The organism is Flavobacterium chungangensis (assembly GCF_042654045.1).
GTDB classification, from domain to species: Bacteria; Bacteroidota; Bacteroidia; order Flavobacteriales; family Flavobacteriaceae; genus Flavobacterium; species Flavobacterium chungangensis.
In genome coordinates this window covers 57,672-115,342 of sequence record NZ_JBHSFY010000009.1, presented here as the reverse complement: position 1 = coordinate 115,342, position 57,671 = coordinate 57,672, and the positions used below count along the sequence as shown (strand labels likewise).

At 33.2% G+C, this 57,671-nt stretch carries 45 protein-coding genes and 1 tRNA gene (2 of these 46 cut by a window edge); 23 read left to right on the top strand and 23 right to left on the bottom strand.

The genetic code is table 11. The annotated features are described in order from the left end of the window. Positions 1-178, top strand: partial view of a hypothetical protein gene (locus ACFO3N_RS15460; protein WP_379799232.1) — the end only. The gene continues 263 nt to the left of window position 1, outside the view; only the last 178 of its 441 coding nucleotides appear in the window; its start codon lies off the left edge, out of view; the stop codon is at positions 176-178. Positions 179-224: 46 nt separating this feature from the next. Here the strand turns inward: ACFO3N_RS15460 and hemL are convergent, their stop codons facing one another. The 4 genes from hemL to ACFO3N_RS15440 all read right to left on the bottom strand — a co-directional run bounded on the left by hemL (position 225) and on the right by ACFO3N_RS15440 (position 3,775). Next, a complete protein-coding gene (gene hemL / locus ACFO3N_RS15455) occupies positions 225-1,511 on the bottom strand; it encodes a glutamate-1-semialdehyde 2,1-aminomutase (protein WP_250833893.1) in 1,287 nt (428 codons plus the stop codon). Positions 1,512-1,642: 131 nt separating this feature from the next. Further along, on the bottom strand, positions 1,643-2,542 hold the full coding sequence (locus tag ACFO3N_RS15450; RefSeq protein WP_379799099.1) for a glucosaminidase domain-containing protein: 900 nt from the start codon (positions 2,540-2,542) through the stop codon (positions 1,643-1,645). Next, positions 2,535-3,443, bottom strand: a complete 909-nt coding sequence (locus ACFO3N_RS15445; protein WP_379799097.1) for a 1-aminocyclopropane-1-carboxylate deaminase/D-cysteine desulfhydrase — start codon at positions 3,441-3,443, stop codon at positions 2,535-2,537. The genes ACFO3N_RS15450 and ACFO3N_RS15445 overlap by 8 nt, the downstream gene beginning before the upstream one ends. Further along, positions 3,440-3,775 (bottom strand): hypothetical protein, encoded by a 336-nt coding sequence (locus ACFO3N_RS15440; RefSeq protein ID WP_379799095.1) that lies wholly within the window; start codon positions 3,773-3,775, stop codon positions 3,440-3,442. The genes ACFO3N_RS15445 and ACFO3N_RS15440 overlap by 4 nt, the downstream gene beginning before the upstream one ends. A gap of 115 nt (positions 3,776-3,890) precedes the next feature. Between ACFO3N_RS15440 and ACFO3N_RS15435 the strand changes: the two genes are divergently transcribed. The 8 genes from ACFO3N_RS15435 (at position 3,891) to ACFO3N_RS15400 (ending at position 12,638) form a co-directional block, all read left to right on the top strand. Next, positions 3,891-4,070: a DUF5522 domain-containing protein gene (locus tag ACFO3N_RS15435; protein WP_095928730.1), complete on the top strand. Its 180-nt coding sequence runs from the start codon at positions 3,891-3,893 to the stop codon at positions 4,068-4,070. A gap of 11 nt (positions 4,071-4,081) precedes the next feature. Continuing rightward, positions 4,082-5,056, top strand: coding sequence for a 2-hydroxyacid dehydrogenase (locus tag ACFO3N_RS15430; protein WP_379799093.1), 975 nt, complete (start codon positions 4,082-4,084; stop codon positions 5,054-5,056). Positions 5,057-5,534: 478 nt separating this feature from the next. Next, positions 5,535-7,511 (top strand): urocanate hydratase, encoded by a 1,977-nt coding sequence (locus ACFO3N_RS15425; protein WP_379799091.1) that lies wholly within the window; start codon positions 5,535-5,537, stop codon positions 7,509-7,511. Between the two features lie 114 nt (positions 7,512-7,625). After that, positions 7,626-8,165 carry a DUF4136 domain-containing protein gene (locus ACFO3N_RS15420; RefSeq protein ID WP_379799089.1) on the top strand — a complete coding sequence of 180 codons (540 nt, stop codon included), beginning with the start codon at positions 7,626-7,628 and terminating at the stop codon, positions 8,163-8,165. Between the two features lie 329 nt (positions 8,166-8,494). After that, complete coding sequence (gene ilvA, locus ACFO3N_RS15415; protein WP_379799230.1) at positions 8,495-9,739, top strand: threonine ammonia-lyase IlvA; 1,245 nt, start codon at positions 8,495-8,497, stop codon at positions 9,737-9,739. Between the two features lie 76 nt (positions 9,740-9,815). Continuing rightward, positions 9,816-10,226, top strand: coding sequence for a group III truncated hemoglobin (locus ACFO3N_RS15410; RefSeq protein WP_129746285.1), 411 nt, complete (start codon positions 9,816-9,818; stop codon positions 10,224-10,226). 76 nt (positions 10,227-10,302) lie between these two features. Next, positions 10,303-10,743: a hypothetical protein gene (locus ACFO3N_RS15405; RefSeq protein ID WP_095928724.1), complete on the top strand. Its 441-nt coding sequence runs from the start codon at positions 10,303-10,305 to the stop codon at positions 10,741-10,743. Between the two features lie 137 nt (positions 10,744-10,880). Continuing rightward, on the top strand, positions 10,881-12,638 hold the full coding sequence (locus ACFO3N_RS15400) for an aromatic amino acid hydroxylase (protein WP_379799086.1): 1,758 nt from the start codon (positions 10,881-10,883) through the stop codon (positions 12,636-12,638). Positions 12,639-12,931: 293 nt separating this feature from the next. Here ACFO3N_RS15400 and ACFO3N_RS15395 read toward each other — a convergent pair whose 3' ends face one another. The 6 genes from ACFO3N_RS15395 to ACFO3N_RS15370 form a co-directional block, all read right to left on the bottom strand. Beyond that, positions 12,932-13,567, bottom strand: a complete 636-nt coding sequence (locus ACFO3N_RS15395; protein WP_379799084.1) for a DUF4230 domain-containing protein — start codon at positions 13,565-13,567, stop codon at positions 12,932-12,934. A gap of 212 nt (positions 13,568-13,779) precedes the next feature. Then, positions 13,780-16,098, bottom strand: coding sequence for a translocation and assembly module lipoprotein TamL (gene tamL, locus ACFO3N_RS15390; RefSeq protein ID WP_379799081.1), 2,319 nt, complete (start codon positions 16,096-16,098; stop codon positions 13,780-13,782). Then, positions 16,082-21,193: a translocation/assembly module TamB domain-containing protein gene (locus ACFO3N_RS15385; RefSeq protein WP_379799079.1), complete on the bottom strand. Its 5,112-nt coding sequence runs from the start codon at positions 21,191-21,193 to the stop codon at positions 16,082-16,084. Before ACFO3N_RS15385 ends, tamL begins: the two co-directional genes overlap by 17 nt. Positions 21,194-21,516: 323 nt before the next feature. Continuing rightward, positions 21,517-22,473, bottom strand: a complete 957-nt coding sequence (locus ACFO3N_RS15380) for a GSCFA domain-containing protein (protein ID WP_379799077.1) — start codon at positions 22,471-22,473, stop codon at positions 21,517-21,519. 86 nt (positions 22,474-22,559) lie between these two features. Beyond that, complete coding sequence (locus tag ACFO3N_RS15375; protein WP_379799075.1) at positions 22,560-23,309, bottom strand: hypothetical protein; 750 nt, start codon at positions 23,307-23,309, stop codon at positions 22,560-22,562. 163 nt (positions 23,310-23,472) lie between these two features. After that, positions 23,473-24,267 (bottom strand): hypothetical protein, encoded by a 795-nt coding sequence (locus ACFO3N_RS15370; RefSeq protein WP_379799073.1) that lies wholly within the window; start codon positions 24,265-24,267, stop codon positions 23,473-23,475. Between the two features lie 327 nt (positions 24,268-24,594). Here ACFO3N_RS15370 and ACFO3N_RS15365 point away from each other — a divergent pair, with 327 nt between their 5' ends. Then, positions 24,595-25,590, top strand: a complete 996-nt coding sequence (locus tag ACFO3N_RS15365) for a M12 family metallopeptidase (RefSeq protein ID WP_379799071.1) — start codon at positions 24,595-24,597, stop codon at positions 25,588-25,590. A gap of 201 nt (positions 25,591-25,791) precedes the next feature. On the opposite strand, the gene ACFO3N_RS15360 is transcribed toward ACFO3N_RS15365, so the two are convergent. Then, positions 25,792-26,604 carry a hypothetical protein gene (locus tag ACFO3N_RS15360; protein WP_379799069.1) on the bottom strand — a complete coding sequence of 271 codons (813 nt, stop codon included), beginning with the start codon at positions 26,602-26,604 and terminating at the stop codon, positions 25,792-25,794. 526 nt (positions 26,605-27,130) lie between these two features. Between ACFO3N_RS15360 and ACFO3N_RS15355 the strand changes: the two genes are divergently transcribed. Then, complete coding sequence (locus tag ACFO3N_RS15355) at positions 27,131-28,876, top strand: ABC transporter ATP-binding protein (protein ID WP_379799067.1); 1,746 nt, start codon at positions 27,131-27,133, stop codon at positions 28,874-28,876. Positions 28,877-28,973: 97 nt separating this feature from the next. On the opposite strand, the gene ACFO3N_RS15350 is transcribed toward ACFO3N_RS15355, so the two are convergent. Then, entirely contained in the window at positions 28,974-29,351 is a 378-nt protein-coding gene (locus tag ACFO3N_RS15350) for a GxxExxY protein (protein ID WP_379799065.1), read from the bottom strand. 289 nt (positions 29,352-29,640) lie between these two features. Further along, positions 29,641-32,280, bottom strand: coding sequence for an alanine--tRNA ligase (gene alaS / locus ACFO3N_RS15345; protein ID WP_379799063.1), 2,640 nt, complete (start codon positions 32,278-32,280; stop codon positions 29,641-29,643). 277 nt (positions 32,281-32,557) lie between these two features. Between alaS and ACFO3N_RS15340 the strand changes: the two genes are divergently transcribed. The 8 genes from ACFO3N_RS15340 (at position 32,558) to ACFO3N_RS15305 (ending at position 40,036) form a co-directional block, all read left to right on the top strand. Then, positions 32,558-33,535: a peptidoglycan DD-metalloendopeptidase family protein gene (locus tag ACFO3N_RS15340; protein WP_379799061.1), complete on the top strand. Its 978-nt coding sequence runs from the start codon at positions 32,558-32,560 to the stop codon at positions 33,533-33,535. A 48-nt stretch (positions 33,536-33,583) separates the two neighbouring features. Further along, entirely contained in the window at positions 33,584-33,916 is a 333-nt protein-coding gene (locus ACFO3N_RS15335) for a MerR family transcriptional regulator (protein ID WP_026730479.1), read from the top strand. Positions 33,917-33,950: 34 nt separating this feature from the next. Then, complete coding sequence (locus ACFO3N_RS15330) at positions 33,951-34,535, top strand: LemA family protein (protein ID WP_379799058.1); 585 nt, start codon at positions 33,951-33,953, stop codon at positions 34,533-34,535. Between the two features lie 31 nt (positions 34,536-34,566). Continuing rightward, a complete protein-coding gene (locus ACFO3N_RS15325) occupies positions 34,567-35,004 on the top strand; it encodes a TPM domain-containing protein (protein WP_379799056.1) in 438 nt (145 codons plus the stop codon). Between the two features lie 3 nt (positions 35,005-35,007). After that, complete coding sequence (locus ACFO3N_RS15320; RefSeq protein WP_379799053.1) at positions 35,008-35,841, top strand: TPM domain-containing protein; 834 nt, start codon at positions 35,008-35,010, stop codon at positions 35,839-35,841. A 93-nt stretch (positions 35,842-35,934) separates the two neighbouring features. Next, positions 35,935-36,348: an RrF2 family transcriptional regulator gene (locus tag ACFO3N_RS15315; protein WP_012023964.1), complete on the top strand. Its 414-nt coding sequence runs from the start codon at positions 35,935-35,937 to the stop codon at positions 36,346-36,348. Positions 36,349-36,599: 251 nt separating this feature from the next. Beyond that, positions 36,600-39,146 carry a TonB-dependent receptor gene (locus ACFO3N_RS15310; protein WP_379799051.1) on the top strand — a complete coding sequence of 849 codons (2,547 nt, stop codon included), beginning with the start codon at positions 36,600-36,602 and terminating at the stop codon, positions 39,144-39,146. Between the two features lie 146 nt (positions 39,147-39,292). Further along, positions 39,293-40,036, top strand: a complete 744-nt coding sequence (locus ACFO3N_RS15305; protein ID WP_379799049.1) for a DUF2490 domain-containing protein — start codon at positions 39,293-39,295, stop codon at positions 40,034-40,036. Positions 40,037-40,140: 104 nt separating this feature from the next. Here the strand turns inward: ACFO3N_RS15305 and ACFO3N_RS15300 are convergent, their stop codons facing one another. From ACFO3N_RS15300 to era, 3 genes are all read right to left on the bottom strand, one after another. After that, the gene (locus ACFO3N_RS15300; RefSeq protein WP_379799047.1) at positions 40,141-42,891 is read right to left on the bottom strand and encodes an outer membrane beta-barrel protein; all 2,751 of its coding nucleotides are present in this window, start codon (positions 42,889-42,891) and stop codon (positions 40,141-40,143) included. Between the two features lie 157 nt (positions 42,892-43,048). Next, complete coding sequence (gene der / locus ACFO3N_RS15295) at positions 43,049-44,362, bottom strand: ribosome biogenesis GTPase Der (RefSeq protein WP_250833916.1); 1,314 nt, start codon at positions 44,360-44,362, stop codon at positions 43,049-43,051. Between the two features lie 228 nt (positions 44,363-44,590). Then, on the bottom strand, positions 44,591-45,472 hold the full coding sequence (gene era, locus ACFO3N_RS15290) for a GTPase Era (protein ID WP_250833917.1): 882 nt from the start codon (positions 45,470-45,472) through the stop codon (positions 44,591-44,593). A gap of 117 nt (positions 45,473-45,589) precedes the next feature. Here era and ACFO3N_RS15285 point away from each other — a divergent pair. After that, positions 45,590-45,662 (top strand) — tRNA-Met (locus ACFO3N_RS15285). A 71-nt stretch (positions 45,663-45,733) separates the two neighbouring features. Next, positions 45,734-46,024, top strand: a complete 291-nt coding sequence (locus ACFO3N_RS15280; protein ID WP_379799044.1) for a hypothetical protein — start codon at positions 45,734-45,736, stop codon at positions 46,022-46,024. Between the two features lie 27 nt (positions 46,025-46,051). On the opposite strand, the gene ACFO3N_RS15275 is transcribed toward ACFO3N_RS15280, so the two are convergent. Genes ACFO3N_RS15275 through tssD form a run of 6 tightly spaced genes read right to left on the bottom strand, consistent with a single transcriptional unit; the run spans position 46,052 to position 51,679 of the window. Further along, the gene (locus ACFO3N_RS15275) at positions 46,052-46,390 is read right to left on the bottom strand and encodes a DUF4280 domain-containing protein (protein ID WP_095928705.1); all 339 of its coding nucleotides are present in this window, start codon (positions 46,388-46,390) and stop codon (positions 46,052-46,054) included. After that, positions 46,375-46,788 carry a hypothetical protein gene (locus ACFO3N_RS15270; RefSeq protein ID WP_379799042.1) on the bottom strand — a complete coding sequence of 138 codons (414 nt, stop codon included), beginning with the start codon at positions 46,786-46,788 and terminating at the stop codon, positions 46,375-46,377. Before ACFO3N_RS15270 ends, ACFO3N_RS15275 begins: the two co-directional genes overlap by 16 nt. Positions 46,789-46,812: 24 nt before the next feature. After that, positions 46,813-47,226: a hypothetical protein gene (locus ACFO3N_RS15265; RefSeq protein WP_095928812.1), complete on the bottom strand. Its 414-nt coding sequence runs from the start codon at positions 47,224-47,226 to the stop codon at positions 46,813-46,815. 50 nt (positions 47,227-47,276) lie between these two features. Then, the gene (locus ACFO3N_RS15260) at positions 47,277-48,104 is read right to left on the bottom strand and encodes a hypothetical protein (RefSeq protein ID WP_379799040.1); all 828 of its coding nucleotides are present in this window, start codon (positions 48,102-48,104) and stop codon (positions 47,277-47,279) included. Positions 48,105-48,106: 2 nt separating this feature from the next. Next, positions 48,107-51,268, bottom strand: coding sequence for a phage baseplate assembly protein V (locus tag ACFO3N_RS15255; protein ID WP_379799038.1), 3,162 nt, complete (start codon positions 51,266-51,268; stop codon positions 48,107-48,109). Positions 51,269-51,280: 12 nt separating this feature from the next. After that, on the bottom strand, positions 51,281-51,679 hold the full coding sequence (tssD, locus tag ACFO3N_RS15250) for a type VI secretion system tube protein TssD (protein WP_379799036.1): 399 nt from the start codon (positions 51,677-51,679) through the stop codon (positions 51,281-51,283). Positions 51,680-52,073: 394 nt separating this feature from the next. Here tssD and ACFO3N_RS15245 point away from each other — a divergent pair, with 394 nt between their 5' ends. Then, a complete protein-coding gene (locus ACFO3N_RS15245; RefSeq protein WP_379799034.1) occupies positions 52,074-52,484 on the top strand; it encodes an XRE family transcriptional regulator in 411 nt (136 codons plus the stop codon). Positions 52,485-52,639: 155 nt separating this feature from the next. Here the strand turns inward: ACFO3N_RS15245 and ACFO3N_RS15240 are convergent, their stop codons facing one another. Next, positions 52,640-54,028: a serine hydrolase gene (locus tag ACFO3N_RS15240; protein ID WP_379799032.1), complete on the bottom strand. Its 1,389-nt coding sequence runs from the start codon at positions 54,026-54,028 to the stop codon at positions 52,640-52,642. Positions 54,029-54,512: 484 nt separating this feature from the next. Here ACFO3N_RS15240 and ACFO3N_RS15235 point away from each other — a divergent pair, with 484 nt between their 5' ends. Continuing rightward, a protein-coding gene (locus tag ACFO3N_RS15235) for a RecQ family ATP-dependent DNA helicase (RefSeq protein WP_379799029.1) crosses the window boundary here: on the top strand, positions 54,513-57,671 show its 5' portion. Its footprint extends 1,698 nt past the window's final position; only the first 3,159 of its 4,857 coding nucleotides appear in the window; the start codon lies at positions 54,513-54,515; its stop codon lies off the right edge, out of view.

Genomic DNA, 57,671 nt, shown 5'->3' with positions numbered 1-57,671 from the left:
AACTGCTGAAGAAAAAGCGGCTTTCAAAAAACAAATGGAAGACGAAGTTGCAGCAAATGATGCTAAAATGAAATCGATCTTAAAAGCTGATCAATACACAAAATGGAAAACCCTTCAAGAAGAGAAAAAAGACAAAATGAGGGATAAAATGAAAGAGCACAAAAAAGATAAAATCTAATTTGATGCATAAAAAAAAGAGGCTTTTAAAGCCTCTTTTTTGTTATTTAAAATGTTTTTGATACTTTATCAATTGCATTGATTGTAAAATCTAAATCTTCGTAAGTCAATGCATCTGTAATAAACCACGTTTCGTATGCAGATGGCGCGATGTAAACTCCTTCTTGCAATAATCCGTGGAAGAATTTCTTGAATGTTTCGTTGTCTCCTTTTGCAGCAGTTTGGAAATCGGTAACTGGATTGGCATCAAAGTGAACCGAGATCATAGAACCAACTCTATTGATTGTAAACGCAACATTATTTGCTTTTAAAACTCTATCAATTCCCGCTTCTAAATAAGCTGTTTTTTCTTCTAAACGAGTAAAAACTTCTCTGTCAGAATCAAGTGCTTTTAGCATTGCCAATCCCGCTGCCATTGCTAACGGATTTCCAGATAATGTTCCCGCTTGGTAAACTGGTCCAAGAGGCGCTAAATAATTCATAATTTCTTCTCGTGCCGCAAAAGCCCCAACTGGCAATCCGCCACCAATTACTTTTCCGAAAGTTACAATATCAGCATCAATTCCATATAATTCCTGAACACCACCGCGAGCCAAACGGAAACCTGTCATTACTTCATCAAAAATCAATAAGATTCCGTTTGCAGTACACAGATCTCTTAAACCTTGCAAGAATCCTTCTTGAGGAGGAATACATCCCATATTTCCTGCAACTGCTTCAATGATAATCGCAGCGATTTCTCCTTTATTAGCTTCGATTAAAGTTTTTACATTCTCTAAATCATTGTATTTGGCTAACAAAGTATCTTTTGCTGTTCCTTCTGTTACACCAGGACTATTTGGCGAACCAAAAGTTACGGCTCCACTTCCTGCTTGAATCAAAAATGAATCCGAATGTCCGTGGTAACAACCTGCAAATTTTACAATTTTATCTCTTTTTGTAAATCCTCGAGCCAAACGAATTGCACTCATACAAGCTTCTGTACCAGAATTTACAAAACGTATTTTATCAATATTTGGAACCATAGAAACTGCCAAAGCAGCGATTTCAGTTTCCAATTCTGTCGGCATTCCAAATGAAGTTCCCAGTTTTGCTTTTTCGATTACAGCATCAACAACTGGCTGATAAGCATGACCTAAAACCATTGGCCCCCAAGAGTTGATGTAATCTATTAATTTGTTTCCGTCTTCATCATATAAATAAGCACCTTTGGCACTTTTTACAAAAATCGGAGTTCCGCCAACTGCTTTAAAGGCTCTAACTGGTGAATTTACTCCTCCCGGAATTACTTTTTCTGCTTCAGCAAAAAGCTGACTACTTCTTTTATATAACATTCTTATTTTAGATTTTAGATTTTAGAATTCAGATTTTAGATTAAAACTGAAAACCTATTTTAATTTCTAGATTAATTTCAACAGAACTGAAAACTGCCACTGAGACTGAACACTAAAACTTGACCACTTAATTACTTAACCTTAAGCCTCTGCCCAATCGAAATGGCATTATCAGTCAGATTATTTTTTCTTTTTAAATCCTCAACCAATAAATTGAATTTCTTTGAAATCGAATACAATGTATCTCCTTTTTGAACTTCGTATGAATTTGGATCGTATTGATTCATATTGATCTTTGGATCAGAAGCGACATCATAAGATGATTTTTTTGGTGGAGCCGAAGTATTAATTGGCACATAGTTTCTTCCTGTCACCTGACAATCATATTGATGTAGATTATAACGTTCAATATAACTAATTAACTTGTCTGGATATTTCGGATCTGTTGCATAACCAGCTGCTCTTAATCCTTTTGCCCAAGATTTATAATCGTCTTTTTCGTAGGTAAATAACGTTGCATATCGTTTTTTTCCAACCAAAAACAAAGCATGATCTCTATAAGATTCTGATGCCTGAGGATATTTTCTGAAACATTCCTGAGCCGAATCATCGTCGTGGCGAACACTTTCTCCTAACCAATCATTATGACATTTTATACCAAAATGATTATTAGCATCTACAGCCAAATCTCCTCTTCCTGCGCCCGATTCTAAAATTCCTTGCGCCAGAATAATACTCGCTGGAATTCCGTACGTTTTCATGTTTCCCATTGCAATATCTTTGTACAGCAACACATAATTAGTAATCAAATCGCTGGTAACAACTGTTTTGGAAGTAGATTCAATAACCTCAGTTGTATTATTTGTAGAAGGGTAATTTTTACCGATTGGCTTAACAGGAGTACTTCTTTTTGTCGCTGCCGTTCGAGATTGAACTGCTGCCGCTTTTTTAGTCGTCGCGATAGCAGGCTTACTAGAAGAGCAGCTTGCTAAAGCTAATATTACGAGAAGTAATACAATTTTTTTAATCATTGGTTTTTAGTATTGGTAATTTCTTCTGCTTCAACTTTATATTCATTCCGTCAATTCCCTGCAATCCGCCTGTGTGAATGAGTAGAATTTTTGAATGTGCAGGAAAATAATTTTTGCTGATTAAATCTATAACGCCAAAAACCATCTTTCCTGTATAAATTGGATCTAAGGGCACTTTATTTTCTTCAAAAAAAGCATTAATAAATTCGATTAATTCTAAATTTATCTTTCCATAACCTCCAAAATGATAGTCAGAAATTAAATTCCAGTTATCTTTTTTTGCAAAAATACGAATTTCATCGGTTAAAAAGTCACCTTTTAACGCTGGAAAGCCCAAAATTTTCTGATTTTGCAGCGAACTATTAATTAATCCCGAAATCGTGCCGCCTGTTCCAACTGCACAGCAAACGTAGTTGAAAGTCAAATCTTGTTCTGTTAAAATCTCCTCGCAACCTTTTACTGCCAATTCGTTTGTACCTCCTTCTGGAACCAAATAAAAATCTCCAAATTTATCTTTCAACTTTTGTATAAAAGATTTTTCACCTTTCAAACGATACTCTTCTCTTGAAACAAATTCAAATTGCATTCCGTTTTCTTGGGCAAATTTCAAAGTTGGATTCTCTTCTATTTTATCTAAAAGTTCATCGCCTCGAATTATTCCGATGGTTTTGAAACCTTGTTCTTTTCCCGCATAAGCAACTGCTGCAATATGATTGGAAAATGCTCCGCCAAAAGTCAGTAAAGTGGTTTTATTTTCGGCTTTCGCCTGAAGTAAATTGTATTTAAGTTTTCTAAATTTATTCCCCGAAACAAAAGGATGAATGAGATCTTCACGCTTTATAGTCAACGAAATATCATTCGGAAATTGAATATTGATGGATTGATTGAAAACTGGATTCATTTTAATTTAATGTAATGTAGAAACTGGAAAAAAGATCTGTTTTTCAGATAATTTAAATCGGTTTCTTTTGTGTAAGCTTCTCTTTCAAAACTAATATTTCTATACGCTACATCTTTGTTTTTGTATTGAATTAAACGAATTAAAAATTCCAGAACATACCAAATAAAGAATGGCAGAACTAGCATTTCTAGCTGTTGTCTCAAATGTATTTTTTCATGATTTACAAAAGTCCCGTTTGCTTTATCAAAATCATATTTAACTAAAACGAAAGGAAATAAAGCCATTCCTCGATACCCTTTCGGAATTAAATATTTAGCAACAATCAGAAACATTGGCTGTAAAATTTATAAATTTGTACCTATAAAATTGTTCGATTTCAATAAAATCATAATCAAATATTTATATTTTTGATTTTAGTTTATCCGAAAAAGAACCCGAAGCAGATTTATGAAAGAGCAAAGTAATGAAAATAAATTAATCGAAGGCGAAGATTTTTACTATACGCCCGAAGGTTACAAATGCTTTACTGAAAAACATCATTTAAAACGTGGTTATTGTTGCAAAAGCGGTTGTCGCCACTGTCCGTACGGATATGATAAAAAAACAGGAAGAATAAATAAAAATTAGAATACCACAAGATGAAGGTTTTTATCAATAAAAATATACCAGAAGCTGGCATTAAATTGCTTCAAGACAAAGGCATTACCTTTACAATAAATCCAACAGAAAATGTGTTGTCAAGAGAAGAGTTTATAAAAATCTGCCAAGAACATGATGCACTGCTGAATGTTGGAGCAAACAATTTTGATGAAGATTTTTTTCAACAATGTCCTAATTTAAAAGGAATCGCTTTATTTTCTGTCGGATTTGATTCTGTCAATATTCCATCGGCAAACAGCAGAAAAATTCCTGTTGGAAATACGCCCGACGTTTTAAGCAGAGCTACATCGGATGTGGCTTTTTTATTGATGCAAAGTGTTGCGAGAAAGTCATTTTTCAATCATAAAAGAATTTTAAACAATGATTGGGGTAGTTTTGACCCTTTGGCAAATTTAGGACAGGAACTTTACGGTAAAACACTGGGGATTTTCGGTTTGGGAAGAATTGGTTTTGAAATGGCTAAAAAATGTAAGGCCGCATTCGGAATGAACATAATTTACCACAATCGTTCTCATAATGAAATTTCCGAAAAAGAATTGGATGCGAAATATGTAGATTTTGAAACGTTACTTGCAGAAAGTGATGTTTTAAGTGTTCATTCGAATTATACAGAAGAAAATAACGAAATTTTCAATAAAAATGCTTTTGCTAAAATGAAATCTAATTCGATTTTCATCAACACTGCAAGAGGAAAATTTCAAAATGAAAATGATTTATTTGAGGCGCTAACGAATAGTATAATCTGGGGCGCAGGATTGGATGTTACCAATCCTGAACCAATGAAATCAGACAATCCGTTATTATCACTTCCTAATTGTTGCATTTTACCACATATTGGCTCTGCAACTTATGAAGCTAGAAATACAATGGCGATTTGCGCGGCTCAAAATATTATTGCGCTTTTTGAAAATAAAAAAATGCCGTTTTGTGTTAATGAGGAAATTTATATTTAAAATTCCAATTTTTTAAATTCCAAATTCCAATTTAAAATCAACAATCTAAAATCTAAAATCTAAAATTATAAATGGATATTCGTTCAAGAAAGTTTAAGATTACGATTTACAAATCGTATCATAGGTCGGATATCCGTTATCCCTAGTTCATTTTAATTAGAAAATGTGACAATTTGCCAATGAGTCAATTTGAAAATGAGGTAATTAAAATAAATTTTAAATCTAATTTCGTCGGCTAATATTTCGCTCCTCTGGAGCTTTTATATTGGGGTTATTGTTTTTCTATAAATATTTCGCCTTTCCAAGGCTTTTTTTATCAGCTCCAGAGGAGCTAAATATTTATAGAAGCAATTAACCGTCAATCACATTTAAGCCCCAGCGGGGCGGCATAATTAAAAAAACAAAAATTAATCTGTTGTTAATCTAAGCTCAATATCTTAGTAACTTAGAATCTCAGCATCTTAGAATCTTAAAAAAAATGACTTTCAAAGAACAAATACAACAAGGAATACCTTCTATACTACCACCAAAGCAGGCTTATGATCCAGCAATCAATCATGCTCCGAAAAGAAAAGAAATTCTTTCGGCAGAAGAAAAAAAGCTGGCGCTGAAAAATGCTTTGCGTTATTTTGATCCAAAACATCACGCCGAATTAATTCCTGAATTTTCAGAAGAATTAGAAACTTATGGCCGTATTTATATGTACCGTCTTCGTCCAGATTACAAAATGTACGCAAGACCAATTGACGAATATCCAGGAAAATCATTGCAAGCGAAAGCAATTATGCACATGATTCAGAACAATTTGGATTATGCTGTGGCGCAGCACCCTCATGAATTGATTACGTATGGCGGAAACGGTGCCGTTTTCCAAAACTGGGCACAATATTTATTGACAATGCAGTATTTGTCTGAAATGACAGACGAGCAGACTTTAACCATGTATTCAGGGCATCCAATGGGATTATTTCCTTCTCATAAAGAAGCGCCAAGAGTTGTGGTTACTAACGGAATGGTGATTCCGAATTACTCGAAACCTGACGATTGGGAAAAAATGAATGCATTGGGAGTTTCGCAATACGGACAAATGACAGCTGGAAGTTATATGTACATTGGCCCTCAAGGAATTGTACACGGAACGACAATTACGGTTTTAAATGGTTTTAGAAAAATAAAACAAAATCCTGAAGGAAGTTTATTTGTAACTTCTGGTCTTGGCGGGATGTCGGGTGCACAGCCAAAAGCAGGAAATATTGCAGGTTGCATTACGGTTTGTGCTGAGGTAAATCCGAAAATTACTAAAATCCGTCACGAACAAGGATGGATTAATGAAGTGGTAACTTCTACAGACGAATTGGTTGCCAGAGTAACTTTAGCGAAAGCGAATAAAGAAACCGTTTCCATTGCTTATTTAGGAAATGTCGTGGACGTTTGGGAGCGTTTTGATCAGGAAAACATCAAGATTGATTTAGGTTCAGACCAGACTTCACTTCATAATCCGTGGGCTGGAGGTTATTATCCGGTTGGAATTTCGTTTGAAGAAGCAAATGATTTGATGGCCAATAATCCAGAATTATTTAAAGAAAAAGTTCAGGAAACCTTACGCCGTCACGCAGATGCTATTAACAAACACACCGCAAAAGGAACTTACTTTTTTGATTACGGAAATGCCTTTTTATTAGAAGCTTCTCGCGCAGGAGCCGATGTAATGGCCGAAAATTATATCGATTTTAAATATCCTAGTTACGTTCAGGATATTATGGGACCAATGTGTTTTGATTATGGATTTGGTCCTTTCCGTTGGGTTTGTACTTCAGGGAAACCAGAAGATTTATTAAAAACAGATGCAATTGCTTGCGAAGTTTTGGAAAAAATGGCTGAAACCGCTCCAAATGAAATTCAGCAGCAAATGCAGGATAATATTAAATGGATTAAAGGCGCACAGGAAAATAAATTGGTTGTAGGTTCTCAAGCTCGTATTCTTTACGCAGATGCCGAAGGCCGAATCAAGATTGCAGAAGCTTTTAATCAGGCAATCGCAAAAGGTGAAATTGGCGCTGTCGTTTTAGGACGCGATCATCACGATGTTTCAGGAACCGATTCTCCTTATAGAGAGACTTCCAACATTTATGACGGATCTCGTTTTACGGCCGATATGGCAATTCATAATGTGATTGGTGACAGCTTTAGAGGAGCAACTTGGGTTTCTATACACAATGGCGGCGGCGTTGGCTGGGGCGAGGTTATAAACGGCGGATTTGGTATGGTTCTTGATGGTTCTACAGAAGCTTCAAAACGTTTAGCATCAATGCTTTTCTGGGATGTTAACAACGGAATTTCAAGAAGAAGCTGGGCTCGAAATGAAGGTGCTGTTTTTGCCATAAAAAGAGCCATGGAAGTTGAGCCTTTATTAAAAGTGACTTTACCCAATTTAGTCGACGAAAGTTTGCTTTAAAATAACGTAATGTCATCCTGAGCGTCCTGAGAATTTGGAGGTTTACAACAACGAAAGGGCTTCGACTCCGCTCAGCCTGACAGACTTAAAAAAGAACATTTAATTTTTGAATATATGAAAACACTAAAGTTAATTCCGTTTTTGTTACTGCTGATACTAACTTCTTGCAGTACTGTGACTGTTTATTCTGATTATGACAAAACTGTCGATTTTGCGCCTTATAAAACATACGCTTACTTTAAGCCCGGAATTGACAAGGTTGAAATATCAGACTTAGATAAAAGAAGAATTTTACGCGCTATTGATGATCAAATGCAGGCAAAAGGCTTTACCAAAAGCGACAATCCAGATTTACTGATCAATATTTTTACAAAATCAAGAGAGCAAGTAGATGTAAACCAATTTAGTGCTGGCTGGGGTTACGGCTGGGGCTGGGGTTGGAATCCTTATATGATGTATGGTGGTAACCAGACTACCGTGTCTACTTCTACTGAAGGGACTTTATACATTGATTTGATCGATGCTAAAAAGAAAGAAATGATCTGGCAAGGCGAAGGTGTTGGAACTTTGACAAGAAACATCGATAAAAAAGATGAAAAAATTGCTGAATTTGTAGGCAAAATTTTAGCTCAATATCCGCCAGTTAGAAAGTAGTATTCAGTTTTCAGTATTTAGTATTCAGTATTTTCAAAACCGCTGTTTATTACCTCGAAAAAAATAAGTACATTTGCTATTCAATCAGCCAAAAAAATGAAAAACTTTAACAACATTATTATCGCTATTATTAGCATTATTGCAATTGTGCAATAGTGGCGAGGTGTTATATAAGTTTGTAAAATATAATTTATAGAAACCTCCCAATTGGGAGGTTTTTTATTTTTAAGAAAGTTTAAAACAAATATTTTTTTTTGCCACAGATTTCACAGATTAAAAATCATATTAATCCTTTTAATCTGTGGCAAAAAAGTTAAAAACAAAACATGATGAGTTTATTTAACGAAGTACTTAATGCCCAAAAGCAGCTGGAAAATGTAGTTGCCGCTACTCCTCTAACCCAAAATTTGAATCTTTCAGACGAATTTGAATCTACTATTTTATTAAAAAGAGAAGATTTACAAATTGTTCGTTCGTATAAAATTCGGGGCGCTTACAATAAGATTTCTTCGTTAAATGAAAAAGAAAAAGCAAACGGAATTGTATGCGCCAGTGCCGGAAATCATGCTCAAGGTGTTGCTTATTCTTGCAATCTTTTAAAGATTCAAGGCAAAATTTATATGCCTAAAACAACTCCAAAACAAAAAGTAAAACAAGTTCAGCTATTCGGAAAATCGTTTGTTGAAATTGTTTTAACTGGAGATACTTTTGATGACGCTTATGCTTCTGCAACTGCTGATGCTATCAAAAATCATAAAACATTTATCCACCCTTTTGATGATGAAAAAGTAATTGCTGGACAGGGAACTGTAGGGTTAGAAATCTTAGAAAGCTGTAAAGAACCTATCGATTATGTTTTTGTTCCAATTGGTGGCGGCGGACTGGCTTCTGGTTTATCTGAGGTTTTCAAGCATTTAAGTCCGCATACCAAAATAATTGGAGTTGAACCAAAAGGCGCTCCTTCGATGAAAACTTCGATTGAAGAAAACAAAAATACGCCACTAAAAACAATTGACAAATTTGTAGACGGAGCTGCTGTAAAACAAGTTGGAGATAAAACTTTTGAAATCTGCCGTTATAATCTGGAAGATATAATTCTAGTTCCCGAAGGAAAAGTCTGCACTACAATCTTAAGATTGTATAATGAAGAAGCAATGGTTGTTGAACCAGCAGGAGCATTAACAATTGCAGCTTTAGATTTTTATGCAGCTAAAATTAAAGGAAAAAATGTAGTTTGTATTGTTAGCGGAAGCAATAATGACATTGAAAGAACTGCCGAAATAAAAGAGCGCTCTCTACTTTATGAAGGTTTGATGCATTATTTTATGATTCAGTTTCCACAGCGTCCAGGAGCTTTAAAAGAATTTGTCAATAATATTTTAGGCCCAGATGATGACATCACGTATTTCCAGTTTGCTAAGAAAAATAGTCGCGAAGTTGGTTCTGTTGTCGTTGGTTTAGAATTGAAAAACAAAAACGACATTATGCCTATTAAATTAAAAATGACCGAAAATGGTTTTGAGTTTCAATACCTGAATGATAATCAAGATTTATTTACGCAGTTAATTGGATAATCTTGTCTAAAATGATAAATGTCAGAAAACAAAAAAGAAGTTATCGTATTTTTGCATTTACTTTAAAACTAAAAAAATGACAGCTTTAAAAGATATTTCGACAATAGAAGACATTCAGCAAATGGTTAACAGCTTTTATGCGAATGTTCGAAAAGATGATTTAATTGGTCCGATATTTAATGATAAACTGCAAGATCGCTGGGAACCTCATCTGCAAAAAATGTACAATTTTTGGCAAACTATTTTATTTGATGTTCGCGCTTATTCTGGAACCCCATTTCCTCCTCATAAACAGTTACCAGTTGACAAAACGCACTTTGACCGTTGGATCGCCATTTTTAATTCGACAATCGATTCGCAATTTGCAGGACCAATAACCGAAGAAGCCAAAATGCGCGCTACGAATATGGCTTTTATGTTTAGCCATAAAATTGAGTATTTTAGAAATGCAGAAAATGAAATGAGAAATGCAATAAAAAAATCTTAAAAAATTTCCTTCAATTAAAAAGCAGAACTTTATATTTGATAAAATGAATTAAACCCAAATCTATATTCTTTTATTTATGAAAAAAGTTATTTTCTTTATTGCAATTTGTTTCTCATTTTTAAACCAATTATCAGCACAAACACCAGCTTCTAATTTATACAAAGGAACTGTCGACGGAAAAACCCCGATTACACTTTACATTCAGACATCAGAAAATCAATGTAATGCCGATTTAAGCTATGCGGCAATGTATCGCTACAATAAATCAAAAAATTGGATTCAAATTTATCCTACTCAAAACAAAAAGAAAGAAAATGAGTTTGTTATGGTTGAACACAATTTCAGTGGTGTTTTAATCTTACAGAAAAGCGGAAATACTTTCACCGGTTTATGGATTAGCCCTGATGCTAAAAAACAATTGAAAGTAGAGGTAAAAGAAACTCCAATGACCAAAAAAGAGATTGAAAACTATCAACAAACGATGGAAAGAGTAAGTTTTGATAATAACGACTGCTAAAATCGCATTTATTACAGTTCTTTAAAAATCTACAAAAATGCAATAAAAGTCAATTTCGAATAAAAATTTTATGATTGATGATAAAAAATCGAGTCTTAAATTCGTAATTTTACATTTTAATCGACAACGTTTTCGAAATGAATCCAAATATTGAAACCAATCCGTTATTAGAGAGATTGCCGAAACATTTACAGCAATTTATTAAACCTCAAGATTATAGTGATTACACTCCTATCAATCAAGCGGTTTGGCGATATGTTATGCGCAAAAATGTAGATTATCTTTCTAAAGTTGCGCATCATTCTTATCTAGAAGGTTTGCGTAAAACAGGAATCGAAATTGATTCTATTCCGAGCATGTACGGCATGAACCGAATTCTAAGTGAAATTGGATGGGCTGCGGTTGCAGTTGATGGCTTTATTCCGCCAAATGCTTTTATGGAATTTCAAGCTTATAATGTTTTGGTTATTGCTTCAGACATTAGACAATTAGAACATATTGAATATACTCCTGCTCCAGACATCATTCACGAAGGTGCAGGTCACGCTCCTATTATTGCCAATCCAGAATATGCCGAATATTTAAGACGTTTTGGCGAAATTGGCTGTAAAGCGATTTCTTCTCATAAAGATTATCAAATGTATGAAGCGATTCGTCTGCTTTCTATTTTAAAAGAAGCAGAAGATACGCCACAAGAAAAAATCGATGAGGCCGAAAAAGCGGTTGCCGATTTGCAAAACAACATGGGCGAATTATCTGAAATGGCTCAAATTCGAAACCTGCACTGGTGGACCGTTGAATACGGTTTGATTGGAACGGTTGAAAATCCAAAAATTTATGGTGCGGGATTACTTTCTTCTATTGGAGAAAGCGCTTGGTGCATGACTGATAATGTGAAGAAAATTCCGTATGATATTTCTGCAGCCAATCAGAATTTTGATATTACTCAATTGCAACCTCAGCTATATGTAACGCCAAATTTCTCTTATTTGAGTTTGATTTTGGAAGAATTTGCAAATAAAATGGCTTTACGAACTGGAGGTTTGTCGGGTATCCAGAAACTGATTCAATCGAATGCTTTAGGAACAATAGAATTAAGTACAGGTTTACAAATTTCTGGAGTTTTTACCAATGTAATTGAAGAAGAAGGAAAACCAGTTTACATTCAGACTACTGGAAAAACAGCTCTTTCTTACCGCGAAAAAGAATTAGTTGGTCACGGAACTTTAACGCATCCGCATGGATTTGGAAGTCCGATCGGGAAACTAAAAGGTTTTAATCTGGCGATTGAAGATATGAGTCCGAAAGATTTACAGGCTTACAGTATTGTAGAAAACGAAACTGTAAAACTGGAATTTGAAGGCAATATTATTGTGGAGGGCGAAATCATTACAGGTTCTAGGAACTTACATGGAGAAATCATTCTAATTAGTTTTAAAAATTGTACCGTTACTCATGGAGAAACTATTTTGTTTCAGCCTGAATGGGGCAATTATGATATGGCAATTGGTAAAAAAGTGATTTCTGCATTCTCTGGCCCAGCCGATGTGAATAGTTTTGATTTAATTAATATTGTTCCTTCAACAAAAACAATTAAAGCGAAACATACTGAGGAACGTGATGAATTGGAAGTTTTATATGCTACAGTTAGAAACATAAGAAATAATAATGACTCTAAATCGGAATTGAAATCGGTTTTTGAAAAAGTCAAAAGTAATCATTCAAATGACTGGCTGTTAAATATCGAAATTGCCGAGCTTTTGAAAGATTCAGATGAGAAACAGCTTTTGCAAGAAGTTTTGGTATATCTGGATCAATTGAAAGAAAGACGTCCCGAAATTGCGCATTTAATTTCTGGTGGATTGGATTTGATTTTTGATCGTTCTATTGCTTGATTTGCCACAAAGGCACGAAGGCGCGAAGGTTTTATTCTTAATTTTTTAATCTCGCAAAGACGCAGAGTCGCAAAGTTTTTTACTTTTTAAAAGCTTACTAAGTTTCTTTTATTAGATTAAAAGATAGAATTATATATTAAATTGCCTCCTGCTTTAGATGGAGGAAAATAAAGCCTTTTTCAATTTCTTGATGAATACCTCCAGCTAAAGCAGGAGGCAATTCAAAAAATCATTTAATCCTTTAATCTGTGGCAAAAATTCTTTGCGGCTCTGCGTATTTGCGAGATTCTTTTTTACAACTTTGAATTCAAATCCTGAGTCAACTCCGTTTCCGATTCAATAGTTTTTCCATTGTATTGCAGTTTCCATCCCATTGAATTCGTCATGATTAAAATCTTAGACAATTCGCTTATTAATCGGTTTTGGGCGTTGGTTTTTAGGGTAGATTTTTCGATTTTCTTAGCCAGATTGGCTTTTACAGATTTGTTGATTTTATTGTAATCATCACCCGTAAAAGGATTCAGTTTACTTTGTTCAACATCATAAAACTGAATATCTGGGTTTATGGTAATTTCTTCTTTTGGAATGTTTAAAATCGTAATGGTTTTGTTTTTCTCATCAATATCATATTTCATCTGATGCAGATCGTAAGCGACTGTAACATTTGCATTAACCACAATAAGTGCTTTTTTCTCAAAAGAAATCATGTCCATCAAATATTTCTGCTGATTTTTATAGGTAATGACTTCTGAAAAATGCCCTTCTGTAACAACCAATTTCCCAACGTTAAGAATCTGCTGCTGAATTAAATTAGTATTGTACTGAATATCTGAATCGTCTTCTTTTTTGAACTGGCAATATTTAAACCCCAGAACAATTATTAAAACAATAACTCCAACACCTATAATTCTTTTAATCAAGTTTTGCATTCTTCTAAAATATTTTAGACCAATTTACTCCTTTTTTTAATTTTTTTGCCACGAAATTGTTTCTTTTTCTGCCACGAATTCACGAATTTTCGCTAATGTCATTATCTATAAATTTTTCCATTTCACAAATTTAATTTGTGAAATTCAATTATAAGTATCCGCATAGATTAGCGAAAATTCGTGAATTCGTGGCGAAAAAAATGGCAAAAAACTTAGAAAGGATATCCAATAGCGATATTCAAAATCAGGTTATCTTTTCTCCACGAACTGCTTCCAAAATTAATATTGTCAATTACCCATCTTTGTCCGTCTGGTAAAGCTGGATTTCTAAGCGGAATGGCTAAATCTGTTCTTAAAACTAAAAACGATAAATCGAAACGCAAACCTGCTCCTGCCCCAATGGCAATTTCTTTCATAAAATCTTTTGAGATTTCTGCGCCCGGTTTGTTCGGGTCAGCATGCAACAACCAAATGTTTCCGGCATCTAAAAATACTGCTCCTCTTACAATACTGAAAAGCTTTGCTCGATATTCGGTGTTGAATTCCAGTTTTAAATCGGCTGATTGATCTGGCGTATAATTATCATTTGTGTTTGGCGGAATCACATAACTTCCTGGCCCTAAAGTTCTCGCTCTAAAAGCTCTAATACTATTCGTTCCTCCTACTACAAACTGTTTAGATGCTGGAAGCGTTCTCGAATTTCCGTAGGCAAATCCAGCTCCAACAATCAATCTGCTGGCTAATTCGCTTTCCTTTCCGAGTTTTAAATAATGCCTGAAATCGGATCTGATTTTTACATATTGGCTAAACGGAACATCAAAGATTTTTATCGTATCATTTTTCTTAATATTGGCTCCAGTAATCGCTCCTGTTAGATTTCCAGCCAAATCTAATTCACCATTAAAATAGATGGTATTCTTTTTACGTTTTTGCATTGTATTGGTATACGTATAATTGTACGTTGGGCCAAAAATCAATTGTTTTTCAATTACTTTTCCTAGTGCTGGATCAGTTTTAATGTCTTCCAAATATTCTGGTGTGACATGATTCGGACTTACATATGTAACATCAATAACATTCAGTTGATGTTCTTTGCGAATGTTCTCTTTCCACATATATCCAAAAGAAGTGTTGAAAGAGTTTAAAGCATAAAGTTGTGTTCTTTTTTGGTATTCGTAACGTAGCGTTGCCTTAGTTCTAGGCACATATTCGCTATTTCCTTCAATATTAAAAGGCGTTATAAATCTAGGCCAGGTCAAACTGACTTCACCTCCGAGTTTATAAATATTCTTTCCTTTGTTTGTCCCACCAAGCTGAAAATCGGCTCCTCCAAAAATCGAAGCGGTAAACAATTCTGCACCGCGCAAAAAGTTTCTGTTGTTCCAGTTTAAATTTAATTCTGTACCGGTATAACTCGCAGAATTGGTTTTCCCGATAACTTCTACACGAATAAATTTTTTAGGCAAAAGCGTTAGAAAGTAGTAGGAATCTAACGCATTCGGAATAGAATCCGACGGTTTAAATTCGTTCTTTACAAAACTAAATGTTCCCAGATTAACAAATCTGTTTAAAGTCAAATTATGATCTTTTCGATTGTAAACATCTCCTTTTTTGAAATAAATCGTTCGATCGTAAATTCTTGGTTTGAAAGTTTCTGTCGTATCAATTATCGTGAGATCTTTATATTGTGTCATGTTTCTTTTTCGATAAACCGCACTATCATTCGTTAGAGAATAATTGGGATACACAAAAATCTTATCAATTTTATAAGTGGTTAAAGCTTTTACTGGCGTATCGTCTTTTATAACCAATCTAATTCTTACTTCGTGATCTCCTTTGCTGCTGTCTACTTTGGCCAAAATATAATCTGGATTAAAGTAGAAATAGCCTTTCTCTTTCAGTCTTGCATCGATTCTTTCTCTTTCTGCTTTAATAACATCCAAATCATAAGGCGCACCCACTTTAAGCAAACTTCTTCTGCTGCTTTTTGCAATAATCTTTGACATTTTTAAAGAATCGTCTGGAAATATCACGCTCTTTATAATGTATTGCTGTCTTGGCGTAACGATATACTCTGCCGTAACTCTTTTGTTTCGAACAGTCGAATCGGCGCTTACACGGGTTTTAAAATAGCCTCTGTTTTCAGTAAAATTTCGAAGGACAGAAGCATTATAATCTAAATCTACCTGACTGAAAAGTACTGGCGGTTCTCCGACTTTATTTCTCAACCAATATCTTGTTCCTTTATCTTTTTTAGGTTCGCCAGCAAGATTATATATTAATAATTTTGGACGCAAGCCAAAGATTTGCTTGTTTGGTTTTGGACGCAACAAACCCTCGAGTTCCTTTTCTAGTGCTTTTCGATTTTTCTTTTTCATAATCGAATCTTTTATGGTCACGGAACCTCCTGTATAAAGCAAATCTCCCTCTGGAAGGTATTTTGTATTACTGCATCCTACAACAAAAAATAAGAAAAGCAGTGCAATACACTTTATATAAAATGGGTTTATATGATTATGTTTTCTGCTCATTTCCTTCAATTATTTTTTCGTCTTCGTTCTCCTGCAATTTTTCCTTTTCCTTCTGTTCTTTCTTTTTCTGTTTTTCTTTTTCCTTACGGACTTTATCTTCTTTTATCAATTCCTTCTCTTTTTCTGTACGATGGAAAAGTTCTCTAAATATATTGTAACTCATCGTGATAACAAAAGCAACACCAGTTTCAATTACCTGACCTTCTACAGCAACCTGATATTGGTTTTTACGATACGCACGAATCATATAACGACCATCTTTTGTCAATTGATAATCTAATGCAACATCGCCCGCAATGTTGGTTGTTTCTTCGTTGGCACGTTCCTGTCCTTCTACTCCAAAACTGCTTCCAACAGTAACTTTCAAACGATCATCTAGTAATTTTTTAGAAACTTCGACATTCAAATCGGTTCTGTTTTGCATGGTTCCTGTTGTGTAATCTTCTGTCGATTCTAAGTCAAAATTCACTTCAAAACCTGTAATAAGATCTCCTGCCAGATTATTTAATTGCTGCGAAAGAATTTTACTTACACTTTGTCTAGCAAAAGATTCTGCATTTGTGCCGCCGCTTTCGCTAGAAAACGGATTTTCGCCCACAAATCGGTTTAACAATAAAAGTGCAAAAACCTGTTTATTCAATTCCGCTGGATCTTGCTCTAATTGTTTCAGTTTTGTTTGTGTCATATCTACAACATCCGTAGAAACATTATAATTTCCTTCAGGGAGTACGATTCCAAACGAGATTTCTGGTTTCAACAATTCTCCATTCATTTTCAATAAAGTCTGAAAAGGAAGTTTTTGTTTATAGGTATTTTGAACCGATGGAGGTAGATTTGTCAACTGACTTCCTAATAAATCAATTGGTGCTGTGTTTACTTTATAAATGGCTGTAATATTTAAAGTTGCCATTGTTGGCTCACCATTCCAAGTGATAAAACTTCCTTGCTGAATATCGAACTTTCTTTTTATTCCGTTGAAATTCATCTGATAAGAACCGTCTGAGAATTCATATTTTCCAGTCAAAGTTGTTTTTCCAGATTGATCAATTCCTCCCACTAATTCTGCTTCACCTTTCAAATTCAGATAATCTCCATTCGATTTATCAATCAAAAGCGTCAATTCTGCTTCTTTATCAATCGAAATAGCAACATTCACATCCATTCCTTTCAATTCCGATTGATTCAGTTTATTCTTCATATCAACCGTTTGTTTGAGATAGGCATTATCTTCATCAACAAATTCTACAATTCCTTCTCGATCTGCAATAGACGGATCAGACTGAGGCATTACCACTGTAAATTTGGTTTCTTTGTTAATTTTAAGCGTTCCATCTACAATTGGACTATCCAAATTTCCTTTGATGTTTAGTTTTGTATCTAAAAACAAATCGCCATAAAACAAATCGTTGTCTTTTGCTTTTGAATGAATTGCTCTAAAATCGTCTGCTTCAACTAGCAAATTGAAATTGTATTTTACAAAATCTGGAGACTGAATGGTTCCGTTTAGGTACAATTCGTTGTCATTTTCGTCGAAAAGAGAGAATTTATCAAATGAGATCGTTTCATTGCTAAAAGTGATTTTCTCATTTTTAGTTTTAAAGTATGAATTGAGCTGTGTCACTCTAAAACCAGCATCATTAAAAATCAATTCGCCATTAATTTTTGGAGCAGAAGTGTTTCCTGTAAGCTTAAAATTTCCTGATAAAAATCCTTGACCTTCAGTAATATTCCCCATGCTAAAACCTTGAACACTTTTGATATTTAACTTATTAATAGCCACATCAAAATCAAAATTTCCAGTATCCATTAAATAATCTCCTGTCAGCTTCAAATCATTTCCTTCGTCGCTTAAAGCTACATTTGCAGCAAGTGTATTTGCCGTTTTATTGTCAACTTTTATTTCCAGATCGCCGACTTTTGAACCTTTAAAAGTAAAATCATCAATTTTTAAGTCAGAAGTAAAAGTTGGGTTTGTCATCACATTTTCAACCAATGCATTTCCGTTTATCAACCCTTGCATCAGCAATTCGTCTTTTTTGACCATATTCATAATGGTTTCAATTTTGAAATTCACAAAATCGACTTGCAACGGCGCATTGTCCTGTGTTCCTTGCGATTGAATTTTTAATTCATTTCCGTTATTATTCAAATTGAATTTATCGACATAAAGTCTTTTTTCTCCAAACTCAATCCTGTTTTCAGGATCTACATTCCATTTATCATAATTTAAAATAAAGTTTTCAGCGTCCAATTTTACAATGTTTTTTGAATCTTCAGCCTTAAATTCACCTGCAATAAAATATTGCTGTTTCTCATTGGCATCCTTTACTTCAAGAGTATAAGTCAAAATATTATTGTGCACATTTCCTGATAAACTTGTAAATGGAATCTTAAGCGAGCCGCTTTCAATTGTTGCTACAGAAATCGAGTATTCTAAAGCATTTTCTTTGGCTTCGATATTTATTTTTCCGTCCGAAATGGTATTTCCTCCGTAAACAATTCTTGGAATGGTTCCTTTTACATTCAAAGAATCTGTCTGATTATTGTAATTTCCTGTTATACTAAAAGGTTCTAAGCCCGTTAATTTTGGCAATAATTTTAAAAGCACAGGATCATTATCTACTTTCAAAGTAAAGGCTAATCTTTGTTCTTCTGATTCTGCGTTAACCTTTGGATTTTTAAGATCAATGTATTTTGATAATGATTTTTGAATCGAATTTGCCAGTGTCGTCAGTTTATATTTTCCTGTTACTTCGGCTTTTAAAAATTGAGACGAAATTTTAATCGAATTGCTGTCTTTGTCTGCAAAAGCCAAAACACGAATTGAATCTAAAACAATTGGCTCGGCATCTTGTAAAATCTGAATGTTGGAAAGAAATACTTTGCCGTTCAGAAAATCTGGATTACTGTTGGTAATATCAGCATCAACATTTCCGCGAAGTTTCATCGGACCCGCATGAAGATTTAACTTTTCTAAATCAGCAATATCCAGATTTAGTTTCAGTTTTACGGTTGGATATTTCTCTTTTGTATCGCCTGAAGCTGTTAAATTGAAATTCAAATTAGGATCTTCCATTCCTGATTTTACAGCAAAAGAACCGTTTTCGATATTTCCTTTCAGCGTTAAATCTTTATAGGTATATCTGTTAAAAACTGCTTTCTGAACAATTCCATCTACAAAAGCATTTGCCGTCTTCGGATCTAAACCGTTTCCTTTTACTTTCGCTTTAAGCGTAATTTTTCCGATGGAATCGTTTTTTATTAATCGTCCCAAATCGAATTCCTGCAAAGAAACGTTTGCATCATATTTTTCTCTTTTCTTAATGCGCTGATCGAATAACGCATCAACTTTTGCATTTCCGAAACTGCTGTTTAAAGCCAGATTCGTTTTAAAATTTTGAACTGAACCTTTAAATTTTCCCTGCAAACTTAACTGCGACGGAAGTTGGATATTTTTCGGAATTGTTCCCGCAGGTACAAACAGGTTAATGTCTTTTGAAGTACTCGAAATCTTCTTGATATTCAAATCATAATACGCTTTTTGAGCATCCGGAAGCCCAGCGATTTTCCCAGAAAGCGAAACTTTTGTCGTTCCTATTCCGCTCATTTCAAATTTCGAAATAGTCAAATCTTTTACTTTTCCGCTCACGCGACTGTCTACGTACAAAATCGCATTTGGATTGCTTTTAAACGGATTTGTTTTCTGCAAATCTGGAACAAACAAGAGAATGTCTTTAAACCCAATTTTTGATTGTTTTAAATTAGCATCAATTGCTAGATTTCCTAAATCTTTCTGGAGCGATTCAAGTGATTTATATTGCGCCTTAACTTTATCTTGAACAAGAGTTTGTGGCGTTTTTAAATATAAATTCTCTAAAGAAGCATTTTTTGGACCGTAAAAGAAATCGGTTTTGAAAGCCTGAATCTGCAAACCGCTTTTTTCGTTAACAGTCAATGTTTTAATATTTCCAGAAATGGTATCATTTCCATAATATAATTTCTCGGCTTTAAAATTAAATCTACTCAAATCAAGATGCGCATAATCCAATCCTTTTATTTTAGGTTTGGATTGCATATCATCAAATTTGAAAGCAATATTTTCTAAATCTGTTTTGTTCAATTTTACTTTCCAACCTGCTTGTTTTATCGCTGTAGTATCTAAATCGGGTGCATCAATTTGCTTGTCTTGTGCTCCCAAGCGCAGATTTCCGCTTAGATTTTTTACTTCGAAAGTATCAAAATCCAAAAACTGTTTGTTTAGATCGATTTCGTTTACAGCTAAATTTAAGTTTCCTAAACGAATGCCAGAATTTAGTTTTGAATCTTTATTATCGTATAAAATATCGATTTTAGACAACGTTATTTTATCTAAAGCCAATTTAAAATCTGGACGCTTCGAAATTGTATCAACCGTTTTTACTGAAACCTCAGCAATTTTTTCGACTACATCCTGATCTAAAACCACCTTCAATCCGTTTAAATTGATTCTCGGAATATTAAAATCCATCTGATCCAAATCAAATTTTTTGAATTTGGTATCAAAATGAGTCAGGTTTACACGAATGTCATTTTTAGCGAAATCATCCTTAAAATTAAATTTAACCTGATCAAGGTTTACTTTTACAACCGAAATTTTAAAGGGCTTTGCATTAGGATCTTCAACTTTTGGTTCTTTTGATTCGAATGCTTTGATGATATAATCGAAATTGAAGACTCCTTGTTTGTTTCTAGAAATATTGGCTTTTACATTTTCAAGCGAAACCGAATTGATTTCGAGTTCACTGCTAACGAGTTTAAAAAGGTCGACATCAACTTCTAATCGATTACCTGCCAACAAAGTATCTTTTTTTTGATCTTCAAAATAAAAACCTTCCAGAACTACGTCTTTGGGGAATTTTATCGAAATATGATCTAAGGAAACTTTAGTTTTTATCTTGCCCTGAAGATAGTTTATCGCTTTATCCTTAACGAAATTTTGAACCGAAGGAACTTGAATTAAAATGATCAGAAGTAATAAAAGTGCAACTACAGAAACCACGCACCACATAAGGATACGAAGTGTTTTTTTAAGAAAATAAACAGGTTTCTTATTCATACCTCAATAAAAACGGATTAGATTAAAATTGCTTCTGAAAAAAGCAGAGCTACACATTTTACAAAAATGTAAAATTTAAACCTTAACAATTTACACAATTATGAGGAATTATTCTAAAATTTTATTGTTGTTTTTGCCACGAAGGCGCGAAGACGCAAAGTTTTGAGTTATTTTTTTGCCACAGATTACACGAATTAACAGAGATTAAAAAAAACTGCATTATTTTGAAAAATACTTAAAATCTTTTTAATCAGTGGCTAAAAAACAGTTAGTGTGGAGCATTTTTTGCTTTCTAAACTGTTGGTTTTAATCAATCTCTGCGATTAGAATTTAATATGTGGTAATTTTTCTCCTAATTGATTTATTTTCTGCTGGAGTTTAACCAAGAATTTTTGATGCTGTTCAGATTCTGGATTAAAGCTTCTGTGGCGAAGACTTTTCTGGATTTCATCAACTTCCTGCATTGTTGTCAAACTTTCGTGAGAAATGTAGTTTTCGCTGAAAAGCTTCCAAATATAATCGAGCGCAATTTGATTGGGATGCAGCATATCTTCATTATAAAAACGATAGTCGCGAAGTTCGTCCATCATGATTTCATATGAAGGAAAGTATTCAGTGTTCCGTTTTAAGTGTTCAGTCTTCAACACAAAATGCAACGCTGTAAATAAATGAGACTTACTTAATTGATTTTCTACGAAACCATCTTTAATATGTCGCACCGGAGAAATCGTAAAAATGAAATTGATGCTTGGATTTAAAGATTGAATTAAATTGATTGTATTTTGAATGCTTTTCTGAATCACTTCAACCGATAATAATTCTTTTGAAAATTGTTTTTGAGGCACTTTATGGCAATTGGCTACAATTTCATCTTTTTCAAGATTTCTATAAATCCATGAAGTTCCAAATGTGATGATAATATGAGTGGCTTCTTTTAATTGTTTGTTCGTTTCTAAAATTGCTTTGTTTAAAGTTTCAAGCAATTCTTGTCGGTCGGCATTACTTAAATCAGAATGCACTTCAAAAGAATGCCAGCGTTCATTATGAAAGAAAATGTCTTTTTCTTCAAACCATTGTTCTTTACAAATTCGTTCAAATAATTTTTCTATAGAGACTGAATTAAATATAATTCCAAACGGATTGGTTTCATTCTGAAATTTAAAATAATCGAATTTCTCCGCCATATTCTCTGCAAAACAAGAACCAATAGAAAGTATTTTCGAATTATAATCGATTTTCGAATTACTTTTTGAAATGGGGATTTGTGTTCTGAATTGCATGGCTTAAACATTTTAAACAAATTTCGATTATTTTTAGCAATAAAAAAAGCCAGATAAATCTGGCTCTGTAGATAAAAATTTGACTCTTAATAAAAATATTCAGTAGTTCCTAAACTGTCAGATCCGTTATCAACTTCTTTCGTTGGGTAACCTTGATCATTATACGTAAAAGTGCTGTTTGTCCATAAATCACCACCTGATGTATCTGTTAGGATATTGAATTTAACTCCATTTGCTTCTCCATCAGCAAATGCGATTTTATCCATTCCTAAAATATTTTTAGTCGCATTGTTTTTATTATCATAAGTGTATTTATGATTTGGCGAGTTAGTGCTTGTAATTTCGCTTACTTCACCATTTACAAATTTAATTGTACCTGTTCCTGAAGGAATAGTTTGGGAAAGCTCATTTCCTGAATATCCTTTCACTGAAATTGTACCATCGGTATTATATGTATAAACTTCCTTATATCCTCTTAATACTGCTTCTCCATCCTCAGCTTCATATTCAACTCTTACAAATGTGGATAGCTTTCCATCAGTAGTGTATGTAAAAGTATTTACTTGTTCTGATTTTCCATTAGGAAGTTTGAAATCAATTTTTGTAATTAAATCTCCTGTATAAGTATAATGCAGATTAAAAAATCCAGTATCATCTGTTGCGCTTACTATTTTGTTACCGTCGTACTTATAATTAATGGTAGCTTTATCTCCATCTGGATTTGTAATAACAGTTTTTTTAAGTAAAACAAGATCTGAAGAACTTGATGAATCATCGCTTGAACACGATGTCAAAACTAGTGCTAAAGCACCAAAAAGGCATAATAGTTTTTTCATGTTGATTTGGTTAAAATTCTTATTAGTGCAAACCTAGTACAATCAAAAATCAAAACCTTACGGGATTCCTCATCGAAGCATATTTTACAATTAAAAATTATTAAAACACTAACAACAAACAATATAAACTCCTTTTTGTTTTTTTAGATCTAATTTTGAAAAATTAATATACATATTCGTTGACTTCTTTTATTTCTCCAGTATAATCATAAGTCATTTTTTTTATTGGATATCCTTTTTTATTATATTCATATTCCATTTTAAACCAGTGGGGCTCAAAAATTTTATTTGATGATGGCCCTTGAATATTCTTTACATAATAAAGACTCATATTATTATTTGAAGATAAACTTGTTTCATAATCCACACAAAACTGATCAAGCAATAAACTTAAACCTGTAATATTTTTAAAGGCATTTTTATTTGTATCGTATTCATAATTAGCAATACTAATAATATCATAACCATCTTCCCAATTACATTCAGACTTCACTATATTTCCATCAATTATAGTAATTACTTCTTTTCCGATTCTTTTTGTTTCTTCCTTTGCATCAATACCTAAATCGTACGTTTCCTTAGTTATGGAACCATCATTGTTATAATTATAAGTATATTTTGTTATTTGATTGTTTGTAAATTTTGTGGCAGTTTTCAGCTTATCATCTTCATATGTAAATAAAGTTTCAATACTTTTTGTTTCCTGTCCTTTATAGAAACTATAAACCGTTTCTCTCACGATGTAATTACCATTATATTCATAATCTCTTTTACCATTTTTATTTGTTATACTCAGGATTTTATTTCCATCATATATAAAATTGGTGTCATAATTTTCTGAAGGAGAAGTGAGATATATTGTCTTTAAGGTTTTAAGTAAGATTGTATTTTCAGAATCGTAGTATTCTTCATTGGAACAAGAATTAAATACTAGAAAAATAACTGACAAACAACACAATAACTTCTTTTCCATCATATTTCACTTAAAGATTTCAAACAAAAAGAAGCATTTCTGCAAAAACAAGTCTCCACTAAAAGTTTTAATTATAATAGAATAAGACACATTTAAAAAAGTGAGTTATTTGATCTATTTTTTTTCAATAAAATTGCTTTTAATTTAAAAACCATTGCAATTATGAAAGAATTAAAAATTCTGTTAACCAGTTTAGTATTAGTATTATCATCTTGCCATTCGGATGAAAGCAACACTAATCCTAAATCAATTTCATCCCAAGATCAAACTCCATTAATCTGTACATTTGACTTAAGACAAAATTTGGATAATTTGATTTCAAAGCCTAATGCAGCTATAATAAATTGGCGTTGGCAGGCAGGCCAAACTATTAAAATTAAATTTTTGGATGGTGAAATTGCTTGGCAGGAAAAGGTAAAAAGCATCGCCAACGAATGGACTAGATATGCTAATCTCAAATTTGAATATGTCGGAATAAATGAATATGCTGATATTAGAATTGGTTTTTTATTAACTGGAGAAAATAATAATTATGGAGCATGGTCAGAATTAGGGGCTCAAACAGCGTACATACCCCAAAGCAAACAAACAATGCGATTAGGATCTTTAACTGGTCCAGAAGACAGTATAAGAAGAACAATTTTACATGAATTTGGACATGCTTTGGGTCTATTTCACGAAACGACAAATCCAGCAGCAAATATTCAATGGGATTTACCAAAAGCTTATAAATACTATAGTTTACAATTTACTAAAGAGCAGGTCGATCTTTTCATAATTAACAAAGAAAATACCGACGATTATAGCGAGTATGATCCTCTTTCTATTATGCATTATTATATTCCGGCATCTATTACAACAAATGGTGTTGGCGTATACGAACAAACTGTTTTATCACAAATTGATAAAGAATCAATAAACAAATGGTATCCGTTTCCCTTTGTATCTGTTATGGAGTCTGGACAAAGCTGTAATGATCTGCGTTGGAAAGATCGTATTCAATCGAACAATAAAAGATATTCTTTAGAATTTACCCCCGGTTTTTTACGAATAATTGATCTAGTTGAAAAAACAACAATTTGGGAAGTTGGAAATATTCAATATCCTCGTAAAGCATTTTGCTATTTTGAATCAAACGGAAATATCATATTAAAAGGTGCTAGATATATTGTAGCACCTGTAGAAACTATTTGGACTAGTAATACATCTGAATATCCTGGAGCTACATTACATTTACAAGATGATGGAGATCTTCAATTAATCTATAATGGAGCTGTAAAATGGTCTTCTAAAAATGGGAAAGTCTAATTAAGTAAAAAAGCCGGAAGTTTTTGCTTCCGGCCTTATCGTAAAAAAATTAATAGATTGTATTGCATTGCTATTCATCTGAAGATTTAGTTAACGGGATTACCATTTTTCATCACATGTGCAATACTATTGGCTTTTTATTGTATTGATTAACAAATTGAAATAAATTAATTTTTTAACCAATACTTAGTTTGAGTTAAATTAGTATGTATAATCAAATATTTCTTTTACGGTTCCATCTTCATTATAAGTTGTTTTTTGAGTTGGAAATCCATTAGAATTATATTCAAATTTAGTTTCATAAATTTTTGACACTGGAGTTAAATTACCTGTAACAACTATAGACTCAGTATATTTTTCAATATTATTAACAGAAGAATAAACATCCTGACCTAATGAACTAATAATTCCCTGATCTAATAACAAACTAAATCCCACAATATTTTTAAATGGATTATTTTTTAAATCATAATAGTAATTTTTTGTAGAAGTACCATTTCCGTTAACATTAATTAATTTAGTTAAGTTTCCATTTGCAAAAGTAAGCAAATCACTATATGGAGATTTTGTCTCTACTCCAGTCGTTGTATTTATAGAGTATAATTGCTTTTTAATGGTTCCGTCATCATTATAAGTGTAAACGTATTTTGAAAAACTTGTAGTGTTTGAGGTATAATAATAACTTACTGTTTCTAATTTACCATTAACATAAGAATATAAAGTCTCTGCATATTTTGTAGGCTGATCCCCAGTCACACTATAATCAACTTTTTTTGTTATATGATTACCTTCATAAGTAAATTCTGATCTTGAGAATTTATGTGTTATGCTTACAATCTTATTTCCATCATAAATAAAAGTACTAGTCTTATTTTCCACAGGAGCTTTTAGGTCAGTACGCTGAATAGTTTTTGGTAAATCTGAATGATTTTTGTCGTTTTTATCGTTATCATCTTTTGAGCAGGAAATTGCGGTTAATGCTAAAGCGATAAAAAGGAATAGATTTTTTTTCATTTGAAAGATTGTTAGATTAATAATTTTCAAAACTATCTTTAAAAAAGAAAGAAATTTACCCTAAAAAATTCATTATATAACAGAATAAGACATATTTGTTTCAAGCAATATACTAACGGTGTGTTTTAGCTGTTTTTACCCTTTTTTAATATACTAGTATGCTTAAGTATTATAATAAAATTGGAGAATGGTTATCAAAAAATAGAAAATAGACAAATAAGAAAACCAGATTATATCTGGTTTAAAAATATCCTATAGTACCTGAACCTATATTCACCTCTTTACTTAGGTCTTGATCATTATAGTAAAGGCGCTCTTTCTCCATAATCTGCTTTATTTACCTTCTGCATTACAAGAAAAGGTATTTATCTAATCAACTGTTCGGTCCTAAATATTTACATTCTATTTTAATAATTAAATCTCCTGTATAAGTATAATAAAGATTTACATTTTTAATAACAAAAATCCCAGCCACAAACCCAAACAATTCCTTACTTTTGCATCTTCCATTTTTTTAAAATCTTATATGAAATTATTATATACTTACATTATCAAACATAAAATGCTCTTGTTTTTTGCTTTGATAATGGCTACTATCAACATTTGTTTCAGTTTGTCTGACTCTGTAATTACAGGAAAATTAATGCAGGACTGCGGTGTCGGTCTGGCAAAATACAAAGGAAACGAAATCGGATTTATAAAATCTTTAGCTTTCTGGCTTGGTCTTTCTCTTGGCGCAGCCATGATTTCCAGAATTACCAAAAACTTCCAGGATTATTTTACCAATGTGGTCATTCAGCGTACTGGAGCACAAATGTATACTGACGGTATCAAGAAGTCTCTTGATCTTCCTTACGCAGAATTTGAAGATCAGCGAAGCGGTGAAACTTTAAGCAAATTGACTAAAGTTAGAATTGATTCAGAAAAACTAATTACGCTTTCTATCTCTTTAATTTTCCAAACTATCATTGGTTTTATATTCGTAATCGTTTATGTAGCCCGAATTGATCTTAGAATTTCAATTATCTTTTTAATTACTGCTCCAATTATTGCTTTAGTAAGTTTATATCTAGGGAAAAAGATTAAAATTGTTTCCCGAAAAATTGTGAATCAAACCAATGCATTGGCAGGTTCTACAACCGAAAGTTTACGAAATATCGAATTAGTAAAAAGTCTTGGTTTGACTTATCAAGAAGAAAAGCGTTTAAACTTAAATACGTTTAAGATTCTTCAACTAGAGTTACAAAAAATAAGATTTATTAGAAGTTTAAGTTTCATTCAAGGAACAACCGTTCATTTCTTGAGAACTTGTGTTGTTTTTGCTTTGTATTATTTCTTATTTGGAGGAAAAATTATCGTTGGAGATTTATTGACAATGGTATTTTTTACCTTCTTTATTTTTGGCCCTTTACAGGAATTAGGAAATTTTATTATTGCTTTAAATGAGACAAAAGTTTCAATGGAAAATTTCAAAACCTTATTGAATGCTCCAAAAGAATTCCGTCCAAAAACTCCAATACATATTGGAGCTATTCAGAAACTGCTTTTCGAAAATGTGAGTTTTCAGCATAAAACTGCCAAATTTAAAGCAGTTGAAAATATCAATTTTGAAATCAAACAAGGTCAGACCGTTGCCTTTGTAGGTCCGTCAGGATCTGGAAAAACAACTTTGGTAAAATTGTTAGTTGGATTGTATACTCCAGAAGAAGGTCAGGTTTTATATAATGATATTGATTCGACCGAAATTGATTTACTAGATTTAAGAAAACAACTTGGTTTTGTGACGCAAGATGCACAATTATTCTCTGGAACAATCCGCGAAAACTTATTATTCGTTAAGCCAAATGCAACCGACGAAGAATTATACGATGCTTTAAAACGTGCAAGCTGTGACAAACTTTTAAGACGCGCCGAAGATGGTTTAAATACTACAATCGGTGAAGGCGGAATTAAAGTATCAGGTGGTGAAAAACAGCGTCTATCTATCGCCAGAGCTATTCTGAGAAATCCAAATTTATTGATTTTTGATGAAGCGACTTCTGCTTTAGATTCAATTACCGAGGAAGAAATTAACGATACAATACGAAATATTTCAGATAAAAACAGAATCACAGTACTAATCGCACACCGTTTATCAACTGTAATGCACGCTGATAGAATATTTGTCTTAGAACAAGGTAAAATTATCGAGCAAGGTAAACACGAAGATTTAATTGTCGAGAAAGGACTTTATTATGCTATGTGGCGCCAGCAAATTGGGGAGCGTAAGTAGGTGCGAATAAAGAATCTCGCAAAGTCGCAGAGTCGCAAAGTTTAATTTTTTAAGCTTTGCGACTCTCTTTTTTTATTTAAGTTTTTAAGTGCTTTTACTAAAGATTAGAAACTACTCTTTTTATTCCAAATTTGATAATTGGTACATTAAAGTTAATTAATAAACCTAATTTCATTTTTGTGATTTTGAGATATGTAAGAACTTGTTTGGCATGTACATCTGTCAATTGTTCGATAGATTTAATCTCTAGAATTACTTTATTTTCAACAATTAAATCTGCTCTAAATCCAATATCCAGATTTATTTGATCCCAAATAACAGGCAACGTTTTTTGTCTCTCTACACTTAATCCTCTCTTTGTTAATTCATGAAACAAAATCGCTTCATAAACTGATTCCAATAATCCTGGCCCTAATTTGACATGTATTTTATAGCAAACATCAACTACAATAGCCGAAATTTCATTCTCATTCATTTTTACAAAATTAAAGTATAAACTTACAAAAATAAAATTTAAAAGCTTTTGCGACTCTGCGTCTTTGCGAGATTAAAAATACCTTCAACTTAACAAACAAAATCTTAAAGATTAACTTAAAAAAAGTCGCAAAGCTTAAAAAATTAAACTTTGCGACTCTGCGTCTTTGCGAGATTAAAAATACCTTCAACTTAACAAAACAAAATCTTAAAGATTAACTTAAAAAAAAGTCGCAAAGCTTAAAAAATTAAACTTTGCGACTCTGCGTCTTTGCGAGATTAAAAAAAACTTACTTCACGAAATCCACAGCTTTAGCTAAAGCCTCAGCAATTCCATCAACATTTTTACCTCCTGCAGTTGCGAAGAAAGGCTGACCGCCTCCTCCACCTTGGATGTATTTACCTAATTCGCGAACCACTTGTCCAGCGTTTAAGTTTTTGCTTCCTACGATTTCTTTAGAAACATAGCATGTTAACATTGGTTTTCCTTCATATGCTGTAGCTAAAACAATAAATAAATCGTTGTAAGCATTACCTAACTCGTAAGCTAAATCTTTTGCTCCCTCTGGGTTTAAATCTACTTGCTTAGCCAAGAATCTAACTCCATTGATTTCTTGTAATTCTTTAGCCAAATCAGCTTTCATATTTTTAGCTTTATCTTTCAATAAAACTTCCAATTGTTTTTTCAACTGTGCATTTTCATCTTGCAATGCTTGGATCGCTTTTACAGGATCTGGAGCATTTTTAAGCACTTCTTTAATTTCTCCAAAAGAAATTGCTTGAGACTCAAAATATTCTTTTGCCGCTTCACTTGTGATGGCTTCGATTCTTCTAATTCCAGCAGCAACAGCTCCTTCAGAAACAATTTTAAAGTGCCAGATGTCAGATGTATTGGCAACGTGCGTTCCTCCGCATAATTCGACAGAATCTCCAAATTTAATGGTACGAACTAAATCACCATATTTTTCACCGAACAAAGCAATCGCTCCATCTTCAAGTGCCTGTTCTTTCGGAATCGCTCTTTTCTCTATTAATGGTAGACTCTCACGAATCCTTGCATTTACAAAGTTTTCAACCTCTAATAATTCCTCATCTGTAACTTTAGCAAAATGAGAAAAGTCAAAACGCAATGAAGCATTTCTTACCATCGACCCTTTTTGCTCGATATGAGTTCCTAAAATCTTACGTAAACCTTGGTGCAGCAAGTGCGTAGCCGAGTGGTTTGAAGAAGTTTTAGCTCTTTGAATTTTATCTACAACAGCGTTGAAAGTTGCTGTAATATTTTCTGGTAACGATTGTGTTAAATGGATTGTTTGGTTATTTTCTTTCTTCGTATCAATGATATAAATAATATCTCCGTTTTGAGATTCTAAATACCCTTTATCCCCCGTTTGTCCACCACTTTCTCCATAAAATGGAGTTGCATTGAAAACCAATTGGAAAATTTCTCCATCTTTTGCACTTTCAACTCTACGGTATTTTGTAATCTTAACTTGTTGTGATAATCTGTCATATCCAACAAATTCCTGAATGTCATCTTCTACAATTACATTCCAATCTCCTGCAGTTACTTTAGAAGCCGCACGAGACCTCTCTTTTTGCAATTGTAATTGCTCTTGAAATCCTTTTTCATCCAATTTCAATCCTTTTTCAGAAAGAATCAAAGCAGTTAAGTCGATTGGGAAACCGTATGTATCATACAATTCGAAAGCTTTTTTACCATCGATTGTATCTCCTATATTGTTTAAAATTACAGCATCTAAAAGAATTAATCCCTGATCTAATGTTCTCAAGAAAGAGTTTTCTTCTTCACGAATCACATTCGAACAAAGTGCTTTCTGCGTTCTGATTTCTGGGAAAGAATCTCCCATTTGCTCACTTAAAGTTTCAACTAATTTGAAAATAAATGGCTCTTTTGTTCCTAAGAAAGTAAATCCATAACGAATAGCACGACGTAAAATTCTACGAATTACATATCCTGCACCCGTGTTAGAAGGCAATTGTCCGTCAGCAATAGCAAATGCTACCGCACGAACGTGATCTGCCACTACACGAATAGCAATATTCATTTTATTTTGTTCTTCACTAATGCCTGTTACATCATTAGTTGTATATTTTGCTCCAGTAATTGTTTCGATTTCTCTAATTAAAGGCATGAAAACATCAGTATCATAGTTTGATGTTTTTCCTTGCAAAGCCATACATAAACGCTCAAATCCCATTCCGGTATCAACGTGCTGTGCCGGAAGTTTTTCCAATGAACCATCTGCTTTACGGTTGAATTCCATGAATACATTATTCCAGATTTCAACAACTTGCGGATGATCGTTGTTCACTAAACTTTTTCCAGAAACTAAAGCTTTTTCTTCTGCAGAACGTAAATCAACGTGAATTTCAGAACAAGGTCCGCATGGCCCTTGGTCACCCATTTCCCAGAAATTATCTTTTTTGTTTCCAAGAATAATTCTATCCTCATCAATTAATGTTTTCCAAATATCCCAAGCTTCTTGATCAAACGGAACATTATCCTCTTTACTTCCTTCAAAAACAGAAACATAAAGATTTTCTTTTGGGATCTTGTACACTTCTGTCAATAATTCCCAAGCCCAGTTAATAGCTTCTTTTTTGAAGTAATCACCAAAAGACCAGTTTCCTAACATTTCAAACATAGTGTGGTGGTAGGTATCAATACCCACCTCTTCAAGGTCATTATGTTTTCCTGAAACACGAAGACATTTTTGCGTATCGGCTATTCTTGGACTTTTTGGAGTTCCGTTTCCTAAGAAAAATTCTTTAAACTGGGCCATTCCCGAGTTGTTGAACATTAAGGTTGGATCGTCTTTAAGTACAATAGGAGCCGAAGGAACAATAGTATGCCCTTTACTCTCAAAAAAATCTAAAAATTGTTTACGTACGTCTTGTGATTTCATATTTTAATTAGAAAATGTGTCTGTTTTAATGTGTCAATTTGAAAATTAGATCATTAGCTAATTTTATTCATTTGATGATGCGTTAAGTTTTTTATAATGTAATTAAAAAACTTATAATCTAAACAATAAATTGCCTATTTTGCGCATTATCTAATGATAAAATAGCCCCAATATCTAATCATTAATCCTTGTAAAAAAGTGTCGAATAACTGAAACTATTAGCAGTTTTATTCGACTAACTCATTTTACAAGGTGCAAAAATAGCGTATTTTAAAATATGGCGAAAGTAAAATATTATTACGACTCAGAAAATCTGGCTTATACGAAAATAAAAACCAGAAAAAGAATAAAAATAGGTTATGCATTCCTGTTTTTACTGGCATCGGCACTGTTTGGTTTTTTAGTTTTTGTTCTTTTGATTAACACGCCTTATTTCGAAACTCCAAAAGATCGTTTACAGGCACGTGAAATTGAAAACTTAAAACTTCAATATTCCATTTTAAATAAAAAACTGGACGAAATCGACGCTGCCGCAGATGCATTAGAAGAACGTGACAATAATATTTATCGTGTGTATTTTAATAAAGCTGAAATTCCAGATTCGATCAGGAAAGCTGGTTTTAGAGGTTCTGATAGATACAAAGCGCTAGAAGGATATAATAATTCTCAATTGGTTTTGAATGCAACTAAAAGAGTCGACAAACTATCGAAGCAGTTGGCAATTCAGTCTAAATCTTTAGATGATATTTTAAAATTAGCTGGAGCTAAAGAAAATTTATTATTAGCGATTCCTGCCATTCAGCCAGTTCGAAATGAAAATTTAAAACGTGTCGCGTCAGGTTTTGGATACCGAATTGACCCTTTCACGAAAGTGAGAAAAATGCATAACGGAATGGATTTCACGGCCAATACAGGAGCTCCCATTTATGCAACAGGTGACGGTGTTGTAGAAAGAGCTGACAATACCGCTTCGGGATACGGAAACCACATCGTGATCAGGCATGGTTTTGGATATGAAAGTTTATATGCGCATTTAAGCCAATACAACTGTCGTCCGGGACAAAGAGTGAAACGCGGCGATGTGATTGGTTATGTTGGAAGCACGGGTAGATCTGAAGGGCCGCATTGTCATTATGAAGTGCATAAAGATGGAAAAGTCGTAAATCCGCTTAATTTCTATTACGGAAATATTTCGGCTGTAGAATATGTGGCAATTTCGCAAATGGCAAATCAAGAAAATCAATCATTAGATTAATATCACGAAAAAATAGTATTTTTGAAATAAAATAGAAAAAAACAAATCATGCATATTGAACTTTCTAAAGACAAAAGATATTACAGTATTGGCGAAGTTGCCAAAGCTTTTAATGTCAATGCCTCTTTGATACGATTTTGGGATAGCGAATTTGACATTCTAAAACCTAAAAAAAATGCAAAGGGAAATAGAATGTTCACTCCAGAAGATGTTACCAACCTTCAATTAATCTATCATTTAGTAAAGGAAAGAGGCTTTACGCTTGAAGGTGCCAAAATACACTTAAAAGAGGGTCAGAAGAAAACGTTAGATAAATTCGAAATAATACGTAAATTAGAGTCGATAAAAACGCAACTGAACGACATCAAAAACGAATTGTAATTAAAAATAGAAATAAACTTAAATCAAAACAAATATGAAAAAGTGGTTAATCCCTGTAGGAATTATTGTAGCACTTATTGCTATTATCGCATTTTGGTCGATTGGTATTAAAAATACTGCTTTGCAACACAGTCAGGCTGTTAATAAAGAATGGGGAAATGTTCAAACGGCTTACCAAAGACGTAATGATCTTATCGGGAATTTAGTAAACACTGTAAAAGGTGCTGCTGACTTTGAAAAAGGAACTTTGACAGCAGTGATTGAAGCTCGTGCAAAAGCTACATCGGTAACTATCGATCCTAGCAATGTTACACCAGAACAATTAGCAGCATTTAACCAAGCTCAAAGTGGCGTAAGTTCATCATTATCTAGATTATTGGTTTCTGTTGAGCAATATCCAACTTTAAAAGCGAACGAGAATTTCTTAAAATTACAAGACGAATTAGCAAGTACTGAAAACCAGATTTTAACTGCTAGAACTCGTTTTAACGAAGCTGTACAAGTTTATAACGGATACGTTTTAAAGATTCCAAACAACTGGTTCTTGAGCAAATACAAAGAAAAACCATACTTTGAAGCTTCTACTGGAGCAGATAAACCAGTTGAAGTAAAATTCTAAAATCTACAATCTAAACTCTAAAATCATTTTCATGTCAAAAGTAGAAGATTTTTTAACCAAAGAAGAAGAACGTGAAATTGTTGAAGCAATTCGCGTGGCAGAAAACAATACTTCTGGCGAAATTAGAGTGCATATAGAAAAAACAACTTCTAAAGTCCATTTTGATCGGGCTTTAGAAGTTTTTCATGAATTGCGAATGGATGAAACCAGATTGAAAAATGGAGTATTGCTCTATTTTGCAGTTGAAGATAAAAACTTTGTAATTTGTGGAGACAAAGGAATTAATGATGTCGTAGCCAATGATTTTTGGGATTGCACCAAAGACATTATGGTAAATCATTTTAAAACCGGCAATTTTAAACAAGGAATTGTTGACGGTATTTTGAATGCCGGAGAACAGCTCAAAAAATATTTTCCTTCTCAGGAAGATGATGTAAACGAACTATCTAACGAAATCTCAAAAGGATAAATAATGAAAAATTCCAAAATTAAAATCCCCAATTCCAATAGAATTTTTCAGATTACTTTTTTGTTTATCGCATTATTTATCAGCAATGCTATTTTTGCGCAATTTGAGATTCCACCCAAACCAAGTTTTCAGACTTCTGTTTACGATTACGCTAACATTTTAAGTTCTACAGAAAAGGCACAATTAGAAGAAAAACTAATTCGTTACTCTGATTCAACTACTACTCAAATCGTAGTAATTACGATTGAAAGTTTAAAAGGAGAAGATGTAAGCCAATTAGCAACAAAATGGGGGCAAACATGGGGAATTGGAGGAACTAAAGAAGATGATAATGGAGTCGTCATTCTTTTAGCTAAAAATGAAAAAAAGATTGCCATCAATCCTGGATATGGTCTGGAAGATCGTTTAACGGCAGGAATTGGCGGAACAATCATCAGAAACATTATTATACCAGAGTTTAAAGCGGGAAGCTTCTACAACGGTCTTGATAAAGGAACTGATGCTATTATTGATGTTTTTAAAGGAAAATACAAAGGCGAACGCAAACAAGCAAAAGGACAAGATTTTCCTATTCTGCCTTTTATTGTAATTGTTGTAATTGTTTTAATCTTACTCGCTCGAAATAAAAGAGGCGGCGGAGGAAATTCTGGCAACAATGGCGGCGGTCCTAGCCTGCTCGATGTTATTATTCTTAGTAATCTTGGAAGAAGTGGAGGAGGCGGATTTGGAGGCTTCGGTGGCGGATCATCTGGTGGTGGTTTTGGCGGAGGCGGTGGCTTCGGAGGCGGATTTGGCGGTGGAGGTTTCTCTGGCGGTGGATCTAGCGGAGGCTGGTAATTTATTCTGGTTCTAATTTTCTTTGTTTCAGGTTTCAAGTTTAGGTTTCAATCTTAAAAAATCATACATTTACATTTTACAATTAATTAATAGATGTTATCACATAAAGCAAAATACGCCCTTAAGGCCTTACTTTATTTAGCAGAACAAGACGAAAATCACATTTCTAGAACTGTAGAAATCGCTGATGGCGCGAACATTCCTAAAAAGTTTTTAGAACAGATTTTATTAGATCTAAAACGCGGTCGTTTTGTAAGCAGTAAGCAAGGGAAATTTGGCGGATACTATCTAATTAAATCCAAAAATGATATCACTTTGGCAGAAATTCACCGATTATTTGACGGTGCAATTGCCCTTTTGCCATGCGCATCTTTAAATTTTTATGAGCCTTGCTCTGATTGTAAAACCGAGTCTGAATGCAGTCTTCGTCACGGTTTAATGCTAATTAGAGATAAAACTTTGAAGGCTATGGAAGGCATCACAATCGCCTCACTGGTAAAAAAATAAAAAAATATTTTCTAAAGTCTAGTAAATCGATAGAATTAATTATATATATTTGCCAAAAATAATTAACTAATCATTTACAAAATTTTAACTCATGAAAGTACATTCTAGTAAATCAGGTGGACAAAATCTTTTGCAAAAAAAACATAATTATAATTTCACAACTGTGAATACTGCTTCATCTATGATATGTATGTGTTGGTAAAAAAAATTTAATTTTAAATTCTACTAATCATATATACTTAATATAAAAAATGAAGACATCTATAAAAAATATATTTACAATACTTGCAGTTTTAACATTCTCAATCTCATTCGCACAAAAAATTGACGGGGTTGTTACAACAGATCAAAATATTCCTTTAGAAGCAGCCAATGTGGTAATTAAAGGAACAACTTTTAGTACAATTACAGATTCTGAAGGAAGATTTTCGATAGAATCACAAGGGAAATTACCGCTTACAATCCTAGTTCAATACATTGGTTATAATACTGCTGAACTTGAAATTACAGCTATCCCTGCTTCGCCTTTATTGGTTACTTTACGCGAAGAAAACAAACTTGTTGAGGTTGTAGTTTCTTCAAGAAGAAGAATTGAAAAAGTACAAGATGTGCCTATTGCCGTTTCTGTAGTAACAGGAAAACAAGCAGAAGCAGCGGGAGCGTTTAACGTAAACCGTATTAAAGAATTGGTTCCTTCTGTACAATTGTATTCTTCTAATCCAAGAAATACTGGAATCAACATTAGAAGTTTAGGTTCACCATTCGGACTTACCAACGATGGTATCGATCCTGGAGTTGGTTTCTACGTAGACGGTGTTTATTATGCTCGTCCTGCAGCAACTACTTTAGATTTTATCGATGTAGAACAAATCGAGGTATTACGTGGCCCACAAGGTTCTTTATTCGGAAAAAACACAACTTCCGGAGCTTTTAATATTACATCTCGCAAACCAAGTTTTACAACTGGTGCCGATTTTGAATTGAGTTACGGAAATTACGCCTTTTTACAAGCAAAAGCTTCTATTACTGGAGCATTAGGAAAAAAAGTAGCAGGCCGTTTATCTTTCTCAGGTACACAACGAGATGGATTAATTGATAATGTTGCAACAGGAAGACCAACCAATACTTTAAACAATCAAGGTTTTAGAGGACAATTATTATGGACTCCTACTGAAAATACAAACATTACTTTTGCAGGAGATTTAACAACACAGCGTCCTGACGGTTATGCGCAGGTTGTTGCTGGTGTTGCCCCTACTCAAAGGGCTGCATACCGTCAGTTTGATGCTATTATTAAAGATTTAAATTATCAATTGCCAAGTTTAAATGCTTTTGACCGTAAAATAGATCACGATACACCTTGGCGTTCTGGACAAGATTTAGGAGGTGTTTCTTTAAACATTGATACAAAAATTGGAGGTGGAACTCTTACTTCTACAACTGCATGGCGTTTCTGGAACTGGGATCCATCAAATGATAGAGATTTTACAGGATTACAAGTTTTAGCTAAATCTCAAAACCCCACAAGACAAACTCAGATTACACAAGAGGTTCGTTATGCTGGACAATTAACTTCAAAAATTAGTGGTGTTGCAGGAGTATTCTTTATCGATCAGACATCTCAGACAGATGGTACAGAAGAATCAGGAAATGCACAATGGAGATTTTCTCAAAGTTCAACAAGCCCACTATGGAAAACTCCAGGTCTTTTTGAAGGTTACGGAATTAAAACCGATGCAAGAATTAGAGCTTCTAGTGCTGCAGTATTCGGACAGCTTGATTGGGCTGTTACAGAGAAATTCCACATTTTACCTGGTTTGAGATATAATTTTGATAAAAAAGATGCAAGTTATTCTCGTAAAACTTATGGAGGTCTTCAAACTACAGATCCTGCCTTATTGGCTTTGAAAAAATCGGTTTACTCTGATCAGGCATTTGACTCAGATACTGACAATACAGACTTTTCTGGAAACTTAACGCTTACTTATAAAGCATCAGACAAAATCAACGCTTATGCAACTTATGCAAAAAGTTACAAGCCGGTTGGAGTTAACGTAGCTGGTCTTCCAACAAATGCAGCGGGACAGCCATTAACTGAACTTGCAGTGGTTAAGCCAGAAAAAGTAAATCATTATGAAATTGGAGTAAAAACTTCTCCTTTCAAAAACTCAATTTTCAACTTAACGTTCTTTAATACTGACATCAAAGATTTCCAAACCAACGTTCAGGCAGCTGAATTAGGTGTAAACCGTGGATATCTTGCTAATGCAGATAAAGTCCGTGTAAGAGGTGCAGAATTGGATGCAAGTTTTGTAATCAATTCGCATGTAACAATTAATGGAGCGGCAACTTATACAGATGGTAAATATGTGAAGTTTACTAATGCGCCACTTCCGTTAGAAGAAACTGGAGCGCCAGTTGCCTTTAAAGATGTTTCTGGAACTGAATTGCCAGGAGCTTCAAGATGGGCAGGTTCTCTTGGAGGTGAACTTTCTGACAATGCAAAATTCTTTGGTAATGCTGGAAAAATTTTCTTTGCTGCTGACGGATACGCTCGTTCTGAATTTTCTTCAAGCCCTTCGGCTTCAAAATATTTAGTCGTACAAGGTTATGCAATCTTTAATGCTCGTTTAGGTTTCCGTGCTTCGCAAGGTTTATCTATTCAGATTTGGGGAAGAAACCTTTTCAATAAAGATTACTATGAGCAATTATTGCCTGCAGGTGGTAACACAGGTCAATATGCTGGAGTTCTTGGTGATCAAAGAACTTACGGAGTTACATTTAAGTATTCACTGTAAGATGGTTAGTTAGTTTTAGTATTAAAAAGGGATACATTTTAAAATGTGTCCCTTTTTTTTATTTCACAAAATAATTTTCAAATCAAATTTTAAAATAGACGGAAATAAGATCATTTGTATAAATTCGCAGCCTGAATTTATAGTTTTTGAACAGATCTTTTAGATTACTTTTTACCATAATCTTTCTTTGTCAGCTAATTACTGGGCAAAATCAAAGAAATATCGACCAGCAGACTTTGACTTGGATTCGATACTATAATATTTTTCCGTTATCCGAAAAATGGGCTATTCATTCTGAATTTGATAATCGAAGCTTTGTAATCCCTGTTCACGAAAATCTTTTCGTTATACGATCTCAAGCTCGTTACAGAGCGACTAATATGATGGATTTTGGTGGCGGATTTGCTTTTTTTAGTGTCAATACTCAAAATCCAAACCTTGATCCTGATTATTCTGTTCCTGAATATCGTGCACAGCAAGATCTTACTTTAATTAATGATATTGCCAAAATCACTTTTCATAATCGCTTTCAACTGGAAGAACGATTCATTCAAAAAGCGGATAAAAACGTACTTTTAGACGAATTCTCATTTGCTTACCGATTTAGATACCGATTACAATCTATGTTTACCCTTTGGGAAAAAGAAGGAAGAAGCATAAAAGGAACAATTTCTGACGAAGTGTTATTCAATTTTGGAAAAGACAACCGAAGAAATACTTTCGATCAAAACCGTTTTTACGTTGCTTTACGTTATCATTTCACACCAAATCTTGGATTAGAATTAGGTTACCTAAAAAACTTTCAAAGACGCGCCAGCGGTATAGATTTCTACGATCGCGATATCATCAGGTTTACGGTTTATCATAGGATTAATCGGAAAAAGTTATGAGTTAGGAGTTAGGAGTTGTACAAAAAATGCCTGTCAAATTTAATTTGACAGGCATTTTTTTAACCTTTGAACCTTTGTTCCTCTGAACCTCTGCACCTTAAAAACTAAGATCCTCTCTGTTTTCTTCCTTTTTTGCTTTCCGCAAAATTTCCAATCTTATAGGCTAGAGAAAACATTACGTAACGTTTTAAAACTGTATTTTCTTCATCTCGAATTGAGGTTGGCGAAATAGTTCTTGTTGCACTTTGGTTTTGATTTAAAACATCATACACTTTCACTTTTGCATATAATTTTTTATCCATAAATCCGTAAGAAAGACTCGTATTCCAAAGGAAGAAATCCTTTTTAAAATCGTCTGAAATATTTGAATTGTACGTATATCCAAAATCATTTCCGAAGATTAAATTAGCGGGCCAATAGGATGTGGTCTGTAAATTAATTCTGTGAATCACGTTTGAAGTCGCATCTCTAGAATAGTTTTCATATCGTGTTTCGTTGTACGATAAACTATAAGATGGCGCAATCGAAAGCACTTCTCCATAATCGTAAGAAGCGTAAACACTTGGCGTTAATACAACCGATTTTGCATTGTACATAACCGCATTTGTAAATCCTTTATCAAAATTATAATTACCGCTTAAACGCAAGCCATATCTTAAAGTATGAGCATCTTTTTTAACCTGCTGATTCCAGTTTCCTCCAACCGAAGCCGAATACGTTCCTGAAATATTTACATAAGTTGTATTTCTTTTTCCGCTATCATCATAAATAGAAGTTGAAACTATATCATTGTTATAATAATCTCCTTTAAGGAACAGGCTATAGCCAGAACGTGTTCTAAAGTCAAAGTTTTTAAAATCGATTCCTGCCGTATTTTTCTCAATCGGATTTAAGTTTGGATTACCAATTACACTATTCAACGGATTATTCAAATCTGCAACGGGCATTAATTGTGTTGCCGACGGAAGCGCATTAGAATAATCGTATTTGAAAGTTAAATTTTTAGAACGATTAAATTTATATCGAAGCTGTGCCGTTCCATACGGAAGCATGTATCTTTTATTCAAATCGGTTGCTTGATTTAAATAAAAAGAATGATTATCAAACTCTACAATGGATGTTCTAGAATTGATATTAAGCGTGTATTTACTTTTCTGCCAACTAATACCCACTTTTGGTGTAATCGAATTTTGTTTGGATGTGGTATAATTTGTTAGAGACAAATTTAAATCTGAATAGTCTTGTGAAGCATCATCAAAATTAAATGTCTTTTGATCGTTCATCGAACTTTGCCAGTCAAAATCGGTACCAAAACGAACGCGAAGCGAATCTGTAATTGGCTCTGTATATTCTAAATCCAGCGAATAAGCATCGCTTTTTGAAGTGTTTTTTGCGTTCTGATTTCTTTCATCATTTGGTTTATTATCCTGATAAAAAATCGTCTCAGAAATGTTGATTCCGTTCGAATCATTTTTAGTGTTATTATTATTAAAAACCAGACTTAAGTTTCGCGACTTCTTTTCAAAAGTTTTGTTGAAATTAATACTATTGGCAAAACTTGTATTAGAACTTTCTGTATGCGATGTTGCTGTACTTTCGTTCAACGCATCGCCATTTTCATTTTCAGAAAAAGTCGAAGATTCAGTATTACTTTTTGATTCCGATAAATTCAATTTAGGAGCAATGACAATCTGCATCGTAGGATTGATTTTGTATTCTAATTCAAAATTGGCCTTGTTTCCTGTATTTTCATTTCTGGTTTTAGAATCAGCTTCTGTCAAGATATTTCCCGTTGGCAAAAAACTAAGCTGGTTAGATTTACTGTCGTTTTTAGTCACCGCATTTGTAAAGTTATAACTGCTCATAAACTCCAAATCCTTTGTCCAATCGTCAGAATAATTAATCCCAGCCAAAGTAGACTGCGTAATTCCTTTTCCGCCACTACTCGCTCCCTGACTGCCTCCTTTTGCATTTCTTCCGCCACCCATATTATCAAATACCTCATCCATAGAAAATCCGGTTGAGTTGATATTATTTGAAGATGCTAAAACACTAATTTTTTGTTTGTTCTTGAAGAAATTCATCATCAAACTACTTTCATAGCGTTCGTCTGAACCATATCCTCCAAGTACTTTACCAAAATACCCTTTGTTTTTCTTTTCGTCGATTGTAATATTTATACTCGAATAATCTGAAGTAGATTCTTGTTTAGAAAGTTCTTCTTTTTTGGTTTTAAAATCCGAAACCTGAACTTTTTTAATAATATCTGCCGGAAGGTTTTTAATGGCAATAGCTCCATCTTTATCAAAAAATGCTTTTCCGTTGACTAAAACCTGATTGACTTCTCGCCCATTTACGGTAATTTTTCCTGTATTGTCAACATCAAATCCTGGCAACTGTTTCAATAAAGTTTCCACATTTGCATCTGGACGCACTTTATAAGATCCGGCGTTAAATTCTAATGTATCTTTTTTGATGGTAATGGGCGGTGCTTCGCTTTTTATGATTACCTCATTTAAGACATTTGCATTTTCAAGCATGTACAATTTACCAAAGTCTTTGCTTTCTGTAAGTCCTTTTTGTTCTTCGTAATATGCTTGATATCCTGTATAATTTACTTTTAAGAAAACGGGCTTATCATATTTTTTAGTATTGATAATGAAATTTCCGTTTTTATCGGTCGTAGCATATTCAATAATGGTTGAATCTTTTACCGCTGTAAAATAAACGGTGGCGAGTTCTAGCGGAAGTTGCGAGTTAATATCGACTACAGTTCCTTTAATAACAATATTGTTCTGGGCATTTGCCGAATATACAAAGGCTAAAAACAATAGTAATGAATAAATTCTGGTCATAAAATTAGGTTAGTTAGATCAGTAAGACTTAAAAAAACGCAAAAGGTTTAATTGTATTTTTTACATTTATCCAAATATAATGCCAATAAAAAATTGATCTTTTAATTATCTAGATACCAAACATAAAAAAATCCCCTAATTCAAGGGGATTCTTTTTTTATTTTTCTCTAATATAAATATCGATCGGAACTCCTGCAAAATCCCATTTTTCTCTAATTTTATTTTCGAGATATCTTTTATATGGCTCTTTAACATATTGCGGCATATTGGCAAAAAATACAAACTGAGGTGTTTGTGTTGGCAACTGCATACAATATTTAATCTTTACATATTTTCCTTTTGTTGCTGGCGGCGGATAAGCCTCAATAACCTTCAACATGTACTCGTTGAATTTTGAAGTTGCAATTCTTTGTTTTCTGTTTTCGAAAACTTGAACTGTTGCTTCCAATGCTTTTAATAAACGCTGTTTTGTTAAAGCAGAAACGAATAAAATTGGCACATCTGTAAAAGGCATCAATTCTTTTTTGATTTTCTCTTCGTAATCGCGAGTAGACATCGTATCTTTTTCTACCAAGTCCCATTTGTTTACCAAGATTACAACCCCTTTACGGTTTTTCTCAGCCAACCAGAAAATACTCTGATCTTGACCTTCAAATCCGCGAGTTGCATCGATAACCAAAATACAGATATCTGCATGCTCAATTGCACGTACAGAACGCATTACAGAATAAAACTCTAAATCTTCTTTTACTTTTGCTTTACGACGAATACCTGCAGTATCAACCAAATTAAATTCGAAACCAAAACGGTCAAATTTTGTATCAATTGCATCACGAGTTGTTCCAGCAATATCGGTAACAATATAACGGTCTTTACCAATCAAAGCATTGATAAAACTAGATTTTCCAGCATTTGGACGTCCTACAACTGCAAAACGTGGCAATTCAACTTCTGGTGTTTCTGGTTCTGGTTTTTCTGGGAAAGCATCAATTAAAGCATCCAATAAATCTCCTGTTCCACTTCCAGAAATACTTGCGAATGTATAATATTCACCTAAACCAAGATTGTAAAACTCTACCGCGTCTTTTTCGCGCATAGCATTATCAACCTTATTTACAGCCAATAAAACTGGTTTTGTTACTTTACGAAGTAATTTTGCAACAGTTTCATCCATTGGCGTAATTCCTTCTTCAACATCAACCACAAAAATAATAACATCGGCTTCGTCGATAGCAAGTTCTACCTGCTTACGGATTTCACCTTCAAATACGTCATCGCTTCCGCGAACGTATCCACCGGTATCAATGACAGAAAACTCTTTTCCGTTCCACTCGCTTTTACCATAGTTTCTATCGCGGGTAACCCCAGATACTGAATCTACAATAGCTTCTCTTCTTTGTATCAGCCTATTAAAAAGGGTCGATTTCCCTACATTAGGTCTTCCTACTATCGCAACAATGTTATTACTCATTTTATTGATTTTTAGATTTTAGACTTTAGATTTCAGATTCTTAGCTTCCTAAAAACCTAATTACTTGTAATCCAAAATGCCTTATTTAAATTTTTTGCAAAGGTAGTTAAAAAAAGTTGCTAAGACGCTAAGATTCTAAGTACCTAAGATTTTATTATTTTTTGTTTCAAGTTTCAAGTGCCAAGTTTTATACCTGACGTTTAACTTGAAACTTGAAACAATTATAAACTATTGATTATATCCGAAACGTTTCAGCATATTGGCATTGCTTCTCCAATTTTTGTTCACTTTTACGACTAGTTCAATGTGAATTTGTTTTCCGAAGAATTTCTCTAAATCGGCGCGAGCATCGGTTCCTACTTTTTTTAAAGCGGCACCTTTATGTCCGATAATAATTCCTTTTTGAGTTTCACGTTCTACCATAATAATCGAACGGATTCTGATGATTTTTTCATCTTCAAAAAATTCTTCTGTTACGATTTCAACCGCGTATGGAATTTCTTTACTGTAGTTCAATAAGATTTTCTCACGAATGGTTTCGTTAACAAAGAAACGTTCTGGTTTGTCTGTTAACTGATCTTTTGGATAATAAGCCGGAGATTCTGGCAATAATTCGATAATTCTTCCGAAAACTTCTGGTACGTTGAAGTTTTGCAAAGCCGAAATTGGGAAAATTTCTGCATTTGGCACTTTTTCTTTCCAGAAAGAAACCTGCTCTTCTAATTGTTCTTGATTGGAATTGTCAATTTTATTTAAAAGTAATAAAACCGGAATTTTGGCATGAATGATTTTATTAAAGAAAGCTTCGTCTTTCAGGTCCTGCTCGCCTATTTCGACCATGTAGATTAAAATGTCTGCATCTTCAAAAGCCGATTTTACGAAGTTCATCATCGATTCCTGCATTTCGTATGCCGGTTTGATGATTCCAGGAGTATCAGACAAAACTAACTGAAAGTCTTCTCCGTTTACGATTCCTAGAATTCTATGACGTGTAGTTTGTGCTTTTGATGTAATGATCGACAATCGTTCTCCAACGAAAGCGTTCATCAATGTTGATTTTCCAACATTTGGATTTCCGATAATATTTACGAAACCTGCTTTATGTGACATTTTTTGCTTTATTTATTTTGCAAAGGTAGTCATATCAACTCAATACAGAAAATAAAACATTTTTTAAAGTTTTCGTTGGATTTCTCAAAAATCGACGTATCTTTGCACCCGAAACATCGCGGGATAGAGCAGTAGGCAGCTCGTCGGGCTCATAACCCGAAGGTCACAGGTTCGAGTCCTGTTCCCGCTACTAAAGTAAAAAACACCACTTATTACAAGTGGTGTTTTTTTTTTTGCTTAAAATCAAAAACCAATTATTTTATGGAATTTTTAAACCTTTTAATTGCAATGTTCTTTGGCATTTATTCTAATCGAAAAGACCTTTCAAAACACATTTTACAATTTTACAATTCTGAATTTGGTAAAACATTTCATAAAGGAATGGTTAATTCACTTTCTTTTCTTTATAATTTAATAGGATTAGGTCTTTTCTTAGATATATGGATTATAAAATTTAACGGTTCTACTAATGGATTATATATTGGTTTAATAGCATTCTCAATATGCGTAGTTTATTCAATTTATTTTAAAGCTTCGCATATTAAAATCTAGTTTTTTTCTCATATAAAACTTTTCTTTTCAATCAAGATTATGTTTTTCACTATATCCTTTAAATTGAACTGAAATTTTACCGCCGATACTACATTGACAAGTAGATTTATCTGTAAGAATTTTATAATTATTAATTGTATCTTTTTCTGCTGTATTCTCCCATTTAATTACAGCAGGATTGCATTGGCTTCTCGTAATACTGCAAGCACTAAAGTTAGGAATATTAGTTTCAGCCTGTTTATCATTTTCTGTAGCAATTAATTTGCTCTCTGCCATGCAAAAATCCTGACTTGTTACTTTTAGTTTGCTGGGTTTTGCTCCTTTATTGCAGATTAGAATTGCTGACTCTGTTATTTTTTCTGGCATGGCTCTTCTTTAAATTCTATTATTTCATTTTGCTGATAATTTATCTTTTTTGTGCCAATCAATTTACCTGATTCTATTTTTAACACATCATAATCTGTAAATCCGTTAATTGATATTGTTCTGCCTTCTTTTTTCCACATATATTTTTTTATTTCAGAAGGAGAGCTATCATAAGTTGACTCCATTTCTTTTGGAGAACATCTATAAATAGTCCTATAAAATACATTAACATATTTTTTTTGAAATTCTAAATAACAGTAATATCTCATTTCACATCCACCGCCGCCTGAATATTCCTTACAAGCAATACCTGTTTGAGCAACAAAAAATTTCCCTCTAATATTTTGCCCTTTCATGATAAAACTAGCAAACAACAAGGCAATAAAAATATTATTCATGAGTTATCTTTATTAATATTTAATTCAATAATCCTTTTGAGGCTTTTTTCTGTACTTCCATATAAATTTTTTATAATTAGGATACTTATTTTTATTTATCACAAAATCAATTACGGCACCGCAAATTCCAATACTACTATCACAATCAGGATCTATTTCATTTCTATAATCATAATAAATAGTATCATTAACTATTTCGGCAAACATATTTTTGGGTTCAGGAATACTACCACAACAATCTCCTCTGAAATAGCCTAAAGTAAAAATTACCGTATCTTGCTTTTCAATCCATTTACCAAATTTTTCTTTATCACTCCATCTATTTTTAGAATTTGCAAAATAATAATCAAAAGAACTTTGGCTGTTTCTTGAATTTTTTGTTTTAAAAGAAACCAAAAAAGCACAAATCAATAGTATTAAAAAAATTAAATTTTTCATCTTTTTTGTGTGTTTGTAAATTACACTTCTTATTTTATTTATTGACTTCATTATTCCTTCCCAGGCCTTTTAAATATATCATCCCAAAAACCTTTGTTTTTATTTTCCTCATAATTTTTATGCCACTCTTCTTCAAAAATTTCCCATTCTTTTTTGGTGTAATTTTTGCCTTTGTAGGTTTTGTAATATGTATTATTCTCTCCTTCTTCTTTCTTAATCTGTTTTATATACTCATTAAGAGGGCTTTTAATTTCACCTTCAGCTATTTTAATTGAATATAAAGTTTTGCCATTATTTCCATCTACCAAATAAAACTCTATTATATTTGAAATAGTTCCTCTATCTATTCCTATTTCATAAATTGGAATGTTTAGATATTCTTTTTCCAGATATCTATTAAAGCGAAAAACAGTCTTAGAATCTTCTAAATCTAGACTATATTCAATTTTAAATTTTTCGATTAGGTTAGAAATTGAAAATTTATAGGGCAGATCTGTATCTATTTCCTTTATTAATTTACCAGTTTCATCATAATATCTCCATTTACCAATTCCGAGTAGCAAATATCTAACACCAAATGATTTTAATAATTTAGTATTTGAATCATATAAGTAATAATATTTATATGGAGTTGTAATATCATTTTTTTCTACTTGAATAGTTCCATTATAATTAATTATTCTAATCCTATCATTTCCTTTTTTTAAAAATTTATCATTCTCTGATTGTGAATAATAAGTATCAATTTCCCAATCTTTGTACGTATTTATATCAAAAGTTTTCATAGAATCTGTTTTTTTTGAATTATTTTTTAATTCTTTTTGACTGCTGCAGCTATTTTGTGTAATTAAAAGAAGTATTATAAATAAATGTTTCATTTTTAAGCAATATTTGAATTAATAATTTGCCATTGCCATCGCCATAATGTAGTTCTTATAGGTGCATAGCTAATAACATTCGTAGTCGTTCTTACATTAAAGGTATACTTTCTAGTTGTTTCTGTTATAGGACTTGAATCTTTATGAGTGTGATTTAAGCCTAAACCATGCACTGCCTCATGTGGCAAGGTTGTAATTCTTCTTCCTAAAAGCATAATTGCATTGCGTACCCCTATATCCTCAACGCAACCAATTGCTGTAGTATAGTTTGCAGTCATTAAAGAACTAAAAATGGTATAATAATTTTCTACTTTATACATCGCATTAGCTGGATCGTTTAGAAATAGATTTCTCATTTCTTGAAACATTGGCTTTATTGTATCGCCCGTACTTAAATTTATCATATTTAAACGATTATATGCATTAATATATAAACCGCCAGGTTTAAAATCAGCATTAGAAGACAAGTCCAAAATATTAATTTTTTCTTCTATAATTATCGGAACTATTAAGGCTTGGTAGAGTGTATTATAAAAATTTATTATTTCAGATGGAATAAAACTTCCAGTAATAACACCTAATCCATCAGAATTAGATTTAACCGCTGACAATACAATTTTTTCTTCTCTTCTAACAGTGCTATCATTTTTAAGTACCACTATCTTCCCTGCTAGTTTTCTTTCCATAAGCTGTTGTGCAGGTGTTTTTGTGGCACTTCCTTTGGGATAAGCATAAATTCTAATTTCTTTATCGCTTGTCAAATCTTTAAGACATTTAATTTTTACAGTGCCATCAGCAGAGTTCACTAGTCCAGTTGTTTTAATCTTATCTTGAAGTGTTATTTTATCAATAGCAAATAACGTATTGTCATAATAAAATTCTAATTTTTCGATTTCTTCCTCGATCTCAACTAATACTTTTAACTCTGCTTCATATTTTGGTTTGTTAACTATCGATGAGGGCATTAAATTTACAAACTCTTCAGAAAACAATGTTAAATAAGGAACGTAATAATCTGAAGATGGTATAATTGCGGGGGCAGGAGCACCAGCAGGCATCGGTTTTCTTGTAATAGTAATATTTTCATATTCGGTTTTTAAATGTGCATAAGCCGTGCCATTAGCTCCAGGTGTATAATCGCTCAAACCATCCCTATATCCCCCATCTATAATACCAGCGTAAGCAGGATCATTTGGGTCTGCCAATCCATTATCATCTTCTCTAAGCCAGTCAAATCCAAATTCTCCATTCCATGAAGAGAGCGGTCTAAAATAAACAACCGCCAACGCTATAGAATCTGTTGGTGATGTGTCCATCGTCTTTGCTGTGTTAGTAAGACTGTTTCCTTCTTTACCATGCATTTTTGCGGTTCCTGTACTGTTTACAACCGCTTCTTTATCTGAATGTAAAAGAGCCTTTTCTTTACCATGCAGTTTAGTTACTTTTGCTTCAATATCTATTTTGTCATTGCTGTTTATAAGTGCTGTACCGCTAAACAGGTTCATAAATCCAGATATTTTCTGCTGCATGGTTTTGCTTAAAATATAAATACGGGTTAAGGCATTGAGCACATAATCGTTTGTAGTAATTTCCGTGCTCTGTGATGCGTTTATAATTAGCCTTTTTACATTGATTTCAAAAATATCTGTGTTTAATTCTATTTTGCGCTTGCCGTCAAATTGTAAAAAGCTTTTTGCAGAGTCCTGCAATAATACGCTTCCTTGAGCATCGTTCATCAATAAAAGATTGTTGCTTCTGGTATGGAGCGCCTTAATATCATTATTTTCTGTACCATACCCGCTTTTTTCTTTTCGGCTGGTCATAGTTCCCACTACAATTGGCAATTCGGCATTATTGCCTTGAAAATCTACAAATACCATATCGCCTACTTCGGGCAGAATATGCCTGCCTCTGCCGTTTCCGCTGTATTCCTGCACTAAGGGAATGTAGGGCGTTGATTCTCCTTTTAATTTCTGCCATGGCATCTGCACTTTTACGGCACTAAGTCCGTCGGGGTCTGCGTTGGCGATAACCACCGCGGTCTGGCTGCCGCAAATAGGTATTAAATCAGGATTTGTTTTAGGCGAAAACACCGAGTCGCTGGTATTTACTGCCTTAAAATGATTCTCATAACCGCCGCCATCGTCACAGGAATGTACAATTTCGGTTACGCGATAAAAGCTTTCATGCTGTTTGTCTACTCCGCTTACTCTAACGTTATTTCCAACCGTAACGCCTGGCACTTCGCTTGATGCGATAATCTCCATCAAACCGTTTAATACAGCACGCATTTTATTCTGTGTATATACTTTACTTGTGCTGCTTCCCTGCCCGTTAACAGCATTTTGATTGAGCTGCATTACCGTTTTTTTACTGTAAACAGCGTTAGACTTATTGATGAAATTTTGATGGAAGCCATCAAGCTCTTTTCGGTAATTTATTGTATTATCTGTACTGTAGCTGCCATCGCGATTGTCATTTTCTACAACGGTAAAGGAAGTAGGCATTAGTTTAATGCTGTACCTAAACTCATGCATATTTACGCCGTAAATCAGGTGCGGCTGGATGACATCTGCAGAATCTCCAAAAATTAAGACTCTGCCGTTATCATAAAAATATTGCCCGTAGCGCATTGCCAAACGGTTTAAAAAAGCAAAACAGCTTTCGTTATATTGTACTGTATATGGGATAATTGCATCATGAAAAGGTCTTATCTGCATATCAATATTGTAGCCCGTTTTTACTCTGCCAACAATATCACTCAGCGTCATTGCTGTAAAGGAGTTAGATTCTGGTGCGTTTTCCAGCAGAAAAGAAGTACTGTATCCTTCTATCAAAAAACTTTCTTCGATATCGTCAATGCAAGATTTTTTCATGCTGACGCCTGCAACTATGCCATAAAACTGCATGACATAATTTTTAGGGTCTGCAAGAATGAGCGGGTCATTAAGCCCATCAATAGGTTTTATCTCAATGCTTATTCTCTCGCCATATAACTGCTGAGAAACAGGCATAATACTCTTAAACTCTTCTACTAAGAAATCCTGTCGCACTTCTAGAGAAAAAGTATGGTGGTCGTGAATTTTCTGCACGACTTTTAAGCTGGTAAAATTGGTGATTACAGTCTGTCCAATTTTTATTGTGGTAATAGTTTGTAAAGCCATGGTACAGCTGGATTAAAGGTTATCTGTTTTCCAATTGCTCTCAAATGTGGTATTGCCAATTTTAACTTCATTCGAAGTAAGCAGAATTTCAGTTGTCATAGGGGAAGCTCCCTCACTCTGAAACTTTTTTCTGAAAGAAATGCAGTAGGCTTTTTTAAAGGCAACATTTTTCATGGTGCTCATAGCATCTCTGCGATAAAAAATAATCTTGCCGTCTTTTACGCTGGTTTTAGAAACCATCCAGTCCGAAAACAAATCGGTTTGTGTGCTTTCTACAACTAATTTGATATGGCCTCCTTTTGTCTTACTTGCCGGTTTGCCATTACTGTCTGTCTGTTGGGTAAAATGGATCTCAAACTCTAAAACATTAAATGTTTCATTGTCTAATTCTAGCTTTGCTAAAAAACTCATATTTATATAGGTATTGATTTAAGCTGTCATGAAATAATATTTCTAACTTTAATCAATAATGAGAAGTGGTATTTAAGTAATAAAAATATTACATTTAAATATATTGCTAATATATAAATTTTTATTAGATTGTAAGAAAAATATTCTTTTTTTTAAAATAATTCTTAATAACAAAAAAAACTTCCGATTGCTCTGAAGCTTTTTTTATTACATATAACTTTTTTGTAAAGTTGCTACCTCAATTCAAAAAAACTCCTCAGAACATGGATAATTTATTTAAAAACAGATATAATATCTGACAAAAAGAATATTTAAAGATATTTTTTTATCTTTGAAATTCAGTCTTTAATCCGAATGGCTTTATCTTTGAGCTTTTGGAAAATCAAAACTTATTATGGAACAGAAAATACATCAGGGAAGAAACGTAAAACGTTTTAGAGAAATGCTTAACATAAAGCAGGAAGCACTGGCTTATGATCTGGGAGAAGATTGGAATCAAAAGAAAATCTCTTTATTGGAACAGAAAGATGTAATTGAAGATAATATACTTAGACAAATTTCTACAGTATTAAAAATTCCTGTCGAAGCTTTTCAAAACTTTGATGAAGAACAGGCTGTAAATATTATTTCCAATACGTTTAATATTGAAAAAGATGCTTATATCGGAAATGCTAAACCTGTATTCAATATCAATCCATTGGACGAATTAAAAAAACTACACGACGAAAAAATTGCCTTATATGAGCGCATGCTGAAAGAGAAAGATGAAATGATGGCAAGGCTTGAAAAGTTAATCAACAAATAAAGCATATATTAATTTAAATATAGATACCACAGTTATAATAAAAAAGCTTCAGATTTCTCTGAAGCTTTTTTATTTTTATCACTATCATTAAATCCCTCTTTGTCTAGTCCTGTTACGTTCACGAGCGAGACGCTCGCACCAACATGTAGCAATTTTTATTTCGTCCGTTTTGCCTCGATCTTTTTTCCATTCTGTAATAAAAACAAATTTGAAATTTCTCCTTTTTCGTTCTTTTCAAACTGAATTTGTGCATCTACTACTTTATAGAAAAATAACATTTCACTTTCTACAAATATTCGGAACGCATCTTGTCCTGTCAATTGTGAAAATAGCTGGTCTTTATCTAATGAAATTTTGATTTCATACTCATTTTCAACTGCATAAGTCCCAACAAACTTTTGAAGTTCTTCAGTAGTAATACTAATTTCTTTTCTGATTTTTTGCACAGGCAATGGTTTATTATACAGAATACTTCTAATTGCTTTAGAAGGAATTGTAACGTTACTGTGATTTTGAAGTATTATTATTGTTTTATCATTTGTAATATGTCTATCGATAAAAGTTACATAACCTGGCCAACCCCCATCATGGTTTGCAATTTTTCCAAAATCAGCATTTTCTTCAATTCCCCAACCAAAACCATAATTCCTTTTAGCTCCGTCTTTCAAAGTTGCTAATTCAAAAACTGCTTTCATATCCTCTTTTGTGAGTAATTTATTGGTGTATAATGCTCTATCCCAAATCAATAAATCGTTTACAGTTGAATTAACTCCTCCATCTCCAACAACACCATCAAGCCAAATAACAATTTTAGTTTCTTCCAATTCGTCTGGTAAAACATATTTTTTCAAACTATCTGAGTAAACATAACCAAAAGTATAATTGTCAATTTTCTTTGGCGATAATCTACGATTGTACGCAAAGGTATTTTTCATTTTCAACGGTTGGAAAATAGCCTTGTTTAGATAGTCAGCGTATGTCATTCCCGATGCTTTCTCAATTATTGATGCCAATAGTGCATAGCCCGTATTGCTATATTCCCATTTAGTATTTGGCTCAAATAATATTTTGGGTTGATGTTTACTAAATATATTAATTATGTCTTTGTTAGTGGCAATTTTAGATTTGTCAAATAAACTATCCATAAGCTGCATGTAGTCTGGCAGACCTCCAGTATGATTCAATAAGTTTTTTACCGTTACACCTTTATAAAAAGAAAGTTCGGGTAAGTATTTTGTGATGTCATCGTCCAAATTCAACTTCCCTTTTTCTTTAAGTATCATTATTCCCATAGCTGTGAACTGCTTTGAACAAGATGCCAATTCAAAAATCGAATTTTCGTTCAATTTTTCTTTTGTTGTTTCATTTGCTAGTCCAAAACTACGGCTATAAATAACTTTCCCTTTTTCTGCAATTAGAACATTTCCATTGATTTTCTCTTTTGAATAAAGAGAATTGAGTAAACTGTCGATTTTTTGAATTCGGTCTTGTCCAAATGTAAGATGTGCAATTAAAAGAAGTCCAATTGTAATTGTTAATTTCATTTTTTTATTTCTGGTTAATTACTGTAGGTGAGATGGCTCGCAAAATTGCCACCAATTTATTTATATGTGTGACAAAACCACACAAAGTCATCCAAATTTGGGTAGTTATGTATGATAAATTTCATACATTATTTATCTTTCAAATATATATTTTTTTAACTGCAAATTGTTAAAAAGACAGTAAATTTGATTGATGCTTTTTAGCACTTATAGGAGTGGCTATGCAAACAAAAAGTATAGAAAAAAAACTCACCTGCTAAAATATTGTAATAATACCAGATAATCTGATTAGATATTTGAATGCTTCCTGCTACTAATGAAAAAAGCTATTTTTATCCTTCTTTATTTAACACAAAAAAACCTTGTAATAAAATTGTTTTGATTTTAGAAATTAAACACTAAATTAGCTATATATCATACTCGCCTTTAAACACTTGCCTATTTCTTCTTAATAAGAAACCAAAACATAATCTTGTTGCGTTTAATGCTTATAGAAAAACAAAACAATGCCGGGTTAATTACATTTATAGACACCGAAATCGAATCGGTTAAAGGTAAAATTCTTGATATAGGTGCAATTAAAGAAGACGGCAATCGCTTTCATAGTGCTTCTTTAGGAGAATTTATTCTGTTCCTAAAAGGGAGCGAATATATTTGTGGGCATAACATTTTAAATCATGATATTAAATACATAGGGAAAACAATTAGTGATGCTGGCATTAATCCTTTAAACATCATTGACACTCTACATCTGTCCCCTTTATTATTTCCAACAAAACCTTACCATTCATTAGTAAAGGACGATAAACTTCAGACAGAAGAACTAAACAATCCTTTAAACGATTCTATTAAAGCGCAAAATTTGTTCAATAGTGAAGTTGCAGCTTTTTGGCAAATTGACGAAACACTCAAAGAAATATTTTATTCTCTCTTAAACCGCACAAAAGAGTTTGGAGCTTTCTTTCAGTTTATAAATTACATGAAATTTAACTCTGACACAGAAGCACAGATTAGATTAAAGTTTCATAACGAAATTTGTGAACATTCAGATTTAACCAAAATAATATCTGAATATCCGATTGAATTGGCGTATTGCCTTTCACTTATTCATTCATTTATAATCCATAAAAATGTTCACTCCATTACTCCTCCTTGGGTTCTTAAAAACTATCCAGAGGTGGAACGCATTATGTTATTACTACGTGGCAGACCTTGTATAACAGGATGCTGCTATTGCAATAATGCTCTAGACATTCACAAAGGACTAAAAAAATTCTTTGGCTTTGATTCCTACCGCACCTATGGCGGAGAACCACTTCAGGAGAAAGCTGTTAAAGCAGCAATTAATAACAAATCGGTATTGGCTGTTTTTCCAACGGGCGGAGGAAAATCTATTACATTTCAAGTTCCTGCGCTTATGAGTGCCGAAAACACTAAAGGTTTAACTGTTGTAATTTCTCCTCTCCAATCGTTAATGAAAGATCAGGTAGACAATCTTGAAAAAAATGGAATAACTGAGGCGGTTACTATTAACGGATTATTGGATCCGATAGAAAGAGCGAAATCATTTGAAAGAATTGAAAATGGATCTGCTTCAATCTTATATATATCACCTGAATCGTTGCGATCAAAAACTATCGAAAAACTAATTTTAGGCAGGAAAGTAGCGCGTTTTGTAATTGATGAAGCCCACTGTTTTTCGTCATGGGGACAAGATTTCAGAGTCGACTACCTTTACATTGGCGATTTTATAAAATTAATACAGGAATATAAAAATCTTGAAGAAAGCATACCAGTATCCTGCTTTACCGCAACGGCCAAACAGAAGGTAATTGAAGATATCCGAAATTATTTTATCGAAAAACTTTCATTGGATCTTGAAGTATTCACTTCCAAAGCGTCAAGGACTAATCTTCAGTATAGGGTTTTTAAAAAGCAAAATGAAGAAGAAAAATATTTGTCTGTTAGAGATTTAATTGAGAAGAAAAACTGCCCAACAATTATCTATGTATCCCGAACACTCAAAGCCTATAAACTTTCCGAGCAACTAGTAAAAGATGGTTTTAATGCAAAACCATACCATGGGAAAATGGATAAAAACGAGAAGACCGAGAACCAAAATACTTTTTTAAATGGCGAAACACAAATCATGGTGGCCACTTCTGCATTTGGCATGGGAGTAGATAAAAAGGATGTTGGCTTAGTTATTCATTATGAAATTTCAGATTCCCTGGAGAACTATGTTCAAGAAGCTGGACGAGCAGGTCGAGATGAAAATATTTCGGGCGATTGTTTTGTGTTGTTTAATGAAGAAGACCTTAGTAAGCACTTCATTCTTCTTAATCAGACTAAACTTTCTATAAAAGAAATTCAGCAGGTATGGAAAGCAATAAAAGACATTACTAGGTTCCCATCTAAAGTATCTAATTCTGCATTGGAAATTGCCCGTAAAGCAGGTTGGGATGATAACGTTGCAGAAATAGAAACACGGGTAACCACAGCTATAGCAGCCTTAGAAGATGCAGGATATTTAAAACGTGGACAGAATATGCCAAGGGTCTTCGCTAATGGTATTTTATCTAAAAATGCCGAAGAAGCTATTAGCAAAATAAATAGTTCCAAAAAGTTTGATGAAGAACAAAAAAAGCAAGGTATTCGTATTATAAAAAAACTCTTTTCAAGTAAAAGCAGAAAACAAGCTAATGATGAAAATCCTGAATCAAGAGTAGATTACATTAGTGATCATTTGGGTATCATAAAAGAAGAAGTAATTACTATAATAAACTTGTTCCGTGAGGAAAACATCCTTGCCGATTCTAAGGATCTGACTGCATTTATAAAAAACACTGATAATAAAAACCGTTCTCTTTCTATTGTAGAACTATATGGTAAAATTGAAAACTTTTTACTGCAAGTTTTCAAAGAAGAAGAAAGTGTTTTTCACTTAAAAGAATTAAACGAAGATGCTGAAAATTATGGATGTCAAGATGTAAACACCAGTAAACTAAAAACGATAATTAATTTTTGGTCTATTAAAAGTTGGATTAAAAGAAAGAACTTAGACCACTCTAAAAACCATATTGCCATATTCTGCCTTCAAAGTAAAGAGCTATTAAAAAATAAGCTCGAAAGGCGTCATGAACTTGCAACATTTATCATTGAATTCTTTTATAATAAAACCATCACAGAAACGATAAAAGGGCAGTTAGATAAAGATGAAATTTTGGTGGAGTTTTCGGTACACGAATTAAAGTTTGCTTATGAAAATAGTGCCAACCTTTTCAAAATAGAAATAAGCATTGATGATATTGAAGATACATTATTCTATCTCTCTCGAATTGAAGCAATAAAAATAGAAGGTGGTTTTCTTGTCATTTATAATGGTTTAGCTATTGAGCGAACTGAACAAGATAATAAAAAACGATATACGAAAGACGATTACCAAAAGCTCAGCCAATTTTACGAAAACAAAGTCCAGCAAATTCATATAGTGGGCGAATATGCCCAAAGAATGATTGAAGATTACAAAAATGCACTTCAGTTTGTAGAAGACTATTTCCAGCTTAATTACAGTTCTTTCTTAAACAAATATTTTAAAGGTAGTGAGAGACAAAACGAGATTAAGCGAAATGTTACTCCTGCA

Excerpts from the sequence above, each read along its gene's own strand:
- hemL (WP_250833893.1), bottom strand. The coding sequence starts at position 1,511 with ATGTTATATAAAAGAAGTAGTCAGCTTTTTGCTGAAGCAGAAAAAGTA.
- ACFO3N_RS15240 (WP_379799032.1), bottom strand. The coding sequence starts at position 54,028 with ATGAAATTAACAATTACAATTGGACTTCTTTTAATTGCACATCTTACA.
- ACFO3N_RS15275 (WP_095928705.1), bottom strand. The coding sequence starts at position 46,390 with ATGCCAGAAAAAATAACAGAGTCAGCAATTCTAATCTGCAATAAAGGA.
- ACFO3N_RS15300 (WP_379799047.1), bottom strand. The coding sequence starts at position 42,891 with ATGACCAGAATTTATTCATTACTATTGTTTTTAGCCTTTGTATATTCG.
- ACFO3N_RS15430 (WP_379799093.1), top strand. The coding sequence starts at position 4,082 with ATGAAGGTTTTTATCAATAAAAATATACCAGAAGCTGGCATTAAATTG.
- ACFO3N_RS15400 (WP_379799086.1), top strand. The coding sequence starts at position 10,881 with ATGAATCCAAATATTGAAACCAATCCGTTATTAGAGAGATTGCCGAAA.
- ACFO3N_RS15420 (WP_379799089.1), top strand. The coding sequence starts at position 7,626 with ATGAAAACACTAAAGTTAATTCCGTTTTTGTTACTGCTGATACTAACT.
- ACFO3N_RS15270 (WP_379799042.1), bottom strand. The coding sequence starts at position 46,788 with ATGAATAATATTTTTATTGCCTTGTTGTTTGCTAGTTTTATCATGAAA.
- alaS (WP_379799063.1), bottom strand. The coding sequence starts at position 32,280 with ATGAAATCACAAGACGTACGTAAACAATTTTTAGATTTTTTTGAGAGT.
- ACFO3N_RS15425 (WP_379799091.1), top strand. The coding sequence starts at position 5,535 with ATGACTTTCAAAGAACAAATACAACAAGGAATACCTTCTATACTACCA.
- ilvA (WP_379799230.1), top strand. The coding sequence starts at position 8,495 with ATGAGTTTATTTAACGAAGTACTTAATGCCCAAAAGCAGCTGGAAAAT.
- ACFO3N_RS15265 (WP_095928812.1), bottom strand. The coding sequence starts at position 47,226 with ATGAAAAATTTAATTTTTTTAATACTATTGATTTGTGCTTTTTTGGTT.
- ACFO3N_RS15325 (WP_379799056.1), top strand. The coding sequence starts at position 34,567 with ATGTCAAAAGTAGAAGATTTTTTAACCAAAGAAGAAGAACGTGAAATT.
- ACFO3N_RS15340 (WP_379799061.1), top strand. The coding sequence starts at position 32,558 with ATGGCGAAAGTAAAATATTATTACGACTCAGAAAATCTGGCTTATACG.
- ACFO3N_RS15450 (WP_379799099.1), bottom strand. The coding sequence starts at position 2,542 with ATGATTAAAAAAATTGTATTACTTCTCGTAATATTAGCTTTAGCAAGC.
- ACFO3N_RS15255 (WP_379799038.1), bottom strand. The coding sequence starts at position 51,268 with ATGGCTTTACAAACTATTACCACAATAAAAATTGGACAGACTGTAATC.
- ACFO3N_RS15385 (WP_379799079.1), bottom strand. The coding sequence starts at position 21,193 with ATGAATAAGAAACCTGTTTATTTTCTTAAAAAAACACTTCGTATCCTT.
- der (WP_250833916.1), bottom strand. The coding sequence starts at position 44,362 with ATGAGTAATAACATTGTTGCGATAGTAGGAAGACCTAATGTAGGGAAA.
- ACFO3N_RS15360 (WP_379799069.1), bottom strand. The coding sequence starts at position 26,604 with ATGAAAAAAAATCTATTCCTTTTTATCGCTTTAGCATTAACCGCAATT.
- ACFO3N_RS15405 (WP_095928724.1), top strand. The coding sequence starts at position 10,303 with ATGAAAAAAGTTATTTTCTTTATTGCAATTTGTTTCTCATTTTTAAAC.
- ACFO3N_RS15260 (WP_379799040.1), bottom strand. The coding sequence starts at position 48,104 with ATGAAACATTTATTTATAATACTTCTTTTAATTACACAAAATAGCTGC.
- tamL (WP_379799081.1), bottom strand. The coding sequence starts at position 16,098 with ATGAGCAGAAAACATAATCATATAAACCCATTTTATATAAAGTGTATT.
- ACFO3N_RS15395 (WP_379799084.1), bottom strand. The coding sequence starts at position 13,567 with ATGCAAAACTTGATTAAAAGAATTATAGGTGTTGGAGTTATTGTTTTA.
- ACFO3N_RS15320 (WP_379799053.1), top strand. The coding sequence starts at position 35,008 with ATGAAAAATTCCAAAATTAAAATCCCCAATTCCAATAGAATTTTTCAG.
- ACFO3N_RS15375 (WP_379799075.1), bottom strand. The coding sequence starts at position 23,309 with ATGAAAAAACTATTATGCCTTTTTGGTGCTTTAGCACTAGTTTTGACA.
- ACFO3N_RS15335 (WP_026730479.1), top strand. The coding sequence starts at position 33,584 with ATGCATATTGAACTTTCTAAAGACAAAAGATATTACAGTATTGGCGAA.
- ACFO3N_RS15410 (WP_129746285.1), top strand. The coding sequence starts at position 9,816 with ATGACAGCTTTAAAAGATATTTCGACAATAGAAGACATTCAGCAAATG.
- tssD (WP_379799036.1), bottom strand. The coding sequence starts at position 51,679 with ATGAGTTTTTTAGCAAAGCTAGAATTAGACAATGAAACATTTAATGTT.
- era (WP_250833917.1), bottom strand. The coding sequence starts at position 45,472 with ATGTCACATAAAGCAGGTTTCGTAAATATTATCGGAAATCCAAATGTT.
- ACFO3N_RS15445 (WP_379799097.1), bottom strand. The coding sequence starts at position 3,443 with ATGAATCCAGTTTTCAATCAATCCATCAATATTCAATTTCCGAATGAT.
- ACFO3N_RS15310 (WP_379799051.1), top strand. The coding sequence starts at position 36,600 with ATGAAGACATCTATAAAAAATATATTTACAATACTTGCAGTTTTAACA.
- ACFO3N_RS15440 (WP_379799095.1), bottom strand. The coding sequence starts at position 3,775 with ATGTTTCTGATTGTTGCTAAATATTTAATTCCGAAAGGGTATCGAGGA.
- ACFO3N_RS15350 (WP_379799065.1), bottom strand. The coding sequence starts at position 29,351 with ATGAATGAGAATGAAATTTCGGCTATTGTAGTTGATGTTTGCTATAAA.
- ACFO3N_RS15245 (WP_379799034.1), top strand. The coding sequence starts at position 52,074 with ATGGAACAGAAAATACATCAGGGAAGAAACGTAAAACGTTTTAGAGAA.
- ACFO3N_RS15435 (WP_095928730.1), top strand. The coding sequence starts at position 3,891 with ATGAAAGAGCAAAGTAATGAAAATAAATTAATCGAAGGCGAAGATTTT.
- ACFO3N_RS15280 (WP_379799044.1), top strand. The coding sequence starts at position 45,734 with ATGGAATTTTTAAACCTTTTAATTGCAATGTTCTTTGGCATTTATTCT.
- ACFO3N_RS15355 (WP_379799067.1), top strand. The coding sequence starts at position 27,131 with ATGAAATTATTATATACTTACATTATCAAACATAAAATGCTCTTGTTT.
- ACFO3N_RS15330 (WP_379799058.1), top strand. The coding sequence starts at position 33,951 with ATGAAAAAGTGGTTAATCCCTGTAGGAATTATTGTAGCACTTATTGCT.
- ACFO3N_RS15380 (WP_379799077.1), bottom strand. The coding sequence starts at position 22,473 with ATGCAATTCAGAACACAAATCCCCATTTCAAAAAGTAATTCGAAAATC.
- ACFO3N_RS15315 (WP_012023964.1), top strand. The coding sequence starts at position 35,935 with ATGTTATCACATAAAGCAAAATACGCCCTTAAGGCCTTACTTTATTTA.